This window comes from Streptomyces plumbidurans, from assembly GCF_019857225.1.
Classification (GTDB): Bacteria; Actinomycetota; Actinomycetes; order Streptomycetales; family Streptomycetaceae; genus Streptomyces; species Streptomyces plumbidurans.
Genome location: NZ_JAFJSY010000040.1, coordinates 57,672 through 113,662, shown reverse-complemented (window position 1 = coordinate 113,662; position 55,991 = coordinate 57,672). Strand labels below are relative to the sequence as shown.

At 70.1% G+C, this 55,991-nt stretch carries 54 protein-coding genes and 2 riboswitches (2 of these 56 cut by a window edge); of the genes, 32 read left to right on the top strand and 22 right to left on the bottom strand.

Translation table 11 applies throughout. The features are described 5' to 3' along the window. Window positions 1–343, top strand: the 3' portion of a protein-coding gene (locus JYK17_RS24915; RefSeq protein WP_222811208.1) for a DUF6086 family protein. It extends 32 nt beyond the left edge of the window; the window shows 343 of its 375 coding nt (coding positions 33–375); its start codon lies off the left edge, out of view; the stop codon is at window positions 341–343. 22 nt (window positions 344–365) lie between these two features. On the opposite strand, the gene JYK17_RS24910 is transcribed toward JYK17_RS24915, so the two are convergent. The 7 genes from JYK17_RS24910 to JYK17_RS24880 all read right to left on the bottom strand — a co-directional run bounded on the left by JYK17_RS24910 (window position 366) and on the right by JYK17_RS24880 (window position 12,498). Continuing rightward, on the bottom strand, window positions 366–884 hold the full coding sequence (locus JYK17_RS24910) for a DUF1990 domain-containing protein (protein WP_222811207.1): 519 nt from the start codon (window positions 882–884) through the stop codon (window positions 366–368). Window positions 885–957: 73 nt separating this feature from the next. Beyond that, on the bottom strand, window positions 958–2,625 hold the full coding sequence (locus JYK17_RS24905; RefSeq protein WP_108015566.1) for a M4 family metallopeptidase: 1,668 nt from the start codon (window positions 2,623–2,625) through the stop codon (window positions 958–960). A 290-nt stretch (window positions 2,626–2,915) separates the two neighbouring features. Continuing rightward, window positions 2,916–4,928 (bottom strand): M4 family metallopeptidase, encoded by a 2,013-nt coding sequence (locus JYK17_RS24900; RefSeq protein ID WP_128801892.1) that lies wholly within the window; start codon window positions 4,926–4,928, stop codon window positions 2,916–2,918. A gap of 325 nt (window positions 4,929–5,253) precedes the next feature. Next, the gene (locus JYK17_RS24895) at window positions 5,254–7,011 is read right to left on the bottom strand and encodes an ABC transporter ATP-binding protein (protein ID WP_128801891.1); all 1,758 of its coding nucleotides are present in this window, start codon (window positions 7,009–7,011) and stop codon (window positions 5,254–5,256) included. Next, entirely contained in the window at window positions 7,008–8,756 is a 1,749-nt protein-coding gene (locus JYK17_RS24890) for an ABC transporter ATP-binding protein (protein WP_222811206.1), read from the bottom strand. Before JYK17_RS24890 ends, JYK17_RS24895 begins: the two co-directional genes overlap by 4 nt. 23 nt (window positions 8,757–8,779) lie before the next feature. After that, on the bottom strand, window positions 8,780–10,639 hold the full coding sequence (locus JYK17_RS24885) for an ABC transporter ATP-binding protein (RefSeq protein WP_108015562.1): 1,860 nt from the start codon (window positions 10,637–10,639) through the stop codon (window positions 8,780–8,782). Beyond that, a complete protein-coding gene (locus JYK17_RS24880; protein ID WP_222811205.1) occupies window positions 10,636–12,498 on the bottom strand; it encodes an ABC transporter ATP-binding protein in 1,863 nt (620 codons plus the stop codon). The genes JYK17_RS24885 and JYK17_RS24880 overlap by 4 nt, the downstream gene beginning before the upstream one ends. A gap of 154 nt (window positions 12,499–12,652) precedes the next feature. On the opposite strand from JYK17_RS24880, the gene JYK17_RS24875 reads away from it, so the two are divergent. Genes JYK17_RS24875 through JYK17_RS24860 form a run of 4 tightly spaced genes read left to right on the top strand, consistent with a single transcriptional unit; the run spans window position 12,653 to window position 16,226 of the window. Continuing rightward, window positions 12,653–13,570: an ABC transporter ATP-binding protein gene (locus JYK17_RS24875; RefSeq protein ID WP_164932161.1), complete on the top strand. Its 918-nt coding sequence runs from the start codon at window positions 12,653–12,655 to the stop codon at window positions 13,568–13,570. Further along, window positions 13,567–14,301, top strand: a complete 735-nt coding sequence (locus tag JYK17_RS24870) for an ABC transporter permease (protein WP_222811204.1) — start codon at window positions 13,567–13,569, stop codon at window positions 14,299–14,301. The genes JYK17_RS24875 and JYK17_RS24870 overlap by 4 nt, the downstream gene beginning before the upstream one ends. Window positions 14,302–14,326: 25 nt before the next feature. Beyond that, window positions 14,327–15,592, top strand: coding sequence for a sensor histidine kinase (locus JYK17_RS24865; protein WP_222811203.1), 1,266 nt, complete (start codon window positions 14,327–14,329; stop codon window positions 15,590–15,592). Beyond that, window positions 15,582–16,226, top strand: coding sequence for a response regulator (locus tag JYK17_RS24860; RefSeq protein ID WP_128801888.1), 645 nt, complete (start codon window positions 15,582–15,584; stop codon window positions 16,224–16,226). Before JYK17_RS24865 ends, JYK17_RS24860 begins: the two co-directional genes overlap by 11 nt. Window positions 16,227–16,235: 9 nt before the next feature. On the opposite strand, the gene glgX is transcribed toward JYK17_RS24860, so the two are convergent. Next, window positions 16,236–18,488, bottom strand: a complete 2,253-nt coding sequence (gene glgX / locus JYK17_RS24855) for a glycogen debranching protein GlgX (protein ID WP_128801887.1) — start codon at window positions 18,486–18,488, stop codon at window positions 16,236–16,238. Window positions 18,489–18,652: 164 nt separating this feature from the next. Between glgX and JYK17_RS24850 the strand changes: the two genes are divergently transcribed. The 6 genes from JYK17_RS24850 to JYK17_RS24825 all read left to right on the top strand — a co-directional run bounded on the left by JYK17_RS24850 (window position 18,653) and on the right by JYK17_RS24825 (window position 25,263). After that, on the top strand, window positions 18,653–19,900 hold the full coding sequence (locus tag JYK17_RS24850; RefSeq protein ID WP_222811202.1) for a L,D-transpeptidase: 1,248 nt from the start codon (window positions 18,653–18,655) through the stop codon (window positions 19,898–19,900). Window positions 19,901–20,065: 165 nt separating this feature from the next. Further along, window positions 20,066–21,307 (top strand): L,D-transpeptidase, encoded by a 1,242-nt coding sequence (locus JYK17_RS24845; protein WP_181362649.1) that lies wholly within the window; start codon window positions 20,066–20,068, stop codon window positions 21,305–21,307. Between the two features lie 90 nt (window positions 21,308–21,397). Further along, complete coding sequence (locus tag JYK17_RS24840; RefSeq protein ID WP_108015553.1) at window positions 21,398–22,165, top strand: enoyl-CoA hydratase/isomerase family protein; 768 nt, start codon at window positions 21,398–21,400, stop codon at window positions 22,163–22,165. Window positions 22,166–22,471: 306 nt separating this feature from the next. After that, a complete protein-coding gene (locus JYK17_RS24835; RefSeq protein ID WP_108015552.1) occupies window positions 22,472–22,975 on the top strand; it encodes an ATP-binding protein in 504 nt (167 codons plus the stop codon). Between the two features lie 324 nt (window positions 22,976–23,299). Next, complete coding sequence (locus JYK17_RS24830; protein ID WP_108015551.1) at window positions 23,300–24,076, top strand: polysaccharide deacetylase family protein; 777 nt, start codon at window positions 23,300–23,302, stop codon at window positions 24,074–24,076. Continuing rightward, window positions 24,076–25,263 (top strand): YncE family protein, encoded by a 1,188-nt coding sequence (locus JYK17_RS24825; protein ID WP_128801885.1) that lies wholly within the window; start codon window positions 24,076–24,078, stop codon window positions 25,261–25,263. Before JYK17_RS24830 ends, JYK17_RS24825 begins: the two co-directional genes overlap by 1 nt. Before the next feature lie 21 nt (window positions 25,264–25,284). Here the strand turns inward: JYK17_RS24825 and JYK17_RS24820 are convergent, their stop codons facing one another. Continuing rightward, window positions 25,285–25,917: a GNAT family N-acetyltransferase gene (locus JYK17_RS24820; protein ID WP_222811201.1), complete on the bottom strand. Its 633-nt coding sequence runs from the start codon at window positions 25,915–25,917 to the stop codon at window positions 25,285–25,287. Between the two features lie 46 nt (window positions 25,918–25,963). Here JYK17_RS24820 and JYK17_RS24815 point away from each other — a divergent pair, with 46 nt between their 5' ends. Next, a complete protein-coding gene (locus JYK17_RS24815; protein ID WP_222811200.1) occupies window positions 25,964–26,875 on the top strand; it encodes a MerR family transcriptional regulator in 912 nt (303 codons plus the stop codon). Window positions 26,876–26,933: 58 nt separating this feature from the next. Then, window positions 26,934–27,146, top strand: a complete 213-nt coding sequence (locus JYK17_RS24810) for an EF-hand domain-containing protein (RefSeq protein WP_108015547.1) — start codon at window positions 26,934–26,936, stop codon at window positions 27,144–27,146. A gap of 47 nt (window positions 27,147–27,193) precedes the next feature. On the opposite strand, the gene JYK17_RS24805 is transcribed toward JYK17_RS24810, so the two are convergent. The 3 genes from JYK17_RS24805 to JYK17_RS24795 all read right to left on the bottom strand — a co-directional run bounded on the left by JYK17_RS24805 (window position 27,194) and on the right by JYK17_RS24795 (window position 29,571). Continuing rightward, the gene (locus JYK17_RS24805) at window positions 27,194–27,556 is read right to left on the bottom strand and encodes a hypothetical protein (RefSeq protein WP_222811199.1); all 363 of its coding nucleotides are present in this window, start codon (window positions 27,554–27,556) and stop codon (window positions 27,194–27,196) included. Further along, window positions 27,556–27,780, bottom strand: coding sequence for a hypothetical protein (locus JYK17_RS24800; protein ID WP_108015545.1), 225 nt, complete (start codon window positions 27,778–27,780; stop codon window positions 27,556–27,558). Before JYK17_RS24800 ends, JYK17_RS24805 begins: the two co-directional genes overlap by 1 nt. 102 nt (window positions 27,781–27,882) lie before the next feature. After that, window positions 27,883–29,571 carry a 2-isopropylmalate synthase gene (locus tag JYK17_RS24795; protein WP_128801882.1) on the bottom strand — a complete coding sequence of 563 codons (1,689 nt, stop codon included), beginning with the start codon at window positions 29,569–29,571 and terminating at the stop codon, window positions 27,883–27,885. Window positions 29,572–29,768: 197 nt separating this feature from the next. Here JYK17_RS24795 and JYK17_RS24790 point away from each other — a divergent pair, with 197 nt between their 5' ends. Both JYK17_RS24790 and JYK17_RS24785 read left to right on the top strand, forming a co-directional pair. Beyond that, window positions 29,769–30,446 carry a FadR/GntR family transcriptional regulator gene (locus JYK17_RS24790; RefSeq protein WP_222811198.1) on the top strand — a complete coding sequence of 226 codons (678 nt, stop codon included), beginning with the start codon at window positions 29,769–29,771 and terminating at the stop codon, window positions 30,444–30,446. 75 nt (window positions 30,447–30,521) lie between these two features. Next, complete coding sequence (locus JYK17_RS24785) at window positions 30,522–31,259, top strand: NADPH-dependent F420 reductase (RefSeq protein WP_372465270.1); 738 nt, start codon at window positions 30,522–30,524, stop codon at window positions 31,257–31,259. Between the two features lie 43 nt (window positions 31,260–31,302). On the opposite strand, the gene JYK17_RS24780 is transcribed toward JYK17_RS24785, so the two are convergent. The 3 genes from JYK17_RS24780 to tnpA all read right to left on the bottom strand — a co-directional run bounded on the left by JYK17_RS24780 (window position 31,303) and on the right by tnpA (window position 33,072). Further along, a complete protein-coding gene (locus JYK17_RS24780; protein ID WP_108015542.1) occupies window positions 31,303–31,845 on the bottom strand; it encodes an MOSC domain-containing protein in 543 nt (180 codons plus the stop codon). Window positions 31,846–31,883: 38 nt separating this feature from the next. Further along, window positions 31,884–32,438, bottom strand: coding sequence for a GH25 family lysozyme (locus JYK17_RS24775; protein ID WP_108015541.1), 555 nt, complete (start codon window positions 32,436–32,438; stop codon window positions 31,884–31,886). Window positions 32,439–32,655: 217 nt separating this feature from the next. Continuing rightward, on the bottom strand, window positions 32,656–33,072 hold the full coding sequence (tnpA, locus tag JYK17_RS24770; RefSeq protein WP_222811197.1) for an IS200/IS605 family transposase: 417 nt from the start codon (window positions 33,070–33,072) through the stop codon (window positions 32,656–32,658). 25 nt (window positions 33,073–33,097) lie between these two features. Here tnpA and JYK17_RS24765 point away from each other — a divergent pair, with 25 nt between their 5' ends. Then, entirely contained in the window at window positions 33,098–34,306 is a 1,209-nt protein-coding gene (locus tag JYK17_RS24765; RefSeq protein WP_108015578.1) for an RNA-guided endonuclease InsQ/TnpB family protein, read from the top strand. A 33-nt stretch (window positions 34,307–34,339) separates the two neighbouring features. On the opposite strand, the gene JYK17_RS24760 is transcribed toward JYK17_RS24765, so the two are convergent. Then, entirely contained in the window at window positions 34,340–35,185 is an 846-nt protein-coding gene (locus JYK17_RS24760) for an SDR family oxidoreductase (protein ID WP_128801877.1), read from the bottom strand. A gap of 130 nt (window positions 35,186–35,315) precedes the next feature. Here JYK17_RS24760 and JYK17_RS24755 point away from each other — a divergent pair, with 130 nt between their 5' ends. After that, window positions 35,316–35,741 carry a winged helix-turn-helix transcriptional regulator gene (locus tag JYK17_RS24755; protein WP_108015538.1) on the top strand — a complete coding sequence of 142 codons (426 nt, stop codon included), beginning with the start codon at window positions 35,316–35,318 and terminating at the stop codon, window positions 35,739–35,741. A gap of 82 nt (window positions 35,742–35,823) precedes the next feature. Here JYK17_RS24755 and JYK17_RS24750 read toward each other — a convergent pair whose 3' ends face one another. The 4 genes from JYK17_RS24750 to gcvT all read right to left on the bottom strand — a co-directional run bounded on the left by JYK17_RS24750 (window position 35,824) and on the right by gcvT (window position 40,162). Beyond that, entirely contained in the window at window positions 35,824–37,206 is a 1,383-nt protein-coding gene (locus JYK17_RS24750; RefSeq protein WP_108015537.1) for an L-serine ammonia-lyase, read from the bottom strand. 56 nt (window positions 37,207–37,262) lie between these two features. Then, window positions 37,263–38,531, bottom strand: coding sequence for a serine hydroxymethyltransferase (glyA, locus tag JYK17_RS24745; protein WP_108015536.1), 1,269 nt, complete (start codon window positions 38,529–38,531; stop codon window positions 37,263–37,265). 14 nt (window positions 38,532–38,545) lie between these two features. Further along, entirely contained in the window at window positions 38,546–38,923 is a 378-nt protein-coding gene (gene gcvH, locus JYK17_RS24740) for a glycine cleavage system protein GcvH (RefSeq protein ID WP_108015535.1), read from the bottom strand. Window positions 38,924–39,043: 120 nt separating this feature from the next. Beyond that, window positions 39,044–40,162: a glycine cleavage system aminomethyltransferase GcvT gene (gcvT, locus tag JYK17_RS24735; protein WP_108015534.1), complete on the bottom strand. Its 1,119-nt coding sequence runs from the start codon at window positions 40,160–40,162 to the stop codon at window positions 39,044–39,046. Between the two features lie 36 nt (window positions 40,163–40,198). Then, window positions 40,199–40,308, bottom strand: a riboswitch (glycine riboswitch). Then, window positions 40,309–40,401, bottom strand: a riboswitch (glycine riboswitch). It lies immediately after the preceding riboswitch. 190 nt (window positions 40,402–40,591) lie between these two features. Between gcvT and JYK17_RS24730 the strand changes: the two genes are divergently transcribed. The 11 genes from JYK17_RS24730 (at window position 40,592) to JYK17_RS24680 (ending at window position 52,790) form a co-directional block, all read left to right on the top strand. After that, entirely contained in the window at window positions 40,592–41,260 is a 669-nt protein-coding gene (locus JYK17_RS24730) for an AAA family ATPase (RefSeq protein ID WP_108015533.1), read from the top strand. Between the two features lie 99 nt (window positions 41,261–41,359). Continuing rightward, window positions 41,360–42,154: an enhanced serine sensitivity protein SseB gene (locus JYK17_RS24725; protein ID WP_222811196.1), complete on the top strand. Its 795-nt coding sequence runs from the start codon at window positions 41,360–41,362 to the stop codon at window positions 42,152–42,154. A gap of 93 nt (window positions 42,155–42,247) precedes the next feature. Next, window positions 42,248–43,045, top strand: a complete 798-nt coding sequence (locus tag JYK17_RS24720; protein WP_108015531.1) for an enhanced serine sensitivity protein SseB C-terminal domain-containing protein — start codon at window positions 42,248–42,250, stop codon at window positions 43,043–43,045. A 333-nt stretch (window positions 43,046–43,378) separates the two neighbouring features. After that, window positions 43,379–44,386: an ABC transporter permease gene (locus JYK17_RS24715; RefSeq protein WP_108015530.1), complete on the top strand. Its 1,008-nt coding sequence runs from the start codon at window positions 43,379–43,381 to the stop codon at window positions 44,384–44,386. Between the two features lie 70 nt (window positions 44,387–44,456). After that, a complete protein-coding gene (locus JYK17_RS24710) occupies window positions 44,457–46,256 on the top strand; it encodes an ABC transporter substrate-binding protein (RefSeq protein ID WP_108015529.1) in 1,800 nt (599 codons plus the stop codon). A 110-nt stretch (window positions 46,257–46,366) separates the two neighbouring features. Then, window positions 46,367–47,365, top strand: a complete 999-nt coding sequence (locus JYK17_RS24705; RefSeq protein ID WP_108015528.1) for an ABC transporter permease — start codon at window positions 46,367–46,369, stop codon at window positions 47,363–47,365. Next, complete coding sequence (locus JYK17_RS24700; RefSeq protein ID WP_108015527.1) at window positions 47,362–48,459, top strand: ABC transporter ATP-binding protein; 1,098 nt, start codon at window positions 47,362–47,364, stop codon at window positions 48,457–48,459. The genes JYK17_RS24705 and JYK17_RS24700 overlap by 4 nt, the downstream gene beginning before the upstream one ends. Before the next feature lie 23 nt (window positions 48,460–48,482). After that, window positions 48,483–49,715, top strand: a complete 1,233-nt coding sequence (locus JYK17_RS24695) for an ABC transporter ATP-binding protein (protein WP_234548155.1) — start codon at window positions 48,483–48,485, stop codon at window positions 49,713–49,715. 97 nt (window positions 49,716–49,812) lie between these two features. Further along, window positions 49,813–51,204, top strand: a complete 1,392-nt coding sequence (locus tag JYK17_RS24690) for a M1 family metallopeptidase (RefSeq protein WP_128801872.1) — start codon at window positions 49,813–49,815, stop codon at window positions 51,202–51,204. 23 nt (window positions 51,205–51,227) lie between these two features. Then, on the top strand, window positions 51,228–51,884 hold the full coding sequence (locus JYK17_RS24685; protein WP_222811194.1) for a trimeric intracellular cation channel family protein: 657 nt from the start codon (window positions 51,228–51,230) through the stop codon (window positions 51,882–51,884). Window positions 51,885–51,929: 45 nt separating this feature from the next. Next, a complete protein-coding gene (locus tag JYK17_RS24680; RefSeq protein ID WP_222811193.1) occupies window positions 51,930–52,790 on the top strand; it encodes a thioesterase family protein in 861 nt (286 codons plus the stop codon). Here JYK17_RS24680 and JYK17_RS24675 read toward each other — a convergent pair. Continuing rightward, on the bottom strand, window positions 52,777–53,364 hold the full coding sequence (locus JYK17_RS24675; protein ID WP_222811192.1) for a TIGR03086 family metal-binding protein: 588 nt from the start codon (window positions 53,362–53,364) through the stop codon (window positions 52,777–52,779). The genes JYK17_RS24680 and JYK17_RS24675 overlap by 14 nt on opposite strands. Before the next feature lie 105 nt (window positions 53,365–53,469). On the opposite strand from JYK17_RS24675, the gene JYK17_RS24670 reads away from it, so the two are divergent. Next, a complete protein-coding gene (locus tag JYK17_RS24670) occupies window positions 53,470–54,465 on the top strand; it encodes a helix-turn-helix transcriptional regulator (protein WP_222811191.1) in 996 nt (331 codons plus the stop codon). Window positions 54,466–54,484: 19 nt separating this feature from the next. Here the strand turns inward: JYK17_RS24670 and JYK17_RS24665 are convergent, their stop codons facing one another. Beyond that, window positions 54,485–55,111 (bottom strand): TetR family transcriptional regulator, encoded by a 627-nt coding sequence (locus JYK17_RS24665; protein WP_108015521.1) that lies wholly within the window; start codon window positions 55,109–55,111, stop codon window positions 54,485–54,487. 122 nt (window positions 55,112–55,233) lie between these two features. On the opposite strand from JYK17_RS24665, the gene JYK17_RS24660 reads away from it, so the two are divergent. From JYK17_RS24660 to JYK17_RS24650, 3 genes are all read left to right on the top strand, one after another. Next, on the top strand, window positions 55,234–55,401 hold the full coding sequence (locus JYK17_RS24660) for a hypothetical protein (protein ID WP_164932160.1): 168 nt from the start codon (window positions 55,234–55,236) through the stop codon (window positions 55,399–55,401). A 52-nt stretch (window positions 55,402–55,453) separates the two neighbouring features. Next, entirely contained in the window at window positions 55,454–55,729 is a 276-nt protein-coding gene (locus tag JYK17_RS24655) for a DUF4190 domain-containing protein (RefSeq protein ID WP_222811190.1), read from the top strand. A gap of 103 nt (window positions 55,730–55,832) precedes the next feature. Further along, on the top strand, window positions 55,833–55,991 hold the start of the coding sequence (locus tag JYK17_RS24650) for a cysteine desulfurase family protein (protein WP_108015519.1). 1,005 nt of this gene lie beyond the right edge of the window; the window shows 159 of its 1,164 coding nt (coding positions 1–159); the start codon lies at window positions 55,833–55,835; its stop codon lies beyond the right edge, outside the window.

Sequence of the window (55,991 nt, the reverse complement as noted above, 5' to 3'; positions counted from 1 at the left end):
GGGCAGGGACCTCTGGTGCCCCAGCCCGGAAGTGGCCCGCGCGTTCGTCGGGACCGCAGAGGTTTTCTCCCATGTGTTCGGCGTGAGGACAGGGATCGGCGATCCGGACGACGGCGTCTGCACCATCGACTTCCGGGACTTCGGCGCGCTCTGCGGTGCGGTCATGGACCGGTTCAGCACGACGGAACAGGGAATCCTGCGCTCCCTGTCCCTCGGCTTCATCGCGACGTCTCTGGTGCTCATCGACCGTGCCGGGTACCGCGCTCCCGCGATGCCCGGGCCGGCTCAGGAACTGGCCTGGGCAGCGCTGCGCGAGCAGCACGCGCGAGTGATGCCCGTCTGACCACCGGTGCGGTGAGCCCGGGTCAGTCCTCTGCGTACGGGGCGCAAATCCTGCGGAGTACCGATCCGCAGCGGTGGGCGTAGGCGTGTTGGAGGGCTCGGGTGGCGGGGCCGCCTGCTCGGGCGTACCACTTGGTGGCGCGGCTGAAGGCGGTCACGGTCAGCCAGACCGTGCCGTCTCCGGTGCGGTCCACCATGAAGGACTCCTCGCCGGATTCGGGGTGGCCGGCCAGGGTGCCGTAGGCCCAGCCCACGCGGCGGGGTTCCTCGACCGTGTAGACGACCCGGCACGGGGCCTTGATCATGCCGGCCAGGGTGACGGTGACGTCGACGCCCGGGGCGGCCCGGTCGGCGCCGGTCTCGATGCCCATGCCGAGTTCGCGGTGCACCTCCCAGGTCAGGATCGCCTCGCAGGCTCTGTGGAAGACCTTCTCGCCCTCGCCTATGCGCGTGCGCACATGCATCGGGTGGAACCCCGGCGGACAGAAATCCCCGCGGCGGGTTCCGCCGACGTCGTCGTACGTGAAGTCCTCCAGGCGCATGGCACCCAAGAGTAGGGCGGTACCCGGGACTCGCTCGTCCCGGGTACCGCCCGTCCGCCGAACCCCCTCGGGGTCAGCTCACGTTGACCCCGGACCAGGCCGCGGCCACCGCCTTGTACTCGGTGCTGTTCGCGCCGTACAGGTCGGACGCCGCGGACAGCGTGCCCGCACGGGCCTGCTTGTAGTTGGTCGTCGACGTGAAGTACGTCGTCAGCGCCTTGTACCAGATCTGCAGCGCCTTGTCCCGGCCGATGCCGGTGACCGTCGAGCCGTCGGACGTCGGCGAGTCGTAGCTCACGCCGTTGATGACCTTGGCTCCGCTGCCCTCCGACAGGAGGTAGAAGAAGTGGTTGGCGACACCGGACGAGTAGTGCACGTCCTTGTTGCCGACACCGGAGGACCAGTAGTCGGCCGAACCGCCGTCCTTGCTGGGCTTGTCCATGTAGCGCAGCGGGCTGCCGTCGCCGTTGATGTCGATCTTCTCGCCGATGAGGTAGTCGCCCTTGTCGGACGAGTTGTTGGCGTAGAACTCGACACCGGTGCCGAAGATGTCCGAGGTGCCCTCGTTCAGGCCGCCGGACTCACCCGAGTAGTTCAGGCCCGCGGTGGCCGAGGTGACGCCGTGGCTCATCTCGTGCCCGGCCACGTCCAGCGCGGTCAGCGGGTGGTTGTTGCCCTCGCCGTCGCCGTACGTCATGCAGAAGCAGCTGTCGTCCCAGAACGCGTTGACGTAGTTGCTGCCGTAGTGGACGCGGGAGTAGGCGCCGACACCGTCGTTCTTGATGCCGGTGCGGTTGAAGGTGGACTTGTAGAAGTCCCAGGTCTCCTGCGCGCCGTAGGCGGCGTCGGCGGCCGCGGTCTGGTCGTTGGCGTCGCTGGACGCGGTGCCGGTGCCCCAGGTGTTGTCCGAGTCGGTGAACAGCGTGCCGGTGCCGGACGTGCCGTGCTTGAGGTTGTACGTCTTGTGGCCGCCGCGCGAGCCGTCGGTCAGCGTGTACGACGAGCCCGAGCCGGACGTGGTGAGGCTGACCGTGCCCGAGTACAGCGTCTTGCCGGTGCCGGTGGCGTTCTCGATGCCCTGGTACTCGAAGAGCTTCTTGCCGGTCGCGGCGTCGGTGATGACGTGCAGCTGGTTCGGGGTGCCGTCGTCCTGCAGACCGCCGACGATCGTCTCGTAGGCGAGGACGGGCTTGCCGGAGCCGGCCCATACGACCTTGCGGGCGCCGTCCGCCGCGGACTTGCTGGAGCCGAGCGTCCTGGCCGCGCTGACCGCCTGCTTCTCGGCCTTGGCCGGGGTGACCTGCGCCTTGAGCGAGGCGACCTTGATGGTGGCCTTCGTCGCCTTGGTGACGCCCTCGGACTTGCCCGCCTTGGAGGTGTGCACCACGAGGTCGCCGCCGAGGACCGGCAGGCCCGCGTAGGTGCGCTCGTAGCGGGTGTGCACCGTGCCGTCGGCATCTCTGACGACGTCCTTGACGATCAGCTTCTCCTTGGCGCCGAGCCCTATCTGCCGGGCCGTGTCGGCTATGCCCGCCTGCGCCTTCTGTATCAGCGAGGTGCGGGCCGCCGCCGAGAGCGCGGTCGGCGCGGCGGCGAGAGGCGTCTTGCCCGTCTGGTCGGACGGCACCTGGGCCGAGGCCGTACCGGCCGCGAGTCCGCTGGTGAGCAGGGCTCCGGCGGCGACGGCGGTGGCGATGGCCAGGTATGAGCGCTTGTGACGCGCGTAGCTGGGGGTTGTCACACAAGCTCCTTGTCGTGGGGGACCGGCAAGGCGTGGGGGCCCGACCGGCGTTCGGAGTGACGTTGTGCGGCGGTTGTGAGGAAGGGTGACATCGGGGCCGCGTACATGTCAGGACCCCGAAGTGATGTTGGCTGAAAATCGACTGCCGGGGGAACATTGCAGTCGTGTAACAGCACAGGGGCTCGGTAAAGGCATGTCCATCCGCCGGTACGGGTGCGGCAAAGGCAAGGGCGCCGCCCCGGGGAGTCGAACTTCCGGAGCGGCGCCCTTGCTCGGGGCTCTCGATCGGCCTACGGGAAGGTGAGCTTCCAGCTGTTGATGTAGCCGCTGTCCTGCGCCGCCTGGTCCTGGACCCTCAACTTCCAGGTGCCGTTGGCGACTTCGGAGGAGGCGTTGACCGTGTAGGTCTGCTGGACGTTGTCCGCCGAGTCGGAGCCGCTGAAGTTCTTCAGCCGGTACGCCGTCCCATCCGGCGCGAGCAGATCGATCACCAGGTCACCGCGCCAGGTGTGCACGATGTCGACCGAAACCTGAAGGTTCGACGGGGCGTTGCCCGAGCGTCCGGAGACGGTGATCGGCGACGTCACGGCCGGTCCGTTGTCCGGAATCGACACGTCGCCGGTGTTCTCGAACGACGTGCCGCCGCCCCCGCCGCCACCGGAGCGCGAGCCGACCGCGATGCCGGCCCAGGCGTCCTGCACGGCCTTGTACTCGGTGGACGTCGTGCCGTACAGCTCACCCGCCGCAGCGAGCGTGCCGGTGCGGGCCGACGCGTAGTTGGTGGTGGAGGTGAACTTCGTGGTCAGCGCCCGGTACCAGATCTGCAGCGCCTTGTCCCGGCCGATGCCGGTGACCGGAAGTCCGTCCGCCGTGGGCGAGTTGTAGCTGACGCCGTTGATGACCTTGGCGCCGCTGCCCTCGCTCAGCAGGTAGAAGAAGTGGTTCGCGGGACCGGACGAGTAGTGCACGTCGAGGCCGCCGAGCCCCGAGTACCAGTTGTCCTTGGACGCGCCGTCCTTGCTGGGCTGGTCCATGTAGCGCAGCGGGCTGCCGTCGCCGTTGATGTCGATCTTCTCGCCGATGAGGTAGTCGCCCTTGTCGGAGGCGTTGTTGGCGTAGAACTCGACACCCGTGCCGAAGATGTCGGAGGTCGCCTCGTTGAGGCCGCCGGACTCACCGGTGTAGTTGAGCCCCGCGGTGTTCGAGGTGACGCCGTGGCTCATCTCGTGCCCGGCCACGTCCAGCGCGGTCAGCGGGTCCTGGTTGCCGGAGCCGTCGCCGTACGTCATGCAGAAGCAGCTGTCGTCCCAGAACGCGTTCACGTACGAATTGCCGTAGTGGACGCGGGAGTAGGCGCCGACGCCGTTGTTCTTGATGCCGGTGCGGCCGAAGGTGGCCTTGTAGAAGTCCCAGGTCTCCTGCGCGCCGTAGTGGGCGTCCGCGCCCGCGGTGGCGGCGTTCGACGTGGTGCCGTTGCCCCAGGTGTTGCTGGTCTGCGAGAACAGCGTGCCGGTGCCGGACGTGCCGTGGTTCAGGTTGTACGTCTTGTGGCCGCCCCGGTCGCCGTCGTTCAGCGTGTACGTGGAGCCCGACTGCGTCGTGGTCAGCGAAACCGTGCCGCTGTACTGGGTGTTGCCGGTGCCCGTGGCGGTCTCGACGCCCTGGTACTCGAAGAGCTTCTTGCCAGTGGCCGCGTCGGTGATGACGTGCAGCTGGTTCGGGGTGCCGTCGTCCTGCAGACCGCCGATGACGGTCTCGTACGCGAGGACGGGCTTGCCGCTCGCCGCCCAGATCACCTTGCGCGCGCTGTCGGCGGCCGTCCTGGTGGAGCCGAGGGCCTTCGCGCGCTGCACGGCCTGCTTCTCGGCGGCCGCCCTGGTGATGTCCGGGGTGACGTCGGAGACCTTGATGGTGGCGTTCGTCGCCTTGATGACGTGCGTCGTCGCGCCCGACTTGGCGGTGTCCACGATCAGGTCGCCGCCGAGGACCGGCAGGCCGTCGTAGGTGCGCTCGTAGCGGGTGTGGAGGGTGCCGTCGGCGTCCTTGACGACGTCGCGGGCGATCAGCTTCTCCTTGGCGCCGAGGCCGATGTCGCGCGCGGTCTGCGCGCGGGCGGTGTCGGCGTCGCGTATCAGTTCGGCGCGCTGGGAGGGGGTGAGCTTGACGGCAGCGTGGGCCGGGGCCGCCTTGGCGGCCGGGGCGGCGGACGCGGCGCCCGCCTGGACGGCCGCGGCGAGCAGGGCGGTGACGCCGGCGACGGCGACGATGTGGGAGGTGCGTCTGCGAGAGGAATTGCTTCTCAACACTGACTCCTTCTGCGTGGCCGCGGGGTTGCGCGGCCAGGGGAGATCCGGACAGTGGGTCGACCGTCCGGGCAGAACTGGGCAGAACCAATGCGGAACCAGGTGCACGGCCGTGACGACACAGCGGCGTTTCTGTGGGGTTGCTGTGAAGCGGCCGGGGGAAGCCTGGCATCGGATGGCGCTTTCTGTCAGGAGCGCGTCAGGAAGTTGGCCGGAATTGGTTCGTTGTCCGGATGTTCATGTCCGGTATGCGGACCCGGCATCGACCCGATACGGGACGCGACACGGCCGATACGAACCTGGCGCCGACCCGGCGCCAAGCGCGTCAGGTGCGGTCCCCGTGCCAGGTCCGCCACAGCGCCGCATACGCCCCCTCGGCCGCCACCAGCTCCTCGTGCGTGCCCAGTTCGGTCAGCCGGCCGTCCTCCATCACGGCAACCCGGTCCGCGTCGTGGGCGGTGTGCAGCCGGTGCGCGATGGCGATGACCGTGCGGCCCTCCAGCACGGCGGCCAGGGCCCGTTCGGTGTGCCGGGCCGTCGTCGGGTCCAGCAGCGCGGTGGCCTCGTCGAGGATCAGGGTGTGCGGGTCGGCCAGGACGACCCGGGCGAGGGCGAGTTGCTGCGCCTGCGAACCGTCGGTGGGGCAACCCCCCTCGCCGAGCGCCGTGTCGAGGCCGTCCGGCAGATCCCGCACCCAGTCGTCCGCGCCGACCGCCGTCAGCGCCGCCCACAACTGCCCGTCGTCGGCGGCCGGTTCGGCGATCAGCAGATTCTCGCGGACCGTACCGAGGAAGACATGGTGCTCCTGGGTGACCAGGACGACCTGACGGCGCAGCTGCTCGGGTCCCAGACCGACCACCGGCACCCCGCCGACCGTCACCGTGCCCTCGGTCGGCGCGTCGACGCCCGCGAGCAGCCGACTGAGCGTGGTCTTCCCGGCGCCGGACGGGCCCACCACCGCCAGCCGCTCGCCCGGCCGCACGGTCAGATCGACCCCGCGCAGCACCTCGCCGCCGCGGTCGTAGGCGTAGCGCACCCCGCTCACGTCGATCAGGTCACCGTCCGGCGTGAGCGGCTCGGCGTCCGGTGTCCGCGGCGCCCGGGCCAGTCCCTCCACGCGGGCGAACGAGGCGCCGCTGCTCTGCAGTTGCTCGATCCGCATCAGGATCTCGTCGAGCGGACCGCTCAGCCGCTGCAGATACAGGGCCGCCGCCACCACGGCGCCCAGACTCATCGTGCCCCGCCCGTGCAGCACGCCGCCGAGCAGCAGGACGATCACCACGGGCACGAGATACGAGACGTCCACCGCGGGAAAGAACACGGAGCGCAGGAACAGCGTGTACAACCGCGTGCGCCGGGAGGTCTCCAACGCGTCCCGGCTCGCCGCGATCCGCCGCTTCTCCAGCCGCAACGCCTCGACGGTGCGGGCGCCGGACGCCGTCGCCGCGACGATCTCCGCTACGTCGGAGGTGGCGGCACCCTCGGCGAGATAGCCGTCCCGGGCCCGGCGCAGATACCAGCGCAGCGCCCACCAGATGCCCATCAGACCGAGCAGCCCGCACGCGCCGAGCAGCGGGTTCAGCCAGAACACGGCGCCGAGCAGGAACAGCGACTGCACGGTGTTGATGAGCAGTTCGGGCCCGACGTCGCGCAGGGTGGTGCCGACCGTCGCCACGTCGCCCGTGCCGCGCGCCGTCAGATCACCGGTACCGGCCCGCTCCACCACGGCGGCGGGCAGGGTGAGGGTCCGCTCCACGAACTGCTCCCGCACCCGCGCCAGAGTCCGCTCGCCGAACCGGTGGCCCACGTAGCGCGCCCAGCGCGCGAGCACCAGTTGGGCCAGCGCGCAGAGCAGGATCCACAGCGCGAGACGGTCCACCGCGTCGACACCGTCGCCCGCCTTGACGTCGTCCACGATCCGGCCGACCAGCCAGGGGCCGGCCAGTCCCGCGGCGGCGGCGAGCGCGTTGAGCGCGAGTACGGCGATGAACGCTCCGCGGTCCGCCCGCAACAGCCGCACCGCTGCTCGGCGTACGTCGGAGGGCTCCGCGACGGGGAGTCGGCCCGACGGGTCCGCCGTCACCGTACGAACTCCTCGGCGTCGGCGTCGCGGGCCACGAGCGCGCGGTAGCCCGGTTCGGTGTCCAGGAGTTGGTGGTGGTCTCCGGTGGCTGTGACCTTGCCGTCCACGAGGTAGTACACGGTGTCCGCCCGGTCGAGCACGAGAGGGGAGGTCGTGGTGACCACGGTGGTACGGCCCTGGCGGGCGGCTCGGAGACGTTGGGCGACCAGGGCCTCGGTGTGGGCGTCGAGGGCGGAGGTCGGTTCCACGGCGAGGAGGATCTCGGGGTCGGCGAGGAGGGCTCTCGCGAGGCGGATGCGTTGGCGTTGGCCGCCGCTGAGGTTTCTTGCCTGGGGGTCGAGGGGGGAGTCGAGGCCGTTGGGGAGGGCGTGGAGGATGTCTTCTGCGGCGGCTGTGTGTAGGGCTGCTTGTTCGTTGGCGGGTGCGGGTTTGGTGTGGCTGGTCGCGCAGTTCCCCGCGCCCCTATAAGCCGTGCCGCTTACTGCTTCGTGCAGCGTTCCTGCGAAGAGGTCTGCTTCGTGGTCGGCTACCAGGATGTGCTCCCTGACCTGGTTCAAACGGATCTTGTCCAGCGGGATGTCGCCCCAGGTTGCCGTTGACGGGACATATCTGCCGAGCCTGTCCAGGATCGCTGTCGCGTCCGATGGGCGGGAGCAGGCCAGGGCCGTCAGGGTGCCGGGGTGTACTCGTACGCCCGACTCGGGGTCGTGCAGTACGGCCTGTCCTGTAGGTGCATCACAGGTGCCCGTGTCCGCAAGTGGCTCCAGTTGGAGGAAGCGGACCACCCGGCGGGCCGCCACCAGGCCGCGGCTGATCTGGTAGCCGCACTCGACCCAGAACGCCACCGGGCCGACCAGGACCGCGACATAGCCGTACACCGAGACCAACTCGCCGATGCTGATGGACCCTTGGGCGGCGAGCCGGGCCGCCAGCCAGGTGACGACGGCGAGGAACAGGGTGGGCAGGCCGACGCCGAGCGACTGCACCCAGCTGGTCACCGAGCCGACGCGGTAGCCCTGTCGGCGCAGTCGCTGCGAGTCGCGGTGGAAGGCGTCCGCGAACAGGCTTTTGCCGCCCAGGCCGTTGAGGACGCGCAGTCCGCCCGCGAGGTCCGCGATCCGCGCGGTGAGCACACCCTGCCGCTCGCGGTACTCCGCCTCCGTGCCCTGCAGCCGGGCGAGCAGTGGTCCGACGAGGACGACGATCAGCGGGAGGCCGAGGAGGACGACCGCGGCGATCAGCGTAGAGATCGACAGAAGCAGGCCCGCGACCACCAGATACGCCACGAGCGCGCCGACCCCGGGCCCCACCACCGTCAGCGAGTGGCTGATGGTCTGCACGTCGCCCACCCCGATGGTGACGACCTCACCGGCGCCGACCCGGCGCCGCAGCGCCGCACCGAGCCGGACCGCATGGCCCACGACCACCTTCACCGTGCGGAAGTTGGCGTCCATCCGCACCCGGGTCATCGTGCGGTGCCGCATGACGCCCAGCCAGGCGTTGACCGCCCCGACCGCGAAGAGCGCGCCCGTCCAGCCCGCCAGCGCCGGGAAGTCACCGGGCACCAGACCTTCGTCGACCGCCCGGGACAGCAGGTACGGCGTCGCCGCCAGCAGTATCATCCACACAGTGCCGAGCCCCGCACCGGCCAGCGACCGGCCGGCCTGGCAGCGCACCAGCCACCACAGATACCGTCCGCCGCCGCGACTGTCGGGCTCGCCCGGCTCCTCGTACGCGTCGATCATCCGACCCCCGATCCCGTGATCCGCTACGCGAGACTGTCCCGCCACGCCCGATGCAGGTCCGCGAACCTCCCTGTGCCCGCGATGAGTTCGGCCGGGCTGCCGTCCTCCACGAGCGTGCCGTGCTCCATGACCAGCACGCGGTCGGCGATCTCCACGGTCGAGAGCCGGTGTGCGATGACGATGGCGGTACGTCCCTGCAGCACCGTCGACATCGCGCGCTGCACCGCCCGCTCGCCCGGCACGTCCAGTGAGCTGGTCGCCTCGTCGAGGATCAGCACCGCCGGGTCGGCGAGCAACGCCCGTGCGAACGCCACGAGTTGGCGCTGGCCCGCGGAGATGCGGCCGCCCCGCTTGCGTACGTCCGTGTCGTACCCGTCCGGCAGCGCGCTGATGAACTCGTGCGCCCCGATCGCCTTCGCGGCCTGCTCGATCTCCTCGCGGCTCGCGTCCGGGCGGCCGATGGCGATGTTCTCGGCGACCGTGCCGGAGAACAGGAACGCCTCCTGCGTCACCATCACCACTCCGCGCCGCAGTTCGGCCACGGACAGCTCGCGCAGATCGACGCCGTCCAGCAGGACCCGTCCCTGGGAGGGGTCGTAGAACCGGGCGAGCAGCTTGGCCAGCGTCGACTTGCCCGCGCCGGTCGAGCCGACGACCGCGACCGTCTGCCCGGCGGGGACCGTCAGGTCGAAGCGGGGCAGGACCTCGCCGCCGGTGCGGTAGCCGAAGGCGACGGCGTCGAACACGACCTCGCGGCCCGGGTGTTCGCTCCTGAGCGGCGGCAGCTCCACGGGAGCCGGCGGCTCGGGCACGGACGGCGTCTGCGCGAGCAGCCCGGCGATCTTCTCCAGGGAGGCGGCCGCCGACTGGTACGCGTTCAGGAACATGCCGAGCCGGTCGATGGGGTCGTAGAGCCGGCGCAGATACAGCACCGCGCCCGCCAGCACACCGAGTTCGAGCGAGCCGCTCGCCACCCGGTAGGCGCCCCACAGCACGATGCCCGCGACGGCCGTGTTGGCGACCAGCCGGGAGCCGATCACATAGCGGGCCATCTCCAGCAGGGCGTCGCCGTTGACCCGCTCGTGCCGCCGGTTCTGCACCCGGAAGTCGGCGTCGTTGGCGGCCTCGCGGCGGAAGGCGCGCACCGGGCGGATGCCGTTCATGGTCTCGACGAACTTGACGATGACGGCCGCGATGGCGGTGGACCGCGCCCGGTACACCCGTACCGCGCGCCGCTGGTAGACGCGTACGAGCAGATACAGCGGCACGAAGGACGCCACCGCCACGGCGCCCAGCCCCAGGTCCAGCCAGAGCAGCATCGCCGAGATGTAGACGAAGGACAGGATGACCGTGATGAGTTCCTGCAGGCCCTCGTTGAGCAGCTCCCTGAGCGACTCCACGTCCGTCGTCGAACGGGAGATGAGACGGCCGCTCGTATAGCGCTCGTGGAAGTCGATGCTGAGCGCCTGCGCGTGCCGGAAGATCCGGCCGCGCAAGTCCAGCAGTACGTCCTGGTTGACGCGGGCCGAGGCGATGATGAACGCCGACTGCAGTCCGCCGGAGACCAGCGCGCACAGCAGATAGGCGACGGCCACGACGATCAGCGGCCCGTGGTCGTGGTCCCGGAAGGCCGGTACGGCGTTGTCGATCGCGTACGCCACCAGCAGCGGGCCAGCCTGCACCGCCGCCTGCTGGAGCAGCAGGAGGAGCGTGGTGAGGGCGACCCGGCCCTTCATCGGGGCGAGCAGGGAGCGCAGCAGCGCGGCGGTGGCGCCGGGGGGAGAGGGCAGGACGTCCCGGTCGAAGGGGTCGCCGGCGTCCTTGGGGCGGGGGAGGTCCGGCTCGTCTCCGGCCGTGGGCGCGGACGTCGTCACAGCCGTCATCGGTCGTCCTCCGCTTCTCCGGTCCCGGACATCAGGTGCGCGTACTCGGCGTTCGTGCGCAGCAGTTCGTGGTGGGTGCCCACGGCGGTGATGCGACCACCGGAGAGCAGCGCGACGCGGTCGGCGAGCAGGACCGTGGAGGGGCGGTGCGCCACGATGAGGGCGGTGGTGTCCGCGAGCACGTCCCGCAGGGCGGCCTCGACCGCGGCCTCGGTGTGCACGTCGAGCGCGGACAGGGGGTCGTCGAGGACGAGGAACCTCGGTCTTCCTACGACCGCACGCGCGAGCGCGAGGCGCTGGCGCTGGCCGCCGGAGAGGGTGAGGCCCTGCTCGCCGACCCGGGTGTCCGTGCCGTCGGGGAGCGCGTGGGCGAAGTCCGCCTGGGCGACGGCGAGGGCGCGGTTCAACTCGGCTGCGCCGGCGGTGTTTTCGGCGCCCATGAGGACGTTGTCCGCGATGCTCGCCGAGAAGAGGGTGGGTTCCTCGAAGGCTACGGCGACTTTTGAGCGGAGTTCTTCGCGGGACATGTCGGTGATGTCCGCTCCGTCCAGGGTGATGCGGCCGGAGGTGAGTTCGTGGAGGCGGGGGACCAGTGCGGTGAGGGTGGTTTTGCCGCTGCCTGTTGCGCCTACCAGGGCCATGGATTCGCCTGGGGGGATGTGGAGGGTGATGTTTTTCAGGACGGGGGGCGTTTCCTGCGGGGCGTCTGGGTAGCGGAACTGGACGTTGTCGAAGCGAAGTCCCTTGCCCTGAGCGCTCGTTGGGGCGGCGCCCGGCGCTGCAGGCTGTGCCCACCCGTTCCGCCGTGCGGAACGATTGCCCACAGCAGTAGCGGTAGCGGTATCAGCCTCGGGTGTTGCGTCCATGACCTCGAAATAGCGTTCCGTTGCTGTTGCTGCTTCCTGGGTCATGGCCAGGAGGAAGCCGATGGAGTCGACCGGCCAGCGCAGGGCGAGGGCTGTGGAGAGGAAGGCCACCAGGGTGCCGGCGGAGAGGGAGCCGTTCGCCACCTGGATCGTGCCCAGGGCCAGGGCCGCGCCGATCGCCACCTCCGGCAGCGTCACGATGACGCCCCAGATGGTGGCGAGCAGCCCGGCCTTGCGCAGTTCCGTGCCGCGCAGGGTCTGCGCCAGTTCCCGGAACGCGCGCGCCTGGCTGCGGTGCCTGCCGAAGCCCTTGACGATGCGGATGCCGAGCACGCTCTCCTCGACGACCGTGGTCAGATCGCCGACCTGGTCCTGGGCCCGCCGTGACGCGTGGGCGTAGCGCTTCTCGAAGACGGCGCAGGTGATGATCACGGGGACGGCGGGGCCGAGGATCACCAGCCCGAGCGTCCAGTCCTGGAGCAGCATGATGAGCACGCCGACGAGGATCGTCACGCCGTTGACGAACAGGAACGTCAGCGGGAAGGCGAGGAACTGGCGCAGCAGCATCAGGTCCGTCGTGCCGCGCGACAGCAGCTGGCCCGAGGACCAGCGGTCGTGGAAGGCGACCGGCAGCCGCTGCAGATGGCCGTAGAGATCCGCTCGCATCCCGGCCTCGACGCTCGACAGCGGCCGCGCCACCAGCCACCGCCGCAGCCCGAACAGCAGAGCCTCGGCGAGACCGAGCAGCAGCAGATACAGCGCCCCGAGCCATACGCCCGCCGGGTCCCGGTCGGCGACCGGCCCGTCCACCATCCACTTCAGGACGAGCGGGAACACCAGCCCCGTGCACGAGGCGACCACGGCGACGAACGCGGCCGTGAACAGCCGGGCCCGCACCGGCCGGACGTACGGCCACAGGCGCCGCAGCGTGCGCACGGCGGATCGTTCGCTGGTCTCCCGGGACTCTTCGGCGGCGGCGTGTGTAGTGGGCATCGGATGTGAGCCTACGGACCGGCACCGACAACGCCCACTGAGTTTTGGCCGGTCCGGTCGGTCCGGTCGTACGCCGGCATCAACCGATCGGTTGATGTCCCTTCGAGCGCGACGGCCGATGTGGCGGACCCCCGCCCCCGGCGACTCTGATGGCATGCCTGTCATCGAAGTCACCGATCTGCGCAAGACCTACGGCGGCCGTGCCGTCGTCGACGGTGTGTCCTTCGCCGTCGAGGAGGGCGAGATCTTCGGGATCCTCGGCCCCAACGGCGCCGGAAAGACCACCACCGTCGAGTGCATCGAGGGACTGCGCGTCCCGGACGGGGGCCGGGTCCGGGTCACCGGTCTCGACCCCGTCGCCGACCACGCGCGGGTGGCGCGCGTTCTCGGCGCCCAGCTGCAGCAGAGCGAGCTGCAGGGCAAGCTCACCGTCCGCGAGGCGCTCGAGCTGTACGCCTCCTTCTACCCGGACCCGCTCGACTGGGGGCCGCTCGCCGACCGGCTGGGTCTGACGGAGAAGCTGACCACCCGCTTCGCCAAACTCTCCGGAGGCCAGAAACAGCGCCTGTTCATCGCGCTCGCCCTGATCGGCAACCCCCGGATCGTCGTCCTCGACGAGCTCACCACCGGCCTGGACCCGCGGGCCCGCCGCGACACCTGGGAGCTGATCGAGGACGTACGGACCCAAGGGGTCACCGTCCTGCTCGTCACCCACTTCATGGAGGAGGCGCAGCGGCTGTGCGACCGGATCGCCGTGATCGACAAGGGGAAGGTGGCCGCCCTGGACAGCCCGGCCGGACTGATCCGGCGCTCGTCGGGAGCCACCGTCATCAGCTTCACCCCGTCCGCGCCGCTGGACGACCGTGAGCTGAACGCGCTGCCCGCGCTCGCCTCCGTCGAGCACCGGGACGGCCGTATCACGCTGGCCGGCACGGACGAGACGGTCAACGCCGTCATCACCCTGCTCGCCCGCCACCGCATCACCGCCCACCAGCTCCGTGTCGTGGACGCCACGCTCGACGACGCGTTCCTCGACCTGACCGACGCCCGCACGAAGGAGGCCACGGCATGAGCACCGCCGTACTGAGGACCGAGATCCGGCTGTTTCGCCGTGAGCCCGGCGCCGTCTTCTGGATCCTGCTCTTCCCGACGCTGCTGCTGCTGATCCTCGGCTCGATCCCGTCCTTCCGGCAGCACCAGGACGACCTCGGCGGACTGCGCACCATCGACGCGTACGTCCCGGTGGCCGTGCTGCTGGGGATGATCGTCGGCGGCCTGCAGTCCATGCCGCAGGCGCTGACCGGCTACCGCGAGCGCGGCATCCTGCGCCGGATGGCCACCACGCCCGTGCGCCCGAGCGCCCTGCTGACGGCGCAGATGGTGGTCTTCGGTGCCGCCTCCCTGGTGTCCGCGCTGCTGGTGCTGGTGGTCGGGCGGCTCGACTACGACGTACGACTGCCCAAGCAGGGCTTCGGATACCTCCTGGCCCTCGTGCTGGCCGTCCTGGCGGCCCTCGCTCTCGGATCGGTGGTGTCGGCGCTGTCCCGTACGACGAAGATCGCGGGCGCCATCGGCTCCGCCGTGTTCTTCCCGGCGATGTTCTGCGCGGGCGTGTGGCTGCCGGTGCAGGCCATGCCGCACGTGCTCGCGAGGATCGTGGGCTACACGCCCTTCGGCGCCGCGGCGCAGGCCCTCAACCAGGCGGCGGCCGGGCACTGGCCGGGCTGGGGCCATCTCGGGGTGCTGGTGGTGTGGATCCTGCTGCTGACGGGTGCGGCCACCCGCTGGTTCCGCTGGGAGTAGGCGGCCGACCGTGCAGACTGGGGACATGACCGCGGTGGACACACAGCTCGACAGACGATGGGAGCAGTTCCACACCTGGGGGCCGTACGGGCTGCTCGGCGCCGCTGTCGTCCTCGCGTTCGCCACCGCCGACCCACATGCCGCCCCGGCCAAGTGGTACGCCGCCTTCGGCCTGATCGCCGCAGCGATCGCGCTCCAGATGTGGTGGCACAGCACCCGGCCGCGCGGGCCCGACCGCCGCCGTACACCGTCCCGGACCGGGGCGGTGTACTACGCCGTCCGCTGGGCGCTGGCCTTCGCCCTCACCTACCTCAACCCCTTCTTCGCGTTCTACGCCGCCACCGGCTACATGGACGCCGACGAGACCCTGCCGCCCCGCTGGCACCGGCTCGGGCTGCTCGCGAGCGCGGCCACCGTGGCCGGGGCGCAGGCCGGCGGGGTGCCGTTCCACGGCGTGGTGCAGTGGATGGTCTTCGCCGCGCTGCTGGTCGCCAACTCCGGCCTGCAGATGGTGGTCGCGCATCTCACCGAGCAGGAGGCCGAGCGCGCCCGCGAACGCACCGAGACCATCACCGAACTCGAACGCACCAACGCCGCCCTGCAGCAGGCCCTCGACGAGAACGCCGCGCTGCACGCGCAGCTCCTCGTCCAGGCACGCGAGGCGGGGGTGGCCGACGAGCGGCGGCGGCTGGCGGCCGAGATCCACGACACCATCGCGCAGGGCCTGACCGGCATCATCGCCCAGCTCCAGGTCGTCGCGAACACCCCCGAGCGGGAGCCGGCCCACGAGCATCTGCACCGCGCCATGGACCTGGCCCGGCACAGCCTCGGCGAGGCCCGCCGCTCCGTGCAGAACCTGGCGCCGGTGGCGCTGGAGAACGACGGGCTGCCCGAGGCGCTGAAGAAGACGGTCGCCGAATGGGGCGAACGGACCGGAGTACGGGCCGAGTTCACGGTCACCGGCACCACGGAGCAGCTCCACGAGGAGGTCTCCGCCACCCTGTTGCGCATCGTCCAGGAGGCCCTGTCCAACGCGGCCCGGCACGCCCGCGCCTCACGCATCGGCGTCACCCTGTCCTTCATGGGCGACGAGGTCGTCCTCGACATCCGCGACGACGGCGCCGGCTTCGACCCGCTCGGACTTCCGGCCCGCAGCCGTTCCGGAGGGTTCGGCCTCGACGGCATGAGAGCCCGCGCCGAACGCATCGCGGGGTCGCTGGCGGTGGAGTCGGAACCCGGGCACGGCACCGCGCTGTCGGCTCGCGTACCGTTGGTCCGCCATGAGCGATGACGCCCTGATCTCTCTGCTGATCGTCGACGACCATCCCGTCGTACGCGACGGACTGCGCGGCATGTTCGAGTCGGCGCCCGGGTTCACGGTCCTCGGCGAGGCCTCGAACGGCGTCGAGGCGCTGGAGCGGACGGCCGCCCTCGACCCGGACGTGATCCTCATGGACCTGCGCATGCCGGGCGGCGGGGGAGTCGACGCCATCAAGGAACTGACCCGGCGCGGGGCCCGCGCCAAGGTCCTCGTCCTGACCACGTACGACACCGACACCGACACCCTGCCCGCCATCGAGGCCGGCGCGACGGGCTATCTCCTCAAGGACGCCCCACGCGACGAGCTGTTCACCGCCGTCCGAGCCGCCGCGGAAGGCCGCACGGTGTTGTCGCCCGCGGTCGCCTCCCGCCTGGTCTCCGCGGTCCGCTCACCGTCCACCCCCGGCAACGAGCCGCTGTCCACCCGCGAACGCGAGGTCCTCACCCTGGTCGCCAGGGGCACCTCCAACCGCGAGATCGCCCGCGAACTCTTCATCAGCGAGGCAACGGTGAAAACTCACCTCACCCACCTCTACGCCAAGCTGAACGTCAGCGACCGCGCAGCGGCGGTGGCCACGGCATACGAACGCGGCATCCTCGGCTGACACCGGCCACTACCGAGGCTCGGCCACCCTGAGCAACAACACCGCCCGTGCCGGCACCGTGATCGCCGTGCCCGCCCGGTGCTCCACCCCCGGTTCGGTCGCCTGCGACTCGCGTGAGGTGTCTACGACGACCTCGTAGTGGTTCGCCCACGGCGGTCCGGGGAGTACGAAGCTCGTCGGGCGGTCGCCGGCGTGGAGGACGGCGAGGAAGCTGTCGTCCAGGATCGGGGCGCCGTGTTCGTCGCGGCCCGGGATGTCTCGGCCGGAGAGGTACATGCCCAGGGTGGCGGCGGGGGCGTACCAGTCGCGTTCCGTCATTTCCGTGCCGCGTGCGGTGAACCAGGCGAGGTCGCGCAGGCCGTCGGCGGAGTGGGCGCGGCCGGAGAAGAAGGCGCGGCGGCGCAGGACCGGGTGTCGGTGGCGCAGGGTGATCAGGCGGGACGTGAGATCGTACAGGGCCTTCCAGGCGGGTTCGTTCAGCAGGTCCCAGTCCAGCCAGCTGATCTCGTTGTCCTGGCAGTAGGCGTTGTTGTTGCCGCGCTGGGTGCGGCCCATCTCGTCGCCCGCGACCAGCATCGGCACGCCCGTCGACAGCAGCAGGGTGGTCAGCAGGTTCCTGAGCTGGCGGCGCCTGAGACCCCGCACCCGTTCGTCGGGCGTCTCGCCCTCCGCCCCGCAGTTCCAGGCGCGGTTGTCGTCCGTGCCGTCGCGGTTGCCCTCGCCGTTGGCCTCGTTGTGCTTGCGCTCGTAGGACACCAGGTCGCGCAGCGTGAACCCGTCGTGCGCGGTGACGAAGTTGACGGAGGCGTACGGACGCCGGCCGCCCCAGGCGTACAGGTCGCTGGAGCCCGACAGCCGGTAGCCCAGGTCCCGTACGTCCGGCAGCGCCCCCCGCCAGAAGTCCCGTACGGCGTTGCGGTACCGGTCGTTCCACTCCGTCCACAGGGGCGGGAAGGCGCCCACCTGGTACCCGCCGGAGCCCACGTCCCACGGCTCGGCGATCAGCTTCACGCGCCGGAGCACCGGGTCCTGGGCGATGACCGCCAGGAACGGGGAGAGCATGTCGACGTCGTGCATCGAGCGGGCCAGCGCGGCGGCGAGGTCGAAGCGGAAGCCGTCCACGCCCATCTCCGTCACCCAGTACCGCAGCGAGTCGGTGATCAGCCGCAGCACGTGCGGCTGCACCACGTGCAGGGTGTTCCCGCAGCCCGTGTAGTCGGCGTAGCGCCGGGCGTCCGACTGGAGGTGGTAGTAGCCCCGGTTGTCGATGCCCTTCATCGACAGGGTCGGCCCGTACTCGTTCGCCTCCGCCGTGTGGTTGTAGACCACGTCGAGGATGACCTCGATCCCGGCCGCGTGCAGCGCGCGCACCATGCGCTTGAACTCGCCGACCTGCCCGCCCGTCGTCCCGGACGCGGCGTACGCGGCGTGCGGGGCGAAGTAGCCGATGGAGTTGTAGCCCCAGTAGTTCTTCAGGCCCCGGCGCAGCAGATGGTCCTCGTGCGCGAACTGGTGGACGGGCAGCAGCTCGACGGCCGTGACGCCCAGCCCGACGAGGTGCTCGATCGCCGCCGGATGCGCCAGCCCGGCGTACGTGCCCCGCAGGTCCTGCGGAATCCCGGGGTGCAGCTTGGTGAATCCCCGCACGTGCAGCTCGTAGATGACCGAGTCCGCCCACGGCGTCTTCGGGCGGCGGTCGTCGGCCCAGTCGTCGTCATCGTGGACGACCACCCCCTTGGGGACGTACGGCGCCGAGTCCCGGTCGTCGCGCACGGTGTCGGCGACCTGCTGCTGCGGCCAGTCGCGCACATGCCCGTACACCTCCGGCGGCAGGCCGAAGTCGCCGTCCACCGCGCGTGCGTACGGGTCCAGCAGCAGCTTCGCCGGGTTCCAGCGGCCGCCGGTCCACGGGTCCCAGCGGCCGTGCACCCGGTAGCCGTAGCGCTGCCCGGGCATGACGCCCGGCACGAAGCCGTGCCAGATCTCGTGCGTCAGCTCGTTGAGCCGGGTCCGGGTCTCCCTGCCCCGCTCGTCGAACAGGCACAGCTCGACCGCCTCCGCCCCGCCAGCCCACAGCGCGAAGTTGGTGCCCGCCACCCCGTCAGGACCGACCCGGAACCGGGCCCCGAGCGGTGTCGGCGCACCGGGCCGCACCGGCACCCCCGGCCTCTTCCGGGGCGCGCCGTTGACCACGGCGGCCGGGTGTTCGCCCCCTTCGGCCTGCCCCTCGGCCACCGCCTCCTGCTCGGCTGCGCTGGACACCTCTCAGCCTCCCACGGCTCATGGGACGACGCCCACGCAGCCGCGGCGTCCCGGCCACGGCTCCCCGTCGTCGTCCTCCCCACTGTTCTGCCCAGAGCACGGCCGGGCGACCCCGGGGACCTGCACTCACGTTTCTCCGGGGCGTCATGGTCGTTGGGCAGCCCGTGAGGCATGCACAAGGGCGCGCACGGCGCGCGGGGGCCGCTCTGGCCGCCGTACTGACATGGGCGGCACTGCTGGCCCAACTGACCGGCTGCACTGCGCACTCCGCGGGCAGCGGCGGCATCGGGGAGGCGTTCGGCAAAGCACCGGCGCCCGAGGACGTCATCCGCGTCTCGCCGGACGACGGCAGCAAGGGCGTCCACCCGGAGCGCAAACTCCTGGTCCGGGTGGACAGCGGCCGTCTGCAGTCGGTGAAGGTCGTCAAGTCCCAGGACGCACAGGAGACCCCGGTGCCCGGCCGGATCTCCGGGGACGGCCTGCGCTGGGAACCCGAGGACCCCAGGCTGTCGCTGGCCGCCAAGTACACGGTCGACGCGATCGCCCTGGACGGCCACGGACGCAGGTCCGCACGGCACACGACGTTCACCACGTACGTCCCGGACGAGCGCTTCATCGGCTACGTCACGCCGGAGAACCGTTCCACCGTCGGCACCGGAATGATCGTCTCCATGGCGTTCAACCGGGAGATCGAGCACCGGGCCGCCGTCCAGCGCGCCATCCACGTCACCGCGAGACCGGCCGTGCAGATCCGCCCGCACTGGTTCGGCAAGGCCCGCCTCGACTTCCGCCCCGAGCACTACTGGAAGCCCGGCACCCAGGTCACCGTCTCCCTCGCACTGCGCGACGTCGAGGGCGCCCGCGGCGTCTACGGACTGCAGGACAAGACGTTCTCGTTCACCGTCGGCCGCAGCCAGATCTCCGTGGTGGACGCGGCCGCCCACACCATGCAGGTACGGCGCTCCGGAGCACTGCTGGCCACGGTGCCGATCACGGCCGGGGCACCCAAGCACACCACGTACAACGGGACGATGGTGGTGATGGAGATGCTGGAGCTGACCCGGATGAACGGCGCCACGGTCGGCTTCAAGAAGGAGAACGGCAAGGGCGAGTACGACATCCCGGACGTCCCGCACGCGCTGCGCCTGACCGATTCCGGCACCTTCCTGCACGGCAACTACTGGGCGCCCAACGCCCCCGGACATGTCAACGTCAGCCACGGGTGCGTGGGGCTCAGGGACGTCAAGGGCGGCAGCTCCGACACTCCGGCCGGCTGGTTCTTCGACCGCACGCTCGTCGGTGACGTGATCCAGGTCGTGCACAGCAATGACAAAAAGGTCGCTCCCGACAACGGCCTCGGAGGATGGAATATGGGGTGGAAGGAGTGGAAGGCGGGCGGCGCGGTCAAATAACCGGTGAGGGGGCGGGGATCGAGCCGGGCGCAGGAGTCGATGTTGCGACTGAACGGTGACCTTCACCTGACACGATCCCCAAATTCTTGCGGTTAATATGCGCCAATGCGCGCGTGGTACGCGCCGGGGCGCGGGCCTGACCAGGCCCGGCGAGGGGAGAACAACTTGAACGTGCGGCCGATATCGGGGGCGTCGGTTGACGCGGGCGGACGCGGGCGCCGGGCAGTGCCGGCACTCATATGCGGCGTGCTGCTGCTGGCCGTCACCGCGTGCGGGGGCGGGGGCTCGGGTTCCGGGGCGTCCGGCGACAGCAAGGCCAAGGGGGCGGACGCGGCGCAGAGCAAGCAGTCGGAGGCGGTGGTCACGATCGCCCCCAAGAACGCTGCGAAGTCCGTCGACACGACCGGCGCCCTCAAGGTGACCGCGAGCAAGGGCAGGTTGACCGCGGTCGAGGTCAAGGACGACAAGGGGGCGGCGGTCCCCGGGAAGATCACCGGCGGCGGCACCGGCTGGACTCCGTCCACGCATCTCGCGGCCGCCACCAAGTACACGGTGCACGCGGTCGCCAAGGACTCCGAGGGCCGTGAGGCGGCGGAGGACTCCAGCTTCACCACCCTCACCCCGCACAACACCTTCATCGGCAACTTCACCCCCGAGAACGGCTCCACGGTGGGCGTGGGGATGCCGTTCTCGCTCCGCTTCACCCGGGGCATCACGCACCCCGAGGATGTCGAGAAGGCCATCAGCATCAAGACCGAGCCGGCCGTCGACGTCGAGGGCCACTGGTTCGGCAACGACCGCCTCGACTTCCGCCCGGAGAAGTACTGGGCGTCCGGCACGAAGGTCACGGTGAAGCTGAACCTCGACGGCGTCGAGGGCCGCCCGGGCGTCTACGGCAAGCAGGTCAAAACGGTGAAGTTCACCATCGGCCGCAACCAGGTCTCTGTCGTCGACGCCAAGACCCACAAGATGAAGGTCACCCAGGACGGCAAGGTCGTCAAGACCATCCCCGTCACCACCGGAAAGCCCGGCTACGACACCTGGAACGGCCGGATGGTCATCAGCGAGCGGCTGCGGGTGACCCGTATGAACGGCGAAACGGTCGGCTACGGCGGCGAGTACGACATCAAGGACGTGCCCGACGCGATGCGCCTGACCGACTCCGGCACCTTCATCCACGGCAACTACTGGGGCGGCGGAGCCTTCGGCAACTACAACTCCAGCCACGGCTGCGTCGGCCTGCAGGACACGCGCGGCGGCTACGACCGCAGTCTGCCCGGCGGGTGGTTCTTCGACCACTCGATCGTCGGCGACGTGGTCGAGGTCAAGCGCTCCCACGACCGCACGGTCGACCCGGCCAACGGCCTCAACGGCTGGAACATGTCGTGGGAGAAGTGGAAGGCGTAGGCCCTCCGCGGTCCGTGCCGCATGACGTACGGCCCCGGTGTGAGGTACTGCACCGGGGCCGTTGCCGTTAGTCCCCGTTAACCTGCCCTCATGACCGTGAATCTCGAAGTCGCCGAAGGTGTCGGCACCATCCGCCTCGACCGTCCGCCGATGAACGCGCTGGACGTGGCCACGCAGGACCGCTTGAAGGAACTCGCCGAGGAGGCGACCCGGCGCGAGGACGTACGGGCCGTGATCGTGTACGGCGGGGAGAAGGTGTTCGCGGCGGGTGCGGACATCAAGGAGATGCAGAACATGGACCACGCGGCGATGGTCCTGCGCTCCCGAGCCCTGCAGGACTCGTTCACTGCCGTGGCCCGCATCCCCAAGCCGGTGGTCGCGGCGATCACGGGCTATGCGCTGGGCGGCGGCTGCGAGTTGGCGCTGTGCGCGGACTATCGCATCGCGGCGGAGAACGCCAAGCTGGGGCAGCCGGAGATCCTGCTCGGGCTGATCCCGGGGGCGGGCGGCACCCAGCGGCTGTCGCGGCTGGTCGGGCCGTCGAAGGCGAAGGACCTGATCTTCACCGGCCGTATGGTCAAGGCGGACGAGGCGCTGACACTGGGCCTGGTGGACCGCGTGGTCCCGGCCGAGGAGGTCTATACGGCGGCGCACGCGTGGGCGGCGCGGCTGGCGCAGGGCCCGGCGATCGCCCTGCGGGCCGCGAAGGAGTCGATCGACACCGGCCTGGAGACGGACATCGAGACGGGCCTTGCGGTCGAACGGAACTGGTTCGCAGGGCTGTTCGCGACGGAGGACCGCGAGCGCGGAATGCGGAGCTTCGTCGAGGAAGGGCCGGGGAAGGCGAAGTTCCTCTGAGCGACGGGACGGTCGAGGCAGTGGTTGCTGTGAACATCCGCGAAACCACTTGCAATTGACACGGCGTCTGATCCGGATCGCTCGATGGGGCGCATTATGGGAGCCTTAAGGCAACCTTAAGTCTGCCTCGTCGAGGGAGGGTGTCGATTGCCAGTGGGCCGGCCTTCACCGCAGGCCGGACGGGCTGTTGACGCTTCCGAACTGCCGTAGGCATATGCCGAACGAACCATTCGGAAGGACGCGTTCCGGGGGGCGTATTCCCCCGGAACGGCCCCGGAGGGCGCTTCGTGCGGCCATGATGGGGGCATGGCGGGGCTGGATGGCATCGAACAGCCGCGGGGACACAGCCGTGTGACGGCGGCGCGCTGGTCGCCCGCGGTCGAGGACGAGCAGGCGCTCAAGGCGCTCGAGTTGTTCGGCAACCCGACCGAGGCGGAGGTCCCGCTGCCGTCCCGCCCGGAGTCCGCCGCCACCGCCCGCCGGCTCACCCAGGTCGTGGTCCTGCGGCAGTGGGGCCTCACCCCCAAGATGACCGAGGACGCCGTCCTGCTCGTCTCCGAACTCGTCGGCAACGCGGTCCGCCACACCGGCGCCCGCACCTTCGGCCTGCGCATGCGCCGCCGCCGCGGCTGGCTCCGCATCGAGGTCCGCGACCCCTCCCGAGGCCTCCCCTGCCTCATGCCGGTCCAGGACATGGACATCAGCGGCCGAGGCCTCTTCCTGGTCGACAAACTCTCCGACCGCTGGGGAGTCGACCTACTGCCCCGCGGCAAGACGACGTGGTTCGAGATGAGGGTGGCGGACCGCTAGGGCGCGGCTGGCCGCCGGGGCGAGGGTGATCATCGGGGCGGGGGCGGTTGCCGGGGTGGGGCTGATTCTCGGGGGAGGGTCGACCGCTTGGGCAGGCCAGGGATGGGGTGACCGCCGGGAGCAGGGCCGATCGCTGGCGCCAGCGCTGACGGCCGGGGCGGGTCCGATCGCTGGGGGCGGACCAGCACGGCAGGGCCGATCAGCAGGGCGGGGGCGACTGCGCGGGCGGCGTGCATAAACGGGTGGCTGTGGGTTGCGACCCGGGGACATGCGCCGATCGGGTCAATCGGCCGTTTTTTTGCTTATCGCCCTTTAAATGGTGCGGTGACCTCGACCGACCGCCGGACGGCGCTCCGTACGGGCGCCGGGCTTCTTGCCGCAGGTGTCCTCACCGCAGGCTGCGCGCCGAACGGCGCCGTCGCGCACTCCACGCCGGTGGCGCACACCACCGCCGATCCCCCCGCCCAGACGCCGGCGCCCCCACCCCGCGCTTACCCGGGTCAACCCGCCCAGCTCACCCACGGCCCCCGCACCCGCCCACGCGTGGCCCTCACCTTCCACGGCCAGGGCGACCCCGCCATCGCCCGCGCCCTGCTCGCCGCGGCGGAGAAGCACGGGGCCCGCGTCACCGTACTGGCCGTCGGCAGCTGGCTCGACCAGCACCCGGAGCTGGCCCGCCGCATCCTCGACGGCGGCCACGACCTCGGCAACCACACCCAGCGGCACCTGGCCATCAACACCATGGCCGAGGCCGACGCCCGCACCGAGATCACCGCCTGCGCCGGTCGCCTGAAGAAGCTGACCGGCTCCATCGGGACCTGGTTCCGCCCCTCCCGGGCTCCGCTCGCGTCCCCTTTGGTCGTGGACCTGGCCCGCGCCGCCGGTTACCCCCACGTCCTGTCGTACGACGTCGACTCGCTCGACTACACCGCCCCCGGCGCGGACGCCGTCGTACGCAACGTCCTCGGCAAGGTTCAACGCGGATCCGTGGTGAGCCTGCACTTCGGCTACCAGGACACGGTCGCCGCGCTCCCCGTCGTACTGCAAGAACTCGCCCACCGCGGCCTGTCCGCCGTGACCACCACGGAGCTGTTCACCTGATGCACCCCACCCGGCACACCCGCGCCCTGATCGCCGCCGGCGTCCTCGCCGTGCTCGCCCCCCTCGCTTCGTGCGCCGGCGCACCCGGACAGCACAGCAACGAGGCCCTCGGCAGCAAGCCCGCCGCCGCCCCGGCGCACAAGAAGGCACCCCCTCCGGGTCTGCCCGGGATGCCGCCCGTGCTCGACCCGCACGACGTGTACGCGGCCGACCGCCCGAACCGGCTCTCCCCGGTGGTCCGGGACTTCCCCTCCCGCGTCTACGTCCCCAACACCAACTCCAACACGGTCTCGGTCATCGACCCGAAGACGTACAAGGTCATCGAGACGATCCCGGTCGGCATCCAGCCCCAGCACGTCGTCCCCTCCTGGGACCTCAAGACGCTGTGGGTCAACAACGACAAGGGCAACACCCTCACCCCCATCGACCCGAGGACGGGGAAGGCCGGCCCGACGGTCGACGTCCACGACCCCTACAACCTCTACTTCACGCCCGACGGCAAGTACGCCATCGTCATGGCCTCCCTCGACCGCGAACTCGTCTTCCGCGACGCGCACACCATGAAGCGCGTGAAGACCGTCCCGGTCACCTGCTACGGCGTCAACCACGCCGACTTCTCCGCCGACGGCCGGTACTTCATCGTCTCCTGCGAGTTCAGCGGCGAACTGCTCAAGGTCGACACGGCGAGCATGAAGGTGATCGGCCAGGAGAAGCTGCCGTTCGACGGGTCGATGCCGCAGGACGTCAAGATCTCGCCCGACGGCAAGCGGTTCTACATCGCCGACATGGCCGCCGACGGCGTATGGATCCTGGACGGCGACCGGTTCACCCGCCCCACCCTGCTGCACACCGGCAAGGGCGCCCACGGCCTCTACGTCAGCCGCGACTCGCGCGAGATGTACATCTCCAACCGCGGCGAGGGCTCCGTCTCCGTCTTCGACTTCCGCGAGAACAAGCTCACCAAGAAGTGGCGGCTGCCCGACGGCGGCAGCCCCGACATGGGCGGCGTCTCGGCGGACGGCAAGGTGCTGTGGCTGTCGGGACGCTACAACTCCGAGGTGTACGCCATCGACACCCGCACCGGCGAGCAGCTGGCCCGCATCAAGGTCGGCAGCGGCCCGCACGGCCTCGCGGTGTACCCGCAGCCGGGCCGCTACTCGCTCGGCCACACCGGCGTCTTCCGCTGAGCCCGCCTCGCGGAGTCCGAACTAGCGCGCGTGCAGCAGCAGTTCCGACCCCACGGGGCGATAGCCCGCCGCCAGGAACGCCCGCAGGCTCCGGGCGTTGCCCGGCGCGACCTGCGCCCACAGCGGCTCGCCGGCGAGATGACGGGCCGCCGTCACCAGCGCCCGACCCAGCCCCCGTTGCCGCGCCTCCTCGTCGACCTCGACGGAGACCTCCAGCCGCCCGCCGACCCCGCGCCCCGTCACCAGCACCCCGCCCTCGGCCGCCCACGCCCGCACCTCGTCACGCCGCCCGCGGGCGTAGACGACGCGCGAGTGCCCGGCGTCCCCGATCTCCTCAAGGGCGAGCGGCGCCGCGCCCGGCAGCGGGGCGGCGACCAGCATCGCGTCGATCGTCTCGGCCGTACGCCCCGTCCGCTCGGCGAACGCCGCCAGGAAAAGCGGGTTCATGGGCGCGGCCAGCGCGTCGCAGTCGACGGCGCGCAGCGCGCGGCGGACCCAGTCCGGGTCCTCGTCGGTGAGGACGACGGCGTGCGCGGTGAAGGCGAGCACCCCCGCGTCCCGCTCGCAGTCCTGCGGGACCACCGTCGTACGACCGTCGGCGGGCGGGAAGACACCGCGGGCGGCGGCGTCGAGAATGTCCCGCAACGTCTCCATCGCGCTCCTTGAGTCTCCACCCACTGGAAGGCCCAGACTCGCAGACATGATCGACGACGGCACCGAACTTTTCACCATCGGGGAGCTGGCCAGGTCCGCCGGTCTGACGGTGCGCACCATCCGCTACTGGTCCGACGAGGGCGTCCTGACCCCGGTGACTCGCTCCGCGGGCGGCTACCGGCTCTACGACGCCGGATCCGCCGCCCGGCTCGAACTGATCCGCACGCTGCGCGAGCTGGGTCTCGGGCTCGACGACGTACGCAAGGTGCTGGCCGGGGACCGGACGGTCGCGGAGGTCGCGGCCGCGCACGTGGTCGCGCTGGACGCGCAGATCAACACCCTGAAGGTGACCCGTGCGGTGCTGTCGTCCGTGGCGCGACGCGGTTCGACCGCAGAGGAGATGACCCTGATGAACAGACTGGCCAGGCTGTCGGCGGCCGAACGCCGGCGGATCATGGAGGAGTTCGTGGAGGAGATGTTCCACGGGCTCGACCTCGTCGACCCCGACATCCGCGAGCGGATGCGCAACACCGCGGTGAACCTGCCGGACGACCCGACCCCGGAGCAGGTCGACGCCTGGGTGGAGCTGGCGGAGATGGTGCAGGACCCCGAGTTCCGGGCGCAGATGCGCAAGGCGGCGGAGTTCAACCACGCCGACCGGGGGCCGGAGACGCCCGCCGGGGCGTCCATGTGGTTCGCCAAGTTGCTCGTCGAACTCGTGGGCCGGGCACGGGAGAAGGGGGTCGCGCCCGAGTCGCCGGAGGCCGACAAGGTGCTGCGGAAACTGCTCGGGAACGCCGACCGGGCCGCCGTCCTCGAACGCATCACGGCGTCCCACAATGTCCGCATCGCCCGCTGGCGCGAACTGCTCGGCATCCTCAAGGACCAGCCCGTGCGGGCCTTCGAGGAGGAGTTCGGCTGGGTGGTCGCCGCGCTGCAGGCGCACCCGGGCCGTTAGTCTGACCTGCGTCAGTACGCCAGCACGGCATACAAGCACGAACATAAGGGGCGGATCGGTGGCCGACATCGAAGCAGCACGCAAGGATTTCCAGCGGATCGACACCGACGGCGACGGCTTCATCACCGCCGCCGAGTTCAAGACCGCCCTGGCCCAGGGGGGCGACTGGAACGTCACCGAGTCGGTCGCCGAGGCCATCATCAAGACCCGCGACATCAACGGCGACAAGATGCTGTCGTTCGACGAGTTCTGGGCGTACCTGAACAAGTAGGACACTCAGGGGGTGCCCCTTCGTATTCCGGATGGGCACCCCCTTCGTCATGTGGTGCGCGCGTTGCGCAGAAAGGTGGCGAACATGTCGATCCCGATCTCGGCGGTCGAGACCCGGGTCAGCATGCCGACGAGTTGCGCTGCCTCCACGGTCGGCGGCTCGCCCGCATGAACCATGAAGGAGTACGCGTAGAGAGCGGCGACCTCCTCGTTGCGGCATGCGAACGGACGTAGTTGCACCACCGTTGCCGCAAGGGTGGCCGCTCTCCAGGCGTTGTCGGCGTCGGCCCGGTTCTTGCTCGCATGCCGGGCGATGGCTGCTTCGAGCGCGGGGATGTCTTCGACCTCGGGGGGTTCGGCGAGCTGGTCCGCGATGACGAGGGCCCAGCGCAGGTCGACAGTGAGTTCCATCAGGAGCGCCCTGCCTCCAGAGCCTCCGCGAAGGCCTTGGCTGCGGCCAGCACGTGCGGCGGGACCGTTTCGTCCGGGGTCTCCTGGCCTTCGAGGTCCCGCTCGATGAGGGTCCTGATGTAGCCGGACAGCATCATTCCGCGCTCGTGAGCTATGGCCTTGGCCTTGTCGACCAGCTCGGCGGGCAGACGCACGTTCAACTGCTTGGTGTCCTGGGTCTGCATCGGTGCTCCCGTGTGCAAGTGTGGGCTGAAGGCTCGACCAGCATTACCTAGCAATTGCTAGCTGTCCAGTCCTGCAGGTCGATCCGCCCTCGCGACCATCGCTCATCGCACCGCCCGATCGACCGCCGACAGCACCGCCTGCACCGCCGCGGTCGGGCCCGTGCCCGCGCCCCAGGTCGTGGTGCCGTTCACGCGGCACTCGGCGAAGGCGGTCGTCCCGTTCTCGGTGAGGTCCAGCACCTCGACCGGGAAGCCGGCGCCGGTGAGTGCGTCGGCGAAGGCGGTGAGCACGCCTGCGCCCGTGCCCTCGTAGTCGCCGGTGCGGTCGTCGGTCTCGAGGGTGCAGACGAAGCGGTGGACGCCGGGAAACTCCTCGTGCGCGGACCAGGCGTGCAGCCGCAGGGCGCCTTGAGCCAGATAGGTCGCCCGGAACAGTTCGTACAGCTCCTTCGCGGTGGCCTCCCGGCCGCTGTCGTCCGTCGCCTCCTGGACGACGCGCGAGAAGTCGGGACGCATCCGCGGCGGCAGGTCGATGCCGTGCCGCGTGCGCAGCAAATGGGCCACACCGCCCTTGCCGGACTGGGAGTTGACCCGGATGACGGCCTCGTAGGAACGCCCGATGTCGGCCGGGTCGATCGGCAGATACGGCACCGACCAGGGCGCCCGGCCCTCCGGGACGCCCAACTCGGCCGCCGTACGGGCGTGCTGGGCGAGACCCTTGCCGATCGCGTCCTGGTGGGTGCCGGAGAACGCCGTGTGCACGAGGTCGCCGGCGTAGGGGTGGCGCACATGGACGGGCAGCCGGTTGCAGTGCTCGACCGTCTCCCGCACCGCGTCGATGTCGCCGAAGTCGACCATGGGATCGACCCCTTGGGTGTACAGATTGAGCGCGAGTGTCACCAGGTCGACGTTACCGGTGCGCTCACCGTTGCCGAACAGGCAGCCCTCCACGCGCTGCGCGCCCGCCAGCACGGCGAGTTCGGCGCAGGCCACGCCCGTGCCGCGGTCGTTGTGCGGGTGCACGGAGAGGATCACCGCCTCGCGCCGGGCCAGATGGCGGTGCATGTACTCGATCTGGTCCGCGTACACGTTCGGCGTGGCGATCTCGACGGTCGCCGGCAGGTTGTGCGTGACCGGTCGGTCGGGGCTCGCCTCCCACAACTCGGTGAGCGAGTCGCACAGTTCGAGGACGAAGTCGGGCTCGGTCAGATTGAAGGTCTCCGGGGAGAACTGGAAGCGGATTCCCGGTGCGTCCCCGGCCAGCCGCGCCATCTGCTCCGCCGCCTCCCGGACGATCTTCCCCACATCGCCCCGGTCCCGGCCCAGCACCACGTCCCGCCACACCGGCGACGTCGCGATGTACAGATGCACGACCGCCCGCGGCAGCCCCGCGATCGCCTCGAAGGTGCGGTCGATCAGCTCCGGCCTGGCCGGGGTGAACACCACCGGCGTGACATCGTCCGGCACGGCGCCGGAGGTCACCAGGTGCCGTACGAAGTCGAAGTCCGTACGGCTCGCCGAGGGGTAGCCGACCTCGATCTCCTTGAAGCCGGTCGCCACCAGCAGTTCGAAGAAGCGCCGCTTGCGGGGTGTGTCCATCGGCTCGGCGAGCGCCTGGTTGCCGTCGCGCAGGTCGACGGGGACCCACAGGGGAGCGCGCTCGATCCGGGCGGAGGGCCAACTCCGGTCGCCGGAAGGGACGTTCACCCGCTCCTGATAGGGACGGTAGCGGTGGTGGGGCATGGGGCTGGGACGCTGCGGATTCCACAGCTCGTACGCGGTGGTGGTCATCGTCTGCTGCTGGCCTTCGGCTCGGTGGGACGGTGACCGGCAGCACGGCGACCCGCGGCGGGGGGCCGGTCGCGTCAGGCCCCGCCGCGGCAGCCGAGAAGAAGGAGACCACGGAGCGTCATGCCGGTAGGCTAACCACTGCTCAGCTCCTCAGACAAGTGAGAACGGCTCACTCCTCAGACAAGTTGGAGATCCCGATGCCGCTCGGCGCCCTCCGCCCCAGCCCCCTGGTCGAACAGGCCGCGGAGCGACTGCGCGCGCAGATCACCGGCGGCCACTGGCCGGTCGGCACCCGGCTGCCCGGCGAGACCACGCTCGCCAAGGAACTCGGCGTGGGCCGCTCCACCGTCCGCGAGGCGCTGCGCGCGCTGGCCGGAGCGGGCCTCGTCCAGCCCCGGCAGGGTGCCGGAGTCTTCGTCATCGCCACCGAACCGGCCGAGGACTGGCCCACGCGGCTGCGCCGGGCGGCGGTGAGCGACGTCTACGAGGTGCGCATGGCCGTCGAGGTGCACGCCGCCCGGCTGGCCGCGCGGCGGCGCACCCCCGAGGACGTCGCCGCGATCGAACGCGCGCTGGAGCAACGCCGTACCGCCGCCTCCGGCGAGGACGCGGCCTTCGTCGACGCCGACATCGCCCTCCACGCGGCCGTGGTCGCCGCCGCCCACAACCCCGTACTCGCCGACCTGTTCACCGAGTTCACGCCCGTCCTGCGCACCGGCCTGGTCGAACTGCTGGCCCTGACCGGGCTGCGGACGCGGGACCCGAACACCGCGGACGCGGCCCACGAGGCGCTCGTACGGGCGGTCGCGGACGGGGACGCGGAGGGGGCGGCGGAGGTGCTGCGACAGGAACTGGAGGACCCGTTCGCCGGATGACGCATGGACGTCACCCGGTCGGCGCAGCAGCCGGAATAGCGCGGGTACTCGAGGGGTTGTGGTGGCCCAAGAAGCATGCGCGTGCATGCACTACATCGCGCGGCACCCCACCCCCGCACAAAAGGGTCCTGTCATGAAGCGAAAGGTCCTGTCATGAAGATCGGCATCATCGGCGCGGGCAACATCGGCGGCAACCTCACCCGGCGGCTCACCGGCCTCGGCCACGACGTCTCCGTCGCCAACTCCCGCGGCCCCCACACGCTCACGGCACTGGCCGAGGAGACCGGCGCGACGCCCGTCACCGTCGAGGAAGCGGCCCGTGGCGCGGAGATCGTCATCGTCACGATCCCCCTGAAGGCGCTCCCCGACCTCCCGTCCGGACTGCTGGACGGCGCCGTGGACGGCGTCGCGGTCATCGACACCGGCAACTACTACCCGCAGCGCGACGGCAGGATCGCGGCGATCGAGGACGAGGGCCTCACCGAGAGCCGCTATGCGGAACGCCTGATCGGCCACCCGGTGATCAAGGCGTTCAACGAGACCTACGCCCAGGACCTCCTCGACCTGCCCCGCCCGGCCGGCGCCGCTGACCGCATGGCGCTGCCGGTCGCGGGCGACGACGCCGCCGCGAAGCGGAAGGTACGGGAGCTGATCGACGCGCTCGGCTTCGACACTGTGGACGCCGGCGGCCTCGACGACTCCTGGCGCCAGCAGCCCGGCACACCGGTGTACGGGATGCGGGAGAACGCCGACACGGTCACCAAGGCCCTCGCGGAGGCGTCCCCGGAGCGGCCCGCGGACTTCCGGGCGTAAGGGACGGCTCGGGAACGGCCCAGGGAGGTCGCGGCCGTACGGCTCAGACGACGTCGAGGGGCCGGTGCGGCCCGCTGGGCAGTTCGACCTCCACCGGGTCGCCCGGCCGCACCGGCCCGCCCGTCACGACCACGCTCATGATCCCGGCACGGCGCAGCACGGCACCGTCCTCGTCCCGCCCGACGACCTGCTTGAGCAGTCCGTCCTGGAAGCCGTCGATCTGCAGACACGGGTTCCGCAGCCCGGTCACCTCGACCACGGCCTCGTCACCGAGCCGCAGCAGCGTCCCGACGGGCAGGCCCAGCAGATCGATCCCGCGTGTGGTCACGTTCTCCCCGAGCTGCCCGGCCGCGACCTCGAACCCGGCCGCCCGCACCTCCTCGAACAGCTCCTCGTGGATGAGGTGCACCTGCCGCAGATTGGGCTGCGAGGGGTCCCGGCGCATCCGGCTGCGGTGCTTCACGGTCGTACCGGCGTGCACATCCCCCTCCACCCCGAGCCCCGCGAGCAAGGTGATGCTCTCCCGGTTCGGCTTGGTGAACGAGTACACCCCGTTCCTGCTGACCGCACTGACCGCCCCGCCCATTCGATCCCCTCCGCCGCACGACACCCGTGCTCAGGAGCTTATCCGGCGGCCCACTTCTTCAACGCCGCCTTGTCCGCGAAGTCCGCCACGTCCTTGTCGTGGGGGTCGCTGGTGTACTGGTGGAAGCGCCACTTGGCCTTGATGCGGGGCTTGCCCGCCGTGACGTAGTCGGCGATCCAGAGGCCGTCGCCGGCGTACGACGTGGTGTCGACATTGAGCCAGAAGTCCCGGTTCGTATAGAGCACGACCTGGTTGTTCGGGCGCAGGTCCTTCAGGATGCGGATGAAGTGGTCCTTCTCCGCGTTGCTCGCGTGGGTGCCCTCGCTGGTGCGTTCCCAGTCGACGGCGAGGATGTCGCCCGCCTTCTCGGGGGCGTGCTTGACGAAGTACTCCGCCTGGGTCTGGAGGTTGCCCGGCCACAGGAAGTGGTAGAAGCCGACGACGAGTCCGGCGTCACGGCCGTGCTTCGTCTGGGCGGTGAGCTTGGGGTTGATGTACGAATGGCCTTCCGTCGCCTTGATGAAGGCGAAGGAGAGGCCGTCCGTGCCGTACGAGGACGACTGATATGCGCTTACGTCGATGCCGCGCAGCATGTGAGGACTCCCTGAAGTGCCGGTGGGGGGACAGGGGTTCATGTACCCACCACACTGACACGGGTGATCCCTTCCGGATGTGGAAACGGCGTGGAAAGGTCGGCGCTACCGGGTCTGTTCGCAGTGCACCGGGCTTCAGCCCGGTGGTGAAGCGAAGCTGAGAACTGCTCTGACCTCGGCTGTGTGCGTGGATCCGCAGTGTTCACCTCAGCCCGGGTCAGAGCGGTCGGTTCTGCTGCTCGATGTACTGCTTCACGATGCTGAGGGGGGCGCCGCCGACCGATCCGGCGAAGTACGAGCCGGACCACAGGCGCTGTGCCCGCCAGTAGTGGCGGACCAGGTCGGGGAACTCCCGGCGGAGTCTGCGCGAGGACACGCCCTTGAGGGAGTTCACCAGCCTGGACGCGGCGACTTTCGGAGGGAAGTTCACCAGCAGGTGGACGTGGTTGGCCTCGCCGTTGAACTCCACCAGCTCGGCCTCGAAGTCCTCGCACACGGCCCGCATGATCTCCTCGCACCGCGTCAGGTGCCGGTCGGCGAAGACCTTGTGCCGGTACTTCGTCACGAAAACCAAGTGAACATGCATCCGGAAGACGCAGTGACGACCTGTACGAACGTTCTCATCGATACCCATAAACCAACTGCGTATCATGATCCGTGTGCAGCTTCGGTACAGCTTCCGCCTGTACCCGAGCGCCGGTCAGCGCATGGCGTTGGCGAGGGCGTTCGGGTGTGCGCGGGTGGTCTACAACGACGCCCTCCGGGCTCGGGAGACCGCCCGCGGCGAAGGCATGCCGTTCCCGAAGACCGGCGACCTGTCGAAGCAACTCATCACCGAGGCGAAGAACACCCCCGAGCGGGCCTGGCTCGGCGAGGTCTCGGCGGTCGTCCTCCAGCAGTCCCTGCGCGACCTGGACACCGCGTACCGGAACTTCTTCGGCGGCCTGAAAGGCAAGCGCCCGCGCATGGGTGCACCCCGGTACAAGTCGAAGCGGGACACCCGGCAGTCGGTTCGGTTCACCGCGAACGCCCGCTGGTCGATCACTGTGGGACAGAAGCTGCGCCTGCCGAAGATCGGCGACGTCAAGGTGAAGTGGTCCCGCTCCCTGCCCTCAACGCCGTCCACGGTGACGGTGGTCAAGGACAGCGCGGGCAGGTACTTCGCGAGCTTCGTCGTCGAGACCGGCCCGCAGGAAGTCCTGCCCGAGGTCACGCCCGAGGTGGGCATCGATCTCGGGCTCGGACACTTCGCGGTCCTCTCCGACGGGACAAAGATCGACTCCCCGCGCTTCCTGCGCCGGGCGGAGAAGCGCCTGAAGAAGGCGCAGCGGGCCCTCTCCCGCAAGGAGAAGCGCTCCAGCAACCGGAACAAGGCCAGGGTCAAGGTCGCCCGCGCTCACGCGAAGGTGGCCGACGCGCGCCGCGAGTTCCACCACCAGCTCTCCACGAAGCTGATCCGCGAGAACCAAGCGGTCGCCGTGGAGGACCTGGCGGTGAAGGGGCTCGCGCGCACACGTCTGGCCAAGTCCGTGCACGACGCCGGATGGTCGGCGTTCGTGACCATGCTGGAGTACAAAGCCGCCCGGTACGGGCGCACCTCCGTCCGCGTCGGCCGCTTCGAACCCACCAGTCAGGTGTGCTCGCAGTGCGGCGTCAAGGACGGCCCCAAGCCCCTCAGCGTCCGTGTGTGGACCTGCGGGGCCTGCGGAACGGTCCTGGACCGGGACATCAACGCGGCGGTCAACGTCGCCAAGGCCGCCGGACTGGCGGTGTCAGCCTGTGGAGCGCAGGTAAGACCGGGACTCGTCCCGGCACCGCGCAGCGAAGCAGGAACCCACTCGACACCGCAGCCTTCAACGACGCGGTAGGCGGGAATCTCCCCCCTTCAGGGGGAGAGGATGTCAATTGAAGGCGTGGGCGTTGCGCTTGGCCCAGTCGGCGAAGGAGCCCGCCGGGCGGCCGAGGATCCGCTCGATGTCGCCACTGACCCGCTGTTCGGCGGGCAGCGGCTCGCCGAGGATGTCGAGGGTGCCCTCGATCACCGGCTCGGGCATGAACTTCGCCATGTGCTCGCGCGCCTGCTCACGGGTCAGGTCCATGAAGCCCACCTGCTCGCCGAGCGCCTCGGACAGCGCCGCGGCCTGTTCGCGCGGGGTGACGGCGGCCGGGCCGGTCAGTTCGTAGATCCGGCCGGAGTGGCCCTCGTCGCGCAGGACCACGGCGGCTACCTCCGAGATGTCCGCCGGGTCCACGACGGGCAGTGCCACGTCGGCGAACGGGGCGATCACCGTGCGCTGTGTGCGGACGGTCTCGATCCAGGCGTAGGCGTTGGAGGCGAAGCCGCCGGGGCGCAGGATGGTCCAGTCCAGGCCCGAGGTGCGTACGGCCTCCTCGAACTCCCGCAGCCGGCCGTGCGAGAGGGCGTCCGGTCGGGTGCCGTTGATCTGCGAGGAGAGCAGCACCACGCGCCGCACGCCGGCTTCCCTGGCGGCCGCCAGGACCTCGACGGCCGGTGCGCCACCGCCGAGCAGTTCGCCGGCCAGCAGGATGAACAGGGCGTCCGCGCCGTCCAGGGCGGGGCCCAGGGTGGCGGGATCGGCGAGGTCGGCGCGGACATGTCGCGCCTCCTTGGGCAGGTCGTGGGCAACGGGACTGCGCGATACGGCCGTGACCTTCTCGCCCGCGGTGGCGAGCGCCTCGACGAGGGGGCGGCCGACGTTTCCGGAGGCTCCGGTGACAACGATCATGACAACTCCAAAGGCGTGGATACGAGCGCGAGTTGGGGTGGAGACCGGGACCGGCCGGGCTCTGTCGGCGACGCTAGCATCGTTTGTATACTAGGTACCTAGAGGAAAGTGACTTCCCGGGAGGGTTCCAATGGGCGGCAGCACGCGCGCCACGGGCAGCGTCAGCAGGCAGGGCGGGCAGGTCGTCGACCCGGAGCTGGCGTGCCCGGTCTCCCCGGTGGTCGACATCGTCTTCAGTCGCTGGACGACGCCCATCCTGTGGACGCTGAACGAGTTCGGCCGGCAGCGTTTCGTCGAGCTGCAGCGCAACATCGGCACCATCACCGCGAAGGTGCTCACCCAGCGGCTGCGCCAGATGGAGCGCGACGGCCTGGTGGTGCGCACGTACTACCCGGAGGTGCCGCCCCGGGTCGAGTACGAGATCAGCGAACTCGGCGGCAGCCTGGCGCCGATCTTCGCCCACCTCGCCGAATGGTCCGCGGAGAACCTCCGGAAGGTGGAGCAGGCCAGGCAGGCGTTCGACGAGGCCGACGACCAGGCGTCGGCGCTGCGCTGACCGACGGGGCCGCCCGAACGCGCCCCCGTCTCAGCGCACGACCTCGGCACTCCGTCTCAGCGCACGAGCTCGGCACTCGGCCTCAGCACTCGATGATGTTCACCGCGAGCCCGCCCCGCGCCGTCTCCTTGTACTTGACGGACATGTCGGCGCCGGTGTCCTTCATCGTCTTGATGACCTTGTCCAGGGACACCTTGTGCGAGCCGTCGCCGCGCAGGGCCATCTTCGCCGCCGTGACCGCCTTGACCGCGGCCATGCCGTTGCGTTCGATGCACGGGATCTGGACCAGGCCGCCGACCGGGTCGCAGGTCAGGCCGAGGTTGTGCTCCATGCCGATCTCGGCGGCGTTCTCGACCTGTTCGGGAGATCCGCCGAGCACCTCCGCCAGCGCGCCGGCCGCCATCGAGCAGGCCGAGCCGACCTCGCCCTGGCAGCCGACCTCGGCGCCGGAGATCGACGCGTTCTCCTTGAAGAGCATGCCGATCGCGCCGGCGGCGAGCAGGAAGCGTACGACCGACTCCTCCTTCTCCTGCTCGGAGGCGGCGCCCGCCGCGAAGTTGACGTAGTAGTGCAGGACGGCCGGGATGATGCCGGCCGCGCCGTTGGTGGGGGCGGTGACGACGCGGCCGCCCGCGGCGTTCTCCTCGTTCACGGCCATCGCGTAGAGCGTGATCCACTCCATCGCGTGCGCCAACGGGTCGCCCTCGGCGCGCAGTTGGCGGGCGGACACGGCGGCCCTGCGCCGTACCCGCAGGCCGCCCGGCAGGATGCCCTCGCGGGACATGCCCCGGGAGACGCAGCTCTGCATCACGTGCCAGATGTCGAGCAGGCCCTCGCGGATCTCGTCCTCGGTGCGCCAGGCGCGCTCGTTCTCCAGCATCAGCGCGGAGATCGACAGGCCGGTCTCCTGGGTCAGGCGCAGCAGTTCGTCGCCGGTGCGGAAGGGGTACTTGAGCACGGTGTCGTCGAGCTTGATGCGGTCCGCGCCGACCGCGTCCTCGTCGACGACGAAACCGCCGCCGACCGAGTAGTACGTCTTGGACAGCAGCTCCGTGCCGTCGGCGTCGTGGGCCCACAGGGTCATGCCGTTGGCGTGGTACGGCAGCGCCTTGCGGCGGTGCAGCTTGAGGTCGTCGTCGAAGGAGAACGGGATCTCGCGCTCACCGAGCAGGTTCAGCAGCCCGGTGCTCCTGATCGCCTCCACCCGGTCGTCCGCCGTCTCCACGTCCACGGTGCGCGGCGAGGCGCCCTCGAGGCCGAGCAGGACCGCCTTGGGGGTGCCGTGGCCGTGGCCGGTCGCGCCGAGCGAGCCGTAGAGCTCGGAGCGGACGGACGCCACCTTCGGCAGCAGGCCTTCGTTGCGCAGCCGGCGGGCGAACAGGCCGGCCGCCCGCATCGGACCCACCGTGTGGGAGCTCGACGGGCCTATGCCGATCGAGAACAGATCGAAGACCGAGATGGCCACGGGACATCCTCCTGAGAGGGTGGGGGCACACATCGTCGGGTGCCCCCACCGGGGAACTACTTGTTGAGGCCGGGGTACAGCGGGTGCTTGTCGGCCAGCGCCCGGACCCGGGCCTTCAGCGCCTCGGCGTCGTAGGACGGCTTCAGCGCCTCGGCGATCACGTCCGCGACCTCGGCGAAGTCCTCGGCGCCGAAGCCGCGGGTGGCCAGCGCCGGGGTACCGATCCGCAGCCCCGAGGTGACCATCGGCGGGCGCGGGTCGTCGGGCACGGCGTTGCGGTTGACCGTGATGCCCACCTCGTGCAGCCGGTCCTCGGCCTGCTGCCCGTCCAGTTCGGACGCGCGCAGGTCGACGAGGATCAGATGCACGTCGGTGCCGCCGGAGAGCACGTTCACCCCGGCCGCCCGGACGTCGTCGGCGGTCAGCCGCTCGGCCAGGATCCGCGCCCCCTCCACCGTACGCCGCTGCCGCTCGCGGAACTCCTCGCTCGCGGCGACCTTGAAGGAGACCGCCTTGGCGGCGATCACATGCTCCAGCGGGCCGCCCTGGAAGCCGGGGAAGACCGAGGAGTTCAGCTTCTTCGCGAAGTCGGTGCTGCGCGCCAGGATGATGCCGCCGCGCGGCCCGCCCAGTGTCTTGTGGGTGGTGGAGGTGACCACGTCCGCGTGGGGCACCGGGTTGGCGTGCAGCCCGGCCGCCACCAGTCCGGCGAAGTGCGCCATGTCCACCCACAGGTACGCGCCGACCTCGTCGGCGATCCGGCGGAAGGCGGCGAAGTCCAGCTCGCGCGGGTACGCCGACCAGCCCGCGATGATCACCTTCGGGCGGTGCTCCTTGGCGAGCCGCTCCAGCTCGGCCATGTCGACCAGGCCGGTGGCGGCGTCCACGTGGTAGGCGACCACGTTGAACTGCTTGCCGGAGAAGTTCAGCCGCATCCCGTGGGTGAGGTGGCCGCCGTGCGCCAGGTCCAGGCCCAGGATGGTGTCGCCGGGCTGGGCCAGCGCGAACAGGGCGGCCTGGTTGGCGGAGGCGCCGGAGTGCGGCTGGACGTTGGCGTAGGCGGCGCCGAACAGCTCCTTGAGCCGGTCGATGGCGATCTGCTCGGCGACGTCGACGTGCTCGCAGCCGCCGTAGTAGCGGCGGCCCGGATAGCCCTCGGCGTACTTGTTGGTCAGCACCGAGCCCTGTGCCTCCATCACCGCGAGCGGCGCGAAGTTCTCGGAGGCGATCATCTCCAGGGTCGACTGCTGGCGCACCAGCTCGGCGTCGACCGCCGCGGCGATCTCCGGGTCGAGCTCGTGCAGGGACGTGTTCAGGGCGGTCATTCGGCTACGACTCCTCAGCCGGCGTTCTGGGCGGTGTACTCGTCGGCGGAGAGCAGGTCGGACGGCTCCTCGGTGACGCGCACCTTGAACAGCCAGCCGCCCTCGAAGGGGGCCGAGTTGACCAGGGACGGGTCGTTCACCACGTCCTCGTTGATCTCGGTGACCTCACCGGTGACGGGGGAGTACAGGTCGCTGACCGACTTGGTCGACTCCAGCTCGCCGCAGGTCTCGCCCGCGGTCACGGCGGAGCCCACCTCGGGAAGCTGGGCGTAGACGACATCGCCGAGCGCGTTGGCCGCGAACTCGGTGATGCCGACCGTCGAGACGCCGTCCTCGGCGGCCGACAGCCACTCGTGCTCCTTGCTGTAGCGCAGCTGCTGCGGGTTGCTCATGGCCTGAATTCTCCTGTACGCGGGAAGGTGCTGGTGAATGAGGGAGTGCTGAATGCCCGGATGAGCAGGAACAATGTGCGCGGGGTCACATCAGTGCGGACGGTCGCCCACGCCCAGTGTCTACTTCTGGCGCTTGTAGAACGGCAGCGCCACGACCTCGTACGGTTCATGGCTGCCGCGGATGTCGACACCCACCCCGGGCGTGCCCGGGGCCGCGTGCGCGGCGTCGACGTAGGCCATCGCGATCGGCTTGCCGAGCGTGGGGGAGGGGGCGCCGGAGGTGACCTCGCCGATCACCGCGCCACCGGCGACGACCGGGTACCCGGCGCGCGGGACCCGGCGGCCCTCGGCGACCAGGCCGACCAGGACGCGGGGCGGGTTCTGCTCGGCGCGGGCGGCGGCCTCGGCCAGCGCGGCACGCCCCACGAAGTCGCCCTCCTTCTCGAACTTCACCACGCGCCCGAGCCCGGCGTCGAAGGGGGTCAGGGAGGTCGACAGCTCATGCCCGTACAGCGGCATGCCCGCCTCCAGGCGCAGGGTGTCCCGGCAGGACAGCCCGCAGGGGACCAGGCCGACGCCCTCGCCGGCCGCGGTCAGCGCCTGCCACAGCTCCACGGCGTGCTCGGGCTTCACGAAGAGCTCGAAGCCGTCCTCGCCGGTGTAACCGGTGCGGGCGATCAGGGCGGGGACGCCGGCCACGGTGCCGGGCAGGCCCGCGTAGTACTTCAGGCCGTCGAGGTCGGCGTCGGTCAGGGACTTCAGGATGCCGGGGGACTCGGGGCCCTGCACGGCGATCAGCGCGTAGGCGTCGCGGTCGTCGCGCACCTCGGCGTCGAAGCCGGCGGCGCGCTCGGTCAGGGCGTCGAGGACGACCTGGGCGTTGGAGGCGTTGGCGACGACCATGTACTCGGTCTCGGCGAGCCGGTAGACGATCAGGTCGTCCAGGATGCCGCCGTCGGCGCGGCAGATCATGGTGTAGCGGGCGCGGCCGACGCCGACGGAGGCGATGTTGCCGACCAGGGCGTGGTTCAGCAGGGCCGCGGCCTGGGGGCCGGTGACGGTGATCTCGCCCATGTGGGAGAGGTCGAACAGCCCGGCCCGGGTGCGCACGGCGAGGTGCTCGTCGCGCTCGGAGCCGTAGCGCAGCGGCATGTCCCAGCCGGCGAAGTCGGTCATCGTCGCGCCGAGCGAGCGATGCAGGGCATCGAGCGCGGTACGGCGCAGTGGGGTGCTGCTCATGGGTGGGTCTCCCAAGTCATGACAGGGCGATGTCGTTCCTCCCCATCTGTCATCGGAACCTGAGAGGTTCGCCCTGATCGCACGGGCGATCCGGGCTTGCACCTTGGGTGGAGCCACTGTCGCAGCGGCCCGCTTTTCAGATGTGCCTCGCCCGCGCGGTAACGGGGCCTGAGAGATTCAAGGGAGGTACTTGCTCCTTCGGCGCCCCGGAGTTCCGGGGTCTCTCCCGCGCGGATTCAAGCGGCCGGTATGCAGTTGGCGCGCACATCATTGCACGCCTCGTCCGTGCGTGGCAGGGCCGCGGCCTCCCCCGCCTTTGTGACGGGCTTGTGGCAGGGCGATCACCAAAACACGAGACCCGCGCATTACCTTCTCTTTACACTCGAAGGGCACGGGATCCGTACCGGGCCCCAGGGGAGGACGATCACGGTGAACAGGACCACCGCGTACGCCACGAGCTCGGCGCTCGCGCTGCCCGAGCAGTCCGCGGCACCCGCCCGGGAGAGGCGCGGCACCCGCCCGGCACGGGTCGTCCGCGACCTGCGCGAGCGCGCGGGACGCAGCCCGCACGCCTTGCTGTTCGGCCCCCGTGACCTGGTGGTGATCACCGGCCTGCCGGGCAGCGGCAAGTCCACGCTGATGGAGCGCGCGGTGCGGGGAGAGCGCATCGACTCCCAGGACACCCGCGACCGCTGGGAGGCGCGCGTTCCCCGCTTCGTGCCGTACGCGCTCTACCGGCCCCTGGTCCGCCTCGCGCACTACGCCGGGCTGCGCCGCGCACTGCGCGGCGACCGCGGCGTCGTCGTGCACGACTGCGGTACGCAGTCCTGGGTGCGCGGCTGGCTGGCTCGCGAAGCCCGCCGCCGCGGCGGCACCCTGCATCTGCTGCTGCTCGACGTCGCGCCGGACGCGGCCCTGGCCGGCCAGCGCGAGCGCGGCCGCGGTGTCTCGCGCTACGCGTTCCTGCGCCACCGCCGGGCGGCGGCGCGGCTGATCCGCTCGGTGGAGCGGGGCGACCTGCCCGAGGGCACCGCCTCGGCGGTCCTCCTGGACCGGGACGCGGCCGACGTCCTGCGCAGCATCGCCTTCACGGGCTGACCCCTTTGTCCTTGCACCCGCTAGCCTTTCCAGCCTCAGCAGTCGTTCTCAGGCACTGGCTCTCAGCAGCAGTGGTTCTCAGCAGGCGGTCGGACACAGATGGACTTCCCAGCGGATCTTCCCGCGGACTTTCCCATGCAGGCGCACCCCCATCCGCACGGCGGATGGCCCGGCAACGAGCTGGAGGAGGTGCTCTCGGCCTCGTTCGGCATACCCTCCGCGGGCGGCCGCATCCTCGAGGTGCTCGGGCGCAGCTTCGTCTGGGTACCGCTGCCCGGCGGCGGAGGCCCGCACAGCGGCCCGCTGGACCTGCCCACGCTGGAGATCGAGGGCCAGGCCTACGTCCCGGTCTTCAGCTCCGAGGAGCAGTTCCGTCATGTCGTCGGCGCCCATATGTCGTTCACGATCGCGCCGGCCGTCGAGTTCGCCCGCGGGCTGCCGCCGCAGGTCGGCATCGCGGTCAACCCCGACGGCGTGATCGGCGTCCCCCTCCCGCCGGCCGCCGTCGCCGAGCTGTGCCGGATGGGCCGCACCCCGCTGGACGGCCCGGCCTCCGGCGGCCGCGTCCGCCTCTTCGAACCGGACTGGCAGGTCGACCCGGTCGACTTCCTGGCCGCCGCGTCCGCCGAGTTCGCCGCGACCGGAGTGGTCGTCACCGCCCGCCGCTGTCTGGCCGCCGTCGAGACGGCCGAACCGGTGATGTTCGTGGGGGTCGAACTCAGCCACCTGGACGGCGATCTGAGGGCGCTTCCCCTGCAGGCGCTGGAGCGGGCGGTGACCCGGGTCCCGACCGCATGGCCGGTCAATCTCGTCCTGCTGGACGTCACGGACGACCCGGTCGCGAACTGGATGCGCGAGCAGGTGCGCCCTTTCTATACGAGGGACCACATCTGACCGCACGAGCGCCGGCCGACCGAACGGGTCCCGGGCCGCTCGGCGCTTAAGCTGTTTCCATATGCGGGGCAACCACCAGAAGGGGCGGTACACGTGAGCGCCAGCGGCACCACGACCGGGCAGGTCGAGCAGATGCTGCGCCAGGTGACGCCGGGGCGCTACGACGCCTACGAGGCACTCCTCCGCGCACTCGCGACCCCCGGCTCCGGCCAGATCTGGATGCTCCTGTGGCACGGTCAGGCCGGCTCCCCGGACGCCCAGTACGGGAACATGGAGGTCGGCGGCTACGGCTACGCCCCGTGCGTCACCTCCGCCCAGGAGCTCTCGGCCAGCGGCTGGAACCGGTCGTACGAGGTGGTCGACGGCCTCGACGTGGCCCGCACCCTCTACCCCGACCATTTCGGCCTCTGGCTCAACCCGCATGCGCCGGGCGGCGGGGTGGGCATCCCCTGGCTGGATCTGCGCCGGATCGCCACCGGCCTGGAGCGCCAGGCCGCGGGTCCGCTGCGGCTGTCGGAACCGGCCATCGAGATCCCGCAGTTCTACGCCCTGCTCGCGCAGAACGCCCATCGCACCCCGTCCGTCCGCTCGCTGCGCCGCGCCTGGGTGCAGCCGGCCCTCGGGGCGCCGTATCTCGCCATCGGTCTGGACGTGTACGACACCAGCCCGCCCGCGGTGGACTCGGTGCGCGCGATGATGCAGCAGTCCGTCGGGGCCGTCCCGGACGGGCTGCCCGTGTCAACGGTGGCGATGTCCGACGAGTACGATCCGGTGGCGCTCTGGATGCGTGCCAACGCCCGCCCGTTCTACGACCGCGAGGCTCACGCGGCGGCTCCGGCCCAGGCTCCGGCGGGCGGGTACGGCTACCCACCGGTGCATGGCGGATACTGAGACGGAGCGTTGATCCGTTCCGGACGGGAAGCTGATCTCCGCGCGTAGATAGCGCCAGAAAGTACGCCTGTGCTCGTTTATGTCCGAAATGTCCAGCGTCCGACCGCCGTAACCTGCTGTCCGGATAACGGAACCCACCAGCCCGCATCACGTTTACGCATCCTTTCACCGCCAAGTCTGGCAACAGATCGCCAAAGCGTTGAAGACTCCCGCTCCAGGGGGGTTTAAGACTCCCGCTGTGGGGGTTCGCCCCCGAAGTACGACGGACTGATCACGCCGCTACAGCGGCAAGTGCGGGCCGGCTACCGCCGGTTGAGAGGGGTCCCTGCCAAGATGACGGCACCATTGCACGAGCCGACCGCGGAAGCGGCCCCGAGCGCGGTCGAAGAAGCGGCGGTCGCCACCGCCGGGGAAAAGGCCGTTCAAGGGCGCTCCCTGGGCCGGATCGCCTGGGAGCGGCTCAAGCGCGACAAGCTCGCGCTCACGGGCGGCGTCGTCGTGATCGCACTCATCCTGATCGCCGTGTTCGCCCCGCTGCTCGCGAACCTCGTCGGGCAGGACCCCGACGCGTACCACGAGGGCCTGATCGACCCGCTGTTCGGCACGCCCAAGGGGTCCCTGGGGGGCATCAGCGGGGACCACCTGCTGGGCGTGGAGCCGGTCAACGGCCGCGACATCTTCGCGCGCATCCTCTACGGCGCCCGGATCTCGCTCCTGGTCGGCTTCCTGTCCGCGATCGTCGCCGTCGTGATCGGCACGGTCCTGGGCATCCTGGCCGGCTTCTTCGGCGGCTGGGTCGACTCGGTCATCAGCCGCGTCATGGACGGCCTGCTCGCCTTCCCGCAGCTGCTCTTCATCATCGCCCTGGTCTCCGTCATGCCGAACGAGATGCTCGGTCTGACCGGATCGAGCGTGCGCGTGTTCGTGATGATCCTGGTCATCGGCTTCTTCGGCTGGCCCTACATCGGGCGGGTGGTGCGCGGTCAGACGCTCTCACTGCGCGAACGCGAATACGTCGAGGCTGCCCGGTCCCTGGGCGGCGGGCGGTTCTACATCCTCTTCAAGGAGCTGCTGCCCAACCTGGTCGCGCCCATCATCGTCTACACGACGATGATGATCCCGACCAACATCCTCACCGAGGCGGCACTCAGCTTCCTGGGCGTGGGCGTCAAGCCGCCCACCTCGTCCTGGGGGCAGATGCTCTCGACGGCGATCGACTACTACGACTCGGACCCCATGTTCATGGTGGTCCCGGGTGTGGCGATCTTCATCACCGTGCTCGCCTTCAACCTCTTCGGCGACGGCGTGCGGGACGCGCTCGACCCCAAGGGTTCCCGCTGAACTGCCGTACCCCCAGCGTCCCGTGAGTACAACCACGGGGTCTCTCATCAACACCGGAGGATCCGAGATCGTGACTACCCAACGCACCTCAGGGCGGCGTAAGCAGGCATTGGCCGCTGCTGTCGGGGTCGCTGCGCTGCTGACCACGGCGGCGTGCGGCGGCAGCAACGACAATGGCGGTTCGAAGAGCGGTGCACCCGGCTTCGACGCGGCGAACAACAAGGTCGCCCAGGCCTCGGAGGTCAAGAAGGGCGGCGAGCTGAAGTTCGTCACCACCCAGGATGCCGACTCGTGGGACACCACGCGTGGTTACTACGGCTTCATGTGGGACTTCTCGCGCTACTACAGCCGTCAGCTGCTCACCTACAAGACCGAGCCGGGCGCGAAGGGTGCCGAGGTCACGCCCGACCTCGCCACGGACGCGGGCCAGGTCTCGGCCGACGGCAAGACCTACACGTTCAAGCTGCGTGACGGCATCACGTGGGAGGACGGCAAGCCGATCACCTCCCAGGACATCAAGTACGGCATCGAGCGCTCCTGGGCGCAGGACGTGCTGTCCGGCGGTCCGGTCTACCTGCAGCAGATGCTCGACCCCAAGGGCACGTACAAGGGCCCGTACAAGGACAAGTCGAAGGACCACCTCGGCCTGAAGGCGATCGACACGCCCGACGCCAAGACCATCGTCTTCCACCTGCCGACGGCCAACTCGGACTTCAAGCAGGTGCTGGCCATGACCTCGGCCTCGCCGGTCCGCCAGGACAAGGACACCAAGTCCAAGTACGGCCTGCACCCGTTCTCCTCGGGTCCGTACAAGTTCCAGTCGTACAGCCCGGGCAAGAAGCTGGTGCTGGTGCGCAACACCAACTGGAAGGCCTCCTCGGACCCGGTCCGCAAGGCCTACCCGGACACCATCTCGCTCGCGATCTCCTCGAACCAGAGCGACTCCGACCAGCGTCTGATCAACGGCGACTACGACATCGACGCCAGCCAGACGGGTCTTGGCCCGCAGGGCCGCACCATCGCCCTGAAGCAGCACAAGGCCAACCTGGACAACCCGGTCTCCGGCTTCATCCGCTACGCGGTCTTCCCGCAGACGGTCAAGCCGTTCGACAACATCCACTGCCGCAAGGCCGTGATCTACGCAGCCGACCACGTCTCGCTGCAGACCGCGCGCGGTGGCCCGATCGCCGGTGGCCTCATCGGCACCAACATGCTCCCGCCGTCGGTGCCGGGTTCCGAGGGTCAGAAGTACGACCCGTACAAGATCGCCGGTGCGAACAAGAACGGCAACGCCACCCTGGCCAAGCAGGAGCTCAAGGCCTGCGGTCAGCCGAACGGCTTCAAGACCACGATCGCCGTCCGCAACAACAAGCAGCAGGAGGTGGCCACGGCCACGTCCCTGCAGGCCGCGCTGAAGAAGGTCGGCATCAACGCCGACATCTACCAGTACGACGGTTCGCAGAGCGCCGGCATCATCGGTGCCCCGGCCAACGTCGAGAAGAAGAAGCTCGGCATCATCATCATGGGCTGGGGTCCGGACTTCCCGAGCGTCCAGGGCTACGGCATCCCGCTGTGGAGCAGCAAGTACATCCTCCAGAGCGGTAACAACAACTTCGCCATGATCAAGGACAAGTCGATCGACGGCCTGTTCGACCAGTACAACGCCACCAAGGCGACGGACCAGGCGAAGAAGACCGACATCGCCAAGGAGATCAACCACAAGGTGAGCGAGGGCGCGTACTACCTGCCCTTCACCTTCGAGCGGCTGCTGAACTTCCGCGGCTCGAACGTGGCCAACATCTACACGACGGATGCGTACAGCGGTTACTACGACTTCGTCAACCTCGGCCTGAAGAACCCGAAGAAGTAGTCCCGGCACACCAGCCGTACGGCACGAAAGGCAGGTGAAGGCCGGCGCGGCGTGACCGCGGGCCACCGGACACAATCCGGCGGCCCGCGGTCCGCGGCGGGCCGTAAGCTGTGCTCGCTTACCTCATCAGGCGGCTGTTCGCCGCCGCAGTGATGCTGGTGGTCATCATCCTGGTGGTCTTCTGCATCTTCTTCCTCGTCCCCAAGTGGGCGGGCGTGGACATCGCCACGAGCTTCGTGGGCAAGCAGGCGGATCCCGCGGCGGTGGAAGCGGTCCGGGTGAAGCTGGGTCTGGGTGACCCGATCTTCGTCCAGGTCTGGCACTTCTTCAAAGGCATCTTCGCGGGTCGCACCTACGCGGCCGGCGGCGATGTCACCCACTGCGCCGCGCCGTGCTTCGGCTACTCCTTCCGCAGTGAGCAGGCCGTCTGGCCGGTGCTGACCGACCGCTTCCCGGTGACCCTGGGTCTGGCGCTCGGTGCCGCCGTGCTGTGGCTGATCTTCGGCGTCTCCGCCGGTGTGCTCTCCGCACTCAAGCGGGGCAGCCTCTGGGACCGCAGCGCCATGGTCGTCGCCCTCAGCGGTGTCTCGCTGCCCATCTACTTCACCGGTCTGCTCTCGCTCGCGATCTTCTCCTACGGGCTGGGCTGGATCGACGGGCAGTACGTGCCGATCGGCGACAGTTTCACCGGCTGGCTGGGCGGCATGATCCTGCCGTGGGTCACACTCGCGTTCCTCTATGCGGCGATGTACGCCCGGATCACCCGCGCCACCATGCTGGAGATCCTGGGTGAGGACTACATCCGCACGGCACGCGCGAAGGGCCTGAAGGAACAGGTCGTCATCCGCAAGCACGCCATGCGCTCGACGCTCACGCCCATCCTCACCATGCTCGGCATGGACCTCGGCGCCCTCATCGGCGGCGCGATCCTGACCGAGACGACGTTCAGCCTGCCGGGCCTCGGCCAGGCCGTGCTGAACGGCATCAAGAACCAGGACTTGCCCATCATCCTGGGCGTCACCCTGATCACCTCCCTCGCGGTACTCATCGCCAACCTCGTGGTGGACGTCCTGTACGCCGTGATCGACCCCCGAGTGAGGCTCGCATGACCGAACTCAGCAAGACCGGAGCAGCCGTGGGCGAGCCCACCTCGGCCTCGCCGGCCCCGACCGCCTTCCTGGAAGTGCGCGACCTCAAGGTGCACTTCCCGACCGACGACGGACTGGTCAAGTCCGTTGACGGGCTGTCCTTCAAGCTGGAGAAGGGCAAGACCCTCGGCATCGTGGGCGAGTCGGGTTCCGGCAAGTCGGTGACCTCGCTCGGCATCATGGGCCTGCACACCGCCGGCCAGTACGGCAAGCGCAAGGCGCAGATCTCCGGCGAGATCTGGCTGGACGGCACCGAGCTGCTGACCTCGAACCCGGACGACGTACGCAAGCTGCGCGGCCGGCAGATGTCGATGATCTTCCAGGACCCGCTGTCCGCGCTGCACCCGTACTACACGATCGGTCAGCAGATCGTGGAGGCGTACCGGATCCACCACAACGTGGACAAGAAGACCGCCAAGCGGCGCGCGATAGAGATGCTCGACCGGGTGGGCATCCCACAGCCGGACAAGCGCGTGGACAGCTACGCGCACGAGTTCTCCGGCGGTATGCGCCAGCGCGCGATGATCGCGATGTCGCTGGTCAACAACCCCGAGCTGCTCATCGCGGACGAGCCGACGACCGCCCTGGACGTGACCGTCCAGGCGCAGATCCTCGACCTGATCCGCGACCTGCAGAAGGAGTTCGGCTCCGCGGTCATCATCATCACCCACGACCTGGGCGTCGTCGCCGAGCTGGCCGACGACATCCTGGTGATGTACGGCGGCCGCTGTGTCGAGCGCGGTCCGGCGGAGAAGGTGTTCTACGAGCCCCGCCACCCCTACACCTGGGGCCTGCTCGGCTCGATGCCGCGTCTGGACCGTGAGCAGCAGGACCGTCTGATCCCGGTCAAGGGCTCCCCGCCCTCGCTGATCAACGTCCCGTCCGGCTGCGCCTTCAACCCGCGCTGCCCCTACGCCGACGTCCCCAAGGACAACCTCACCCGCACGGTCCGCCCCGAGCTGACCGAGGTGGGCAGCCAGCACTGGGCCGCCTGCCACATGACGCAGGAGCAGCGGGAGCGGATCTGGACCGAAGAGATTGCGCCGAAGCTGTGAGCGAGAACGCCGAGGACACAGTTGTGACCACTCCCGCGAAGAGCGAAGGTGCCACCCTCACCAAGGACGCCGCCCCCGGCGAGACCCTGCTGAAGGTGACCGGGCTCCAGAAGCACTTCCCCATCAAGAAGGGCCTGCTGCAGCGGCAGGTCGGCGCCGTGCACGCGGTCGACGGCATCGACTTCGAGGTCAGGTCCGGTGAGACCCTCGGCGTCGTGGGCGAGTCCGGCTGCGGCAAGTCGACGATGGGTCGGCTGATCACCCGGCTGCTGGAACCGACCGCCGGCACGGTCGAGTTCGAGGGCAAGGACATCACGCACCTCGGGGTGGCGGGCATGCGTCCGCTGCGCCGCGATGTGCAGATGATCTTCCAGGACCCGTACTCGTCGCTGAACCCGCGCCACACCATCGGCACGATCGTCGGCGCTCCCTTCCGGCTCCAGGGCGTCACGCCCGAGGGCGGCATCAAGAACGAGGTGCAGCGGCTGCTGTCGGTGGTCGGTCTCAACCCCGAGCACTACAACCGCTATCCGCACGAGTTCTCCGGCGGCCAGCGCCAGCGCATCGGCATCGCCCGTGCGCTCGCCCTGAAGCCGAAGCTGGTCGTGGCGGACGAGCCGGTCTCCGCGCTGGACGTGTCGATCCAGGCCCAGGTCGTCAACCTGCTCGACGACCTCCAGCAGGAGCTGGGTCTGACGTACGTGATCATCGCGCACGACCTCTCCGTCGTCCGGCACGTCTCGGACCGGATCGCGGTGATGTACCTCGGCAAGATCGTGGAGCTGGCCGACCGGGAGTCGCTGTACCGGGCGCCGATGCACCCGTACACCAAGGCCCTGATGTCCGCGGTGCCGATCCCGGACCCGCGACGCAAGAGCGCCAAGAGCGAGCGCATCCTGCTCAAGGGCGACGTGCCCTCGCCGATCTCCCCGCCGAGCGGCTGCCGCTTCCACACCCGGTGCTGGAAGGCGACGGAGATCTGCAAGACGACCGAGCCGAAGCTCGTGGAGCTCAGGCCCGGCCAGCAGGTCGCCTGCCACCACCCGGAGAACTTCGAGGACCAGGCCCCGCAGGACACGGTGCTGCTGACCGTGGCCAAGGAGGCGGCCGAGCTGGTCGCCGACGAGGTGCTCGCGGAGTCCGCGGAGACCTCGGCGGCGGTGGCGGCGGAGGTCGCGGAGAATGCCGACTCGGAGGTCGCCGAGAGCGATTCCGGCGCCGACGAGGAAGCCGGTCAGGAGTCAACAGACAAGTAACGCATGACGAGTTGGCAAAGTCATGCACATGACCGAACGGGAGAGTTCAGAGTCGTCCGTGTCCGGCTTATCGGCACACGCTCGAAAGGGACGACTCATGAAACTCTCCCGTTCGGCACGCTTAGGGGCCCTCGCGACCGCGGCGGCCTCTTTCCTTGTCATCGCCGCCTCCTCCGCCCCCACCCACGGCGCCCCCGGAATCGGTGACACCTACTTCCCGAACCTCGGCAACGGCGGCTTCGACGCCCGCCACTACACCCTCGACGTCGCGTACAACCCGGACACGGACCGCCTCGACGGCCGGACGACGCTCACGGCCCGCGCCACCCAGACCCTCTCCTCCTTCGACCTGGACCTGCAGAAGCTCCAGGTCACGAAAGTCGAAGTGAACGGCAGACGCGCCGACTTCACCCGGAGCGGCGACGAACTGCACATCACCCCGCACGGAGTGCTCCGGGGGCACCGCACCTTCACGGTCACGGTCACCTACGGCGGCGTCCCCGAAGCCCTCAGCGGCCCCATCGTCTTCGGTTCCGACTACGGCTGGATGAAGACCCCGGACGGTGTCTTCGTCGCCTGCGAACCCAACGCCGCCTCCACCTGGTTCCCATCCAGCGACCACCCCTCCGACAAGGCCACCTACGACATCCGCATCAAGGCCCCCAAGGGCCTGACCGGCGTCTCCAACGGCCGGCTGGTCTCGACGTACGACAAGGGCGGCTCGACGTACACCCACTGGCGCGAGAGCCGCCCCATGGCGACCTATCTCGCCACCGCCACCATCGGCAAGTTCGACGTGCAGACCGGCCGGACCCCGTCCGGCATCCCGATCTACGTCGCCATCGACCCGGTGCTCGCGAACAGCAACAGCGTCGACGTGTACGCCGTCACCGCCGCGGCCACCGACTACTGGCAGCAGATCTTCGGGCCGTACCCCTTCGAGGAGACCGGCGCGATCGTCGACGACATGCCGGAGGCCGGGTTCTCGCTGGAGGTGCAGAGCAAGCCCGCCTACTCGGCCGTGCGCAACGAGACGACGATCGTGCACGAGCTGGCCCACCAGTGGTTCGGCGACTCGGTCTCGGTCGAGCGCTGGAAGGACGTCTGGCTCAACGAGGGCTTCGCCACCTACGCCCAGTGGCTGTGGGCCGAGCACCAGGGCACCCGCAGCGCCCACGACTCCTTCCTGGACGGCTACAACTCCCGCCCGGCCGACAGCTCCTTCTGGCAGACCGTCGTCGCCGACCCGCAGCGCGACACCATGTTCGCCTCCGCGGTCTACCAGCGCGGCGCGATGACCCTCCAGGCGCTGCGCGAGCGGATCGGCGACAAGGCGTTCTTCGAACTGCTGCCGGCCTGGACGCGTACGCACCGCTACGGCAACGGCAACACCGAGCAGTTCACCAGGCTCGCCGAGAAGGTCTCCGGGCAGCAGCTCGACGACCTGTTCGACAAATGGCTCTACACGGCGGGCAAACCGGCCCTGTAGGACCGCCGGGTAAGAATTGAGGCGTGCTTCAACACCTGTTCAGCCCCTCCGTCCAGCACACGCTCGACCTCGTCGGCATCTTCGTGTTCGCGATCTCCGGTGCGCTGCTGGCCGTCCGCAAGAACTTCGACGTCTTCGGCATCGCCGTGCTCGCCGAGGTCACCGCGCTGGGCGGAGGGCTGTTCCGTGACCTGATCATCGGCGCCGTGCCGCCCGCCGCCTTCACGGACCTCGGCTATTTCGTGACCCCCCTGTTCGCCGCCCTCATGGTCGTCTTCCTGCACCCGCACGTCGAGCGCATCCAGACCGGCGTGAACGTCTTCGACGCGGCGGGCCTCGGCCTGTTCTGCGTCGCCGGGACGACCAAGGCGTACGAGTACGGGCTGAGCCTCACCTCGTCGGCCACCCTCGGCCTCGCCACCGCGGTCGGCGGGGGCGTGCTGCGGGACGTGCTGGCCAACGAGGTGCCCTCGCTGCTGCGCTGGGACCGCGACCTGTACGCGGTCCCCGCGATGGTCGGCGCCGCCATGGTGGTCCTGTGCATCCGCTACGACGCCCTGACCCCGTTCACCAGCGGCCTCGCCGTCGTCACCGCCTTCGTGCTGCGCCTGCTCGCGATGAAGTACCACTGGCGGGCGCCGCGTGCGTGGAACCGGCGCTCCACGGTGCGTGAGGAGTAACTCAGAAAGCTACCGCTTAGTAGTTACTCGTTGTACGGTTCTGTCATGCCAGAAGCAGCTTCCGTCCAGCCCGTGCGGGCCACCGTCGGCGACAGCGAGTTCGACCGGGACACCGCGCTCACCCCGCGCGAGCCCGGCGTCTACGACATCGACCTCTCCGCCGGCTGGACCATCATCAACGCCGTCAACGGCGGCTATCTGCTGGCCGTCCTGGGCCGCGCCCTCGCGGACGCCCTGCCGCACCGCGACCCGTTCAGCATCTCGGCGCACTACCTCACCGCGTCCCAGCCGGGCCCGGCGGTGGTCCGCACGGACGTGGTCCGCACCGGCCGCACGCTCTCCACCGGCCAGGCCTCCCTCTTCCAGTACGACGAGCAGGGCCGCGAGGTGGAACGCATCCGCGTCCTCGCCTCCTACGGCGACCTGGACGCGCTGCCCGACGACGTGCGCACGACCGCCGTGCCGCTCGCCCTGCCGCCCATGGACCAGTGCTTCGGCCCCCAGGACGGCCCCGCGCCGGTCGAAGGAAGCTCGGCCATCACCGACCGCCTGATGGTCAGGATCGACCCGGCCACGCTCGGCTGGGCGCTCGGCGCCCCCTCCGGCAAGGGCGAGATGCGCGCCTGGTTCGGCCTTGCCGACGGCCGCGACGCCGACCCGCTCTCGCTGCTGCTGGCGGTGGACGCGCTGCCGCCCACCGCCTTCGAGATCGGCCTCTCCGGCTGGGTGCCCACGGTCGAACTCACCGTCCACGTCCGCGCCCGCCCGGCCCCCGGCCCCCTGCGCATCTCCGTCACCACCCGCAACCTCGCGGGCGGCTTCCTGGAGGAGGACGCCGAGGTCTGGGACAGCGCCGACCGGCTGGTCGCACAGTCCCGCCAGCTGGCCCGGGTCAGGCTCGGCTGAGCGGTTCACGCCCCAGCCAGGCCGCCAACTGCCCGTAGCGGTCGGCTCCTTCGGGGGCCGGCCGCGCCGCGGCGAAGGGGGTCCGCTCGTCCCGGTCGGGGGTCGGCAGGATGCGCCGGGCGGTGGTGAGCGCGAACTCGGCGAGTTCCTGGTCGAGTTCCAGCGGGTGGCCGAGGGCCTCGGACAAGTCCCAGGTGTGGGTGACCAGTTCCATCACGTAACCCGACAGCGCCGCACGGCCCGGGACCTCGCCCCAGGGCACGCGCACCGGCGCCTCCATCCGGTCGTCGCCCGCCCAGGCCCGAAGCGCCCGCGCACGCACCTCCTCGTACACGGCCGCCCAGCCGTCGTCGTCGACACCGTCCGCGACGGGACGCACGGCCATCCCGTCGCCGCCCTCGCCGACGACCGCGATGCGCCGGCTGCCGCCGACCATGTGGCCGAGCAGCGCGCGGACGTCGAACTCGGCACACGGGGTCGGACCGTCGAGCCGCTCGGGACGTACGGCCTTGATGAGCGCCGCCGCCTGCTCGGTGGCGCGGGTGTACACGGGACGCGGGTCGATCGCGTTCATGGGTGGCCTCTCTTCCGTCGGACTGCCGGGGAGAGACTGCCGCGGATAACCTGACAGTTTCCGTCGACATTTGCTGCGGCCTCAGGGAGGCGGGATTCTGATGCGGTGAAGTCCGACCGCCTGCTCTCGATCCTGCTGCTCCTGCAGACCCGCGGCCGGGTCCCGGCGCACGAACTCGCCGAACGCCTCGAGGTGTCAGTGCGCACCATCTACCGCGACATCGAGGCCCTGTCCGCCTCCGGTGTCCCCGTCTACGCCGAACGCGGGCGGCACGGCGGCATCGAACTGCTCGCGGGATTCCGTACGGACGTGACCGGGCTGACCGCCAACGAGTCCCGGGCGCTGTTCATCCTCGCCGCGCAGGGCGCGCACGCCGCGCTCGGCCTGGACGCCGCCCTCGGTTCGGCGCTGCGCAAGGTCATGGCCGCGCTGCCGGCCCCGCACCGCCCGGCCGCCGAGGTGACCTCCCGCCGCATCCTCGTCGACGCCACCCGCTGGAGGGGCGGCCCGCAGCCCGCCGTCGACCTGGACACCCTGCAGGACGCCGTCTTCACCGACCGCCGGCTGCGGCTGCGCTACCGGCACAGCGGACGGGAGCAGGCGCGGACGTACACCGTGGACCCGTACGGTCTCGTGTCGAAGGCGGGCGTCTGGTACCTGGTGGCCGACCGCCGTGCGAAGCCGCAGCTCTTCCGCGCCGACCGGGTGCGGTCCGCCACCGTGCTGAAGGATCCGGTCAGACGGCGGCCCGGCGTCGAACTCGCCGACGCCTGGGAGCTGTTGCGCCGCCAGATCGAGGAGCGCCCCGGCGGGCTCGGCGTCACCGTCCGCGTCCGGCGCGACCGCCTGGACATGTTCCTGCGCCTGAACGCCTCGCACCTCGCCGAACTCCCGGACGCCGGGCGCGGCGAGGACGGCGGGGGCGACGGGGAAGGCGAGGGCCAGGACGAGTGGGTCACCGTACGGCTGTCGTACGGGATCGTGCGCGAGGCCCGTCAGCTGCTGCAGTTCGCCGACGGCGTCGAGGTCGTCGAACCACCCGAGGTACGCGCGGAACTGGCCGCCGCGGCCGTGTCGATCACGGAGCTGTACGCCCGTTGACACACCTGCCGCGGCCGGCTCAGTCCAGCCAGTGGTGGCGTCCGATGCTGATGAGCCGCATCTGCCGGGAGGCGACCTGGACGACGCGCTCGCGGTCCTCCTCGGTGTCCTCCATCGCCTCCAGGAAGAGCGAGGCGGTGATCAGCATCTGGTCCACATAGAGATGGGCGAGCATGAGCAGGTCGTCCTCGCTCCAGCCCGCGGACTCCCTGTCCTTGGCGAGCTCGTCCTTCACCTCCTCGGCGAACCGGGCCAGTTGGTCCCGTATCGCGTCGCGCACCGGCTGCACCCCGCCGTGCCGCTCGCGGGCGATGAAGCGGACGTGCGCGGGGAACGCGTCCACATGACCGGCGATCAACTCGATGGCGCGCGCGATGCGTTCCTCGCTGTTGTCCGCCGCGGTCACCGTCGTCCGGATCATCGGGTGCAGGCTGCCCAGCGCCTCCTCGACCAGGGCCACGCCGAGATCCGGGATGGAGCGGAAGTGCCGGTAGAAGGCGGTGGGGGCGACGCCCACGGCACGCGTGACCTCGCGCAGGCCCAGGCTGCTCAGGCTCTGCTCCTCCAGCAGACCGAGCGCCGCGTCCAGGAGCGCCTGCCGGGTCTTCTGCTTCTGGGCCTGCCGGATGCCGAGGGTGTGACTCATGTCATCCAGTTAACAACTGTTCTCTGGATTTGAAAAGCCGTAGGAGGGGCTAGACTCTGTAGTCAGTGAACAACTGTTACTACAACTGTTCACCGAATCGTAACCGGAGGGGGATCCATCCCATGCTGTTCCTTGTCGCCGCACTGATGCTGTTCGGCGCCGTGCTGGGCACCGTGGCCCACGCGCCGTTCGCCTTCACTCTCGTCGCGGCCGCCGTCATCGCCGCCTGGCTCGGCATCTTCGCGCTCCGCGAGCGCCACGGCCGCCGTCGTCGCACGTCCACGAACTGACCGTCGATCCGACCGACCGACCGTCCGCACGCACTCCTGGAGCTGATCCGTCATGCAACTCACCGCACCGGCCACCGGCCGCACCACCACCACGCCCCGGCGGGACGCCGACGGCATGGCCGTCGCGTCCTTCATCCTCGGCCTGCTCGGCCTGCTGGTCCTCAACATCTTCCTCGGCCCGATCGCCATCGTCCTGGCCGCCGCCTCCCTGTGGCGCGGCACCGTCCGCCGCGGCCGTGCGCTGCTCGGGCTGACGCTGGGCGTGGCCGACCTCGTGGTCCTGGTGATCGCGATGCAGATGTCCAACACCGTTTCCTGGAGCCTGTGAGGGACCTCCGGACGGCGCGCGATCCGTCACCGCTCCCGTCGCTCCTCCCGCCCCGCGACCGGGACGCCGGACTCGCACTCCCGCCCCGTAGAATCGGGGCACCATGGCATACCTCGACCACGCCGCGACGACCCCGATGCTCCCCGAGGCGGTCGAGGCGATGACCGCCCAGCTGAGCGTCACGGGCAACGCCTCCTCCCTGCACGCCTCCGGCCGGCAGGCCCGCCGCACGGTCGAGGAGGCCCGCGAGACCCTCGCCGAA

Coding starts and splice junctions, on each gene's coding strand:
- JYK17_RS24910 (WP_222811207.1), bottom strand. CDS start 884: ATGCGCCTGGAGGACTTCACGTACGACGACGTCGGCGGAACCCGCCGC.
- JYK17_RS24890 (WP_222811206.1), bottom strand. CDS start 8,756: ATGATCGACGCGTACGAGGAGCCGGGCGAGCCCGACAGTCGCGGCGGC.
- JYK17_RS24885 (WP_108015562.1), bottom strand. CDS start 10,639: ATGACGGCTGTGACGACGTCCGCGCCCACGGCCGGAGACGAGCCGGAC.
- JYK17_RS24880 (WP_222811205.1), bottom strand. CDS start 12,498: ATGCCCACTACACACGCCGCCGCCGAAGAGTCCCGGGAGACCAGCGAA.
- JYK17_RS24875 (WP_164932161.1), top strand. CDS start 12,653: ATGCCTGTCATCGAAGTCACCGATCTGCGCAAGACCTACGGCGGCCGT.
- JYK17_RS24870 (WP_222811204.1), top strand. CDS start 13,567: ATGAGCACCGCCGTACTGAGGACCGAGATCCGGCTGTTTCGCCGTGAG.
- JYK17_RS24865 (WP_222811203.1), top strand. CDS start 14,327: ATGACCGCGGTGGACACACAGCTCGACAGACGATGGGAGCAGTTCCAC.
- JYK17_RS24860 (WP_128801888.1), top strand. CDS start 15,582: ATGAGCGATGACGCCCTGATCTCTCTGCTGATCGTCGACGACCATCCC.
- JYK17_RS24840 (WP_108015553.1), top strand. CDS start 21,398: ATGACCGTGAATCTCGAAGTCGCCGAAGGTGTCGGCACCATCCGCCTC.
- JYK17_RS24835 (WP_108015552.1), top strand. CDS start 22,472: ATGGCGGGGCTGGATGGCATCGAACAGCCGCGGGGACACAGCCGTGTG.
- JYK17_RS24825 (WP_128801885.1), top strand. CDS start 24,076: ATGCACCCCACCCGGCACACCCGCGCCCTGATCGCCGCCGGCGTCCTC.
- JYK17_RS24820 (WP_222811201.1), bottom strand. CDS start 25,917: ATGGAGACGTTGCGGGACATTCTCGACGCCGCCGCCCGCGGTGTCTTC.
- JYK17_RS24815 (WP_222811200.1), top strand. CDS start 25,964: ATGATCGACGACGGCACCGAACTTTTCACCATCGGGGAGCTGGCCAGG.
- JYK17_RS24805 (WP_222811199.1), bottom strand. CDS start 27,556: ATGGAACTCACTGTCGACCTGCGCTGGGCCCTCGTCATCGCGGACCAG.
- JYK17_RS24800 (WP_108015545.1), bottom strand. CDS start 27,780: ATGCAGACCCAGGACACCAAGCAGTTGAACGTGCGTCTGCCCGCCGAG.
- JYK17_RS24795 (WP_128801882.1), bottom strand. CDS start 29,571: ATGACCACCACCGCGTACGAGCTGTGGAATCCGCAGCGTCCCAGCCCC.
- JYK17_RS24790 (WP_222811198.1), top strand. CDS start 29,769: ATGCCGCTCGGCGCCCTCCGCCCCAGCCCCCTGGTCGAACAGGCCGCG.
- JYK17_RS24785 (WP_372465270.1), top strand. CDS start 30,522: ATGCGCGTGCATGCACTACATCGCGCGGCACCCCACCCCCGCACAAAA.
- JYK17_RS24780 (WP_108015542.1), bottom strand. CDS start 31,845: ATGGGCGGGGCGGTCAGTGCGGTCAGCAGGAACGGGGTGTACTCGTTC.
- JYK17_RS24775 (WP_108015541.1), bottom strand. CDS start 32,438: ATGCTGCGCGGCATCGACGTAAGCGCATATCAGTCGTCCTCGTACGGC.
- tnpA (WP_222811197.1), bottom strand. CDS start 33,072: ATGGGTATCGATGAGAACGTTCGTACAGGTCGTCACTGCGTCTTCCGG.
- JYK17_RS24760 (WP_128801877.1), bottom strand. CDS start 35,185: ATGATCGTTGTCACCGGAGCCTCCGGAAACGTCGGCCGCCCCCTCGTC.
- JYK17_RS24755 (WP_108015538.1), top strand. CDS start 35,316: ATGGGCGGCAGCACGCGCGCCACGGGCAGCGTCAGCAGGCAGGGCGGG.
- glyA (WP_108015536.1), bottom strand. CDS start 38,531: ATGACCGCCCTGAACACGTCCCTGCACGAGCTCGACCCGGAGATCGCC.
- gcvH (WP_108015535.1), bottom strand. CDS start 38,923: ATGAGCAACCCGCAGCAGCTGCGCTACAGCAAGGAGCACGAGTGGCTG.
- gcvT (WP_108015534.1), bottom strand. CDS start 40,162: ATGAGCAGCACCCCACTGCGCCGTACCGCGCTCGATGCCCTGCATCGC.
- JYK17_RS24725 (WP_222811196.1), top strand. CDS start 41,360: ATGGACTTCCCAGCGGATCTTCCCGCGGACTTTCCCATGCAGGCGCAC.
- JYK17_RS24715 (WP_108015530.1), top strand. CDS start 43,379: ATGACGGCACCATTGCACGAGCCGACCGCGGAAGCGGCCCCGAGCGCG.
- JYK17_RS24700 (WP_108015527.1), top strand. CDS start 47,362: ATGACCGAACTCAGCAAGACCGGAGCAGCCGTGGGCGAGCCCACCTCG.
- JYK17_RS24690 (WP_128801872.1), top strand. CDS start 49,813: ATGAAACTCTCCCGTTCGGCACGCTTAGGGGCCCTCGCGACCGCGGCG.
- JYK17_RS24680 (WP_222811193.1), top strand. CDS start 51,930: ATGCCAGAAGCAGCTTCCGTCCAGCCCGTGCGGGCCACCGTCGGCGAC.
- JYK17_RS24675 (WP_222811192.1), bottom strand. CDS start 53,364: ATGAACGCGATCGACCCGCGTCCCGTGTACACCCGCGCCACCGAGCAG.
- JYK17_RS24665 (WP_108015521.1), bottom strand. CDS start 55,111: ATGAGTCACACCCTCGGCATCCGGCAGGCCCAGAAGCAGAAGACCCGG.
- JYK17_RS24660 (WP_164932160.1), top strand. CDS start 55,234: ATGCTGTTCCTTGTCGCCGCACTGATGCTGTTCGGCGCCGTGCTGGGC.
- JYK17_RS24655 (WP_222811190.1), top strand. CDS start 55,454: ATGCAACTCACCGCACCGGCCACCGGCCGCACCACCACCACGCCCCGG.